Annotated in this window: 49 protein-coding genes (1 of these 49 running past the window's edge); 28 read left to right on the top strand and 21 right to left on the bottom strand. The window is 72.9% G+C overall.

Annotated elements, in window-relative coordinates:
- A protein-coding gene (locus M8I34_RS26685) for an ATP-binding protein (RefSeq protein ID WP_250053354.1) crosses the window boundary here: on the bottom strand, positions 1–139 show its 5' end (the start). The gene continues 314 nt to the left of window position 1, outside the view; 139 of the gene's 453 nt are visible here — the first part of the coding sequence; it begins with the start codon at positions 137–139; its stop codon lies beyond the left edge, outside the window.
- Between the two features lie 302 nt (positions 140–441).
- On the bottom strand, positions 442–1,386 hold the full coding sequence (locus M8I34_RS26680; protein ID WP_250053352.1) for a heavy metal transporter: 945 nt from the start codon (positions 1,384–1,386) through the stop codon (positions 442–444).
- 40 nt (positions 1,387–1,426) lie between these two features.
- Between M8I34_RS26680 and dapE the strand changes: the two genes are divergently transcribed.
- The gene (gene dapE, locus M8I34_RS26675; protein WP_250053350.1) at positions 1,427–2,518 is read left to right on the top strand and encodes a succinyl-diaminopimelate desuccinylase; all 1,092 of its coding nucleotides are present in this window, start codon (positions 1,427–1,429) and stop codon (positions 2,516–2,518) included.
- 124 nt (positions 2,519–2,642) lie between these two features.
- Entirely contained in the window at positions 2,643–3,392 is a 750-nt protein-coding gene (locus M8I34_RS26670; protein ID WP_250053348.1) for a TIGR00730 family Rossman fold protein, read from the top strand.
- 31 nt (positions 3,393–3,423) lie between these two features.
- Here M8I34_RS26670 and folP read toward each other — a convergent pair whose 3' ends face one another.
- Positions 3,424–4,284: a dihydropteroate synthase gene (gene folP / locus M8I34_RS26665; RefSeq protein ID WP_250053339.1), complete on the bottom strand. Its 861-nt coding sequence runs from the start codon at positions 4,282–4,284 to the stop codon at positions 3,424–3,426.
- A 92-nt stretch (positions 4,285–4,376) separates the two neighbouring features.
- Here folP and M8I34_RS26660 point away from each other — a divergent pair, with 92 nt between their 5' ends.
- Together M8I34_RS26660 and M8I34_RS26655 are read left to right on the top strand one after the other, a co-directional pair.
- The gene (locus M8I34_RS26660; protein WP_250053336.1) at positions 4,377–4,826 is read left to right on the top strand and encodes a DivIVA domain-containing protein; all 450 of its coding nucleotides are present in this window, start codon (positions 4,377–4,379) and stop codon (positions 4,824–4,826) included.
- On the top strand, positions 4,823–5,428 hold the full coding sequence (locus M8I34_RS26655) for a DNA-3-methyladenine glycosylase I (RefSeq protein WP_284050836.1): 606 nt from the start codon (positions 4,823–4,825) through the stop codon (positions 5,426–5,428). Before M8I34_RS26660 ends, M8I34_RS26655 begins: the two co-directional genes overlap by 4 nt.
- A gap of 66 nt (positions 5,429–5,494) precedes the next feature.
- On the opposite strand, the gene M8I34_RS26650 is transcribed toward M8I34_RS26655, so the two are convergent.
- Positions 5,495–6,295 (bottom strand): enoyl-CoA hydratase/isomerase family protein, encoded by an 801-nt coding sequence (locus M8I34_RS26650; RefSeq protein ID WP_250053334.1) that lies wholly within the window; start codon positions 6,293–6,295, stop codon positions 5,495–5,497.
- Between the two features lie 334 nt (positions 6,296–6,629).
- On the opposite strand from M8I34_RS26650, the gene M8I34_RS26645 reads away from it, so the two are divergent.
- Positions 6,630–6,797, top strand: a complete 168-nt coding sequence (locus tag M8I34_RS26645; protein WP_006603288.1) for a DUF3117 domain-containing protein — start codon at positions 6,630–6,632, stop codon at positions 6,795–6,797.
- Positions 6,798–6,948: 151 nt separating this feature from the next.
- Here M8I34_RS26645 and M8I34_RS26640 read toward each other — a convergent pair whose 3' ends face one another.
- Complete coding sequence (locus M8I34_RS26640) at positions 6,949–7,632, bottom strand: O-methyltransferase (protein WP_244418841.1); 684 nt, start codon at positions 7,630–7,632, stop codon at positions 6,949–6,951.
- Between the two features lie 286 nt (positions 7,633–7,918).
- On the opposite strand from M8I34_RS26640, the gene sigE reads away from it, so the two are divergent.
- From sigE to M8I34_RS26615, 5 genes are all read left to right on the top strand, one after another.
- A complete protein-coding gene (gene sigE / locus M8I34_RS26635) occupies positions 7,919–8,611 on the top strand; it encodes an RNA polymerase sigma factor SigE (protein ID WP_030981556.1) in 693 nt (230 codons plus the stop codon).
- Positions 8,608–9,573, top strand: coding sequence for a zf-HC2 domain-containing protein (locus M8I34_RS26630; RefSeq protein ID WP_250053332.1), 966 nt, complete (start codon positions 8,608–8,610; stop codon positions 9,571–9,573). The genes sigE and M8I34_RS26630 overlap by 4 nt, the downstream gene beginning before the upstream one ends.
- A 126-nt stretch (positions 9,574–9,699) precedes the next feature.
- Positions 9,700–12,141 carry a trypsin-like peptidase domain-containing protein gene (locus M8I34_RS26625; protein WP_374210993.1) on the top strand — a complete coding sequence of 814 codons (2,442 nt, stop codon included), beginning with the start codon at positions 9,700–9,702 and terminating at the stop codon, positions 12,139–12,141.
- Between the two features lie 116 nt (positions 12,142–12,257).
- On the top strand, positions 12,258–12,743 hold the full coding sequence (locus M8I34_RS26620; protein ID WP_250053330.1) for a sec-independent translocase: 486 nt from the start codon (positions 12,258–12,260) through the stop codon (positions 12,741–12,743).
- Between the two features lie 119 nt (positions 12,744–12,862).
- The gene (locus tag M8I34_RS26615) at positions 12,863–13,507 is read left to right on the top strand and encodes a hypothetical protein (RefSeq protein WP_244418836.1); all 645 of its coding nucleotides are present in this window, start codon (positions 12,863–12,865) and stop codon (positions 13,505–13,507) included.
- A 111-nt stretch (positions 13,508–13,618) separates the two neighbouring features.
- Here the strand turns inward: M8I34_RS26615 and M8I34_RS26610 are convergent, their stop codons facing one another.
- From M8I34_RS26610 to M8I34_RS26600, 3 genes are read right to left on the bottom strand one after another with little or no spacing between them, the layout of a single operon-like run.
- Positions 13,619–14,779: an Mrp/NBP35 family ATP-binding protein gene (locus M8I34_RS26610; protein ID WP_250053328.1), complete on the bottom strand. Its 1,161-nt coding sequence runs from the start codon at positions 14,777–14,779 to the stop codon at positions 13,619–13,621.
- A 42-nt stretch (positions 14,780–14,821) separates the two neighbouring features.
- The gene (locus tag M8I34_RS26605; RefSeq protein WP_244418834.1) at positions 14,822–15,403 is read right to left on the bottom strand and encodes a DUF1003 domain-containing protein; all 582 of its coding nucleotides are present in this window, start codon (positions 15,401–15,403) and stop codon (positions 14,822–14,824) included.
- Complete coding sequence (locus tag M8I34_RS26600) at positions 15,393–16,700, bottom strand: magnesium transporter MgtE N-terminal domain-containing protein (RefSeq protein ID WP_244418833.1); 1,308 nt, start codon at positions 16,698–16,700, stop codon at positions 15,393–15,395. The genes M8I34_RS26605 and M8I34_RS26600 overlap by 11 nt, the downstream gene beginning before the upstream one ends.
- 197 nt (positions 16,701–16,897) lie before the next feature.
- Here M8I34_RS26600 and M8I34_RS26595 point away from each other — a divergent pair, with 197 nt between their 5' ends.
- Complete coding sequence (locus M8I34_RS26595; RefSeq protein WP_374210992.1) at positions 16,898–17,680, top strand: hypothetical protein; 783 nt, start codon at positions 16,898–16,900, stop codon at positions 17,678–17,680.
- A gap of 140 nt (positions 17,681–17,820) precedes the next feature.
- Here the strand turns inward: M8I34_RS26595 and M8I34_RS26590 are convergent, their stop codons facing one another.
- Both M8I34_RS26590 and M8I34_RS26585 read right to left on the bottom strand, forming a co-directional pair.
- The gene (locus M8I34_RS26590) at positions 17,821–18,360 is read right to left on the bottom strand and encodes a hypothetical protein (RefSeq protein WP_250053326.1); all 540 of its coding nucleotides are present in this window, start codon (positions 18,358–18,360) and stop codon (positions 17,821–17,823) included.
- A gap of 87 nt (positions 18,361–18,447) precedes the next feature.
- Positions 18,448–19,569, bottom strand: a complete 1,122-nt coding sequence (locus M8I34_RS26585; RefSeq protein WP_250053324.1) for a magnesium and cobalt transport protein CorA — start codon at positions 19,567–19,569, stop codon at positions 18,448–18,450.
- A 523-nt stretch (positions 19,570–20,092) separates the two neighbouring features.
- On the opposite strand from M8I34_RS26585, the gene M8I34_RS26580 reads away from it, so the two are divergent.
- Positions 20,093–20,677: a suppressor of fused domain protein gene (locus tag M8I34_RS26580; RefSeq protein ID WP_244418832.1), complete on the top strand. Its 585-nt coding sequence runs from the start codon at positions 20,093–20,095 to the stop codon at positions 20,675–20,677.
- A 103-nt stretch (positions 20,678–20,780) separates the two neighbouring features.
- On the opposite strand, the gene M8I34_RS26575 is transcribed toward M8I34_RS26580, so the two are convergent.
- On the bottom strand, positions 20,781–22,040 hold the full coding sequence (locus tag M8I34_RS26575; protein ID WP_250053322.1) for an MFS transporter: 1,260 nt from the start codon (positions 22,038–22,040) through the stop codon (positions 20,781–20,783).
- Between the two features lie 250 nt (positions 22,041–22,290).
- On the opposite strand from M8I34_RS26575, the gene M8I34_RS26570 reads away from it, so the two are divergent.
- From M8I34_RS26570 to M8I34_RS26560, 3 genes are all read left to right on the top strand, one after another.
- Positions 22,291–22,929 carry a DUF6758 family protein gene (locus M8I34_RS26570; RefSeq protein ID WP_250053320.1) on the top strand — a complete coding sequence of 213 codons (639 nt, stop codon included), beginning with the start codon at positions 22,291–22,293 and terminating at the stop codon, positions 22,927–22,929.
- Positions 22,930–23,108: 179 nt separating this feature from the next.
- Positions 23,109–23,963, top strand: a complete 855-nt coding sequence (locus M8I34_RS26565; protein WP_250053318.1) for a PHP domain-containing protein — start codon at positions 23,109–23,111, stop codon at positions 23,961–23,963.
- Positions 23,964–24,160: 197 nt separating this feature from the next.
- The gene (locus M8I34_RS26560; protein WP_244418828.1) at positions 24,161–24,766 is read left to right on the top strand and encodes a MarC family protein; all 606 of its coding nucleotides are present in this window, start codon (positions 24,161–24,163) and stop codon (positions 24,764–24,766) included.
- A 142-nt stretch (positions 24,767–24,908) separates the two neighbouring features.
- Here M8I34_RS26560 and M8I34_RS26555 read toward each other — a convergent pair whose 3' ends face one another.
- Entirely contained in the window at positions 24,909–25,061 is a 153-nt protein-coding gene (locus M8I34_RS26555) for a hypothetical protein (RefSeq protein ID WP_199812669.1), read from the bottom strand.
- Positions 25,062–25,263: 202 nt separating this feature from the next.
- Between M8I34_RS26555 and M8I34_RS26550 the strand changes: the two genes are divergently transcribed.
- Positions 25,264–26,190, top strand: coding sequence for an NYN domain-containing protein (locus tag M8I34_RS26550; RefSeq protein ID WP_053209137.1), 927 nt, complete (start codon positions 25,264–25,266; stop codon positions 26,188–26,190).
- Positions 26,191–26,222: 32 nt separating this feature from the next.
- On the opposite strand, the gene M8I34_RS26545 is transcribed toward M8I34_RS26550, so the two are convergent.
- The 3 genes from M8I34_RS26545 to M8I34_RS26535 form a co-directional block, all read right to left on the bottom strand.
- A complete protein-coding gene (locus tag M8I34_RS26545; protein WP_051817485.1) occupies positions 26,223–26,705 on the bottom strand; it encodes an SRPBCC domain-containing protein in 483 nt (160 codons plus the stop codon).
- A gap of 149 nt (positions 26,706–26,854) precedes the next feature.
- Complete coding sequence (locus tag M8I34_RS26540) at positions 26,855–27,721, bottom strand: alpha/beta fold hydrolase (protein ID WP_250053316.1); 867 nt, start codon at positions 27,719–27,721, stop codon at positions 26,855–26,857.
- A 119-nt stretch (positions 27,722–27,840) separates the two neighbouring features.
- A complete protein-coding gene (locus tag M8I34_RS26535) occupies positions 27,841–30,342 on the bottom strand; it encodes a DEAD/DEAH box helicase (RefSeq protein ID WP_250053314.1) in 2,502 nt (833 codons plus the stop codon).
- A 171-nt stretch (positions 30,343–30,513) separates the two neighbouring features.
- Here M8I34_RS26535 and M8I34_RS26530 point away from each other — a divergent pair, with 171 nt between their 5' ends.
- A complete protein-coding gene (locus M8I34_RS26530; protein ID WP_030088969.1) occupies positions 30,514–31,251 on the top strand; it encodes a ferritin-like fold-containing protein in 738 nt (245 codons plus the stop codon).
- 25 nt (positions 31,252–31,276) lie between these two features.
- Here the strand turns inward: M8I34_RS26530 and M8I34_RS26525 are convergent, their stop codons facing one another.
- The 4 genes from M8I34_RS26525 to M8I34_RS26510 all read right to left on the bottom strand — a co-directional run bounded on the left by M8I34_RS26525 (position 31,277) and on the right by M8I34_RS26510 (position 33,237).
- Positions 31,277–31,567: a hypothetical protein gene (locus M8I34_RS26525; protein WP_244418825.1), complete on the bottom strand. Its 291-nt coding sequence runs from the start codon at positions 31,565–31,567 to the stop codon at positions 31,277–31,279.
- Between the two features lie 293 nt (positions 31,568–31,860).
- Positions 31,861–32,088: a DUF3107 domain-containing protein gene (locus M8I34_RS26520; RefSeq protein ID WP_030088973.1), complete on the bottom strand. Its 228-nt coding sequence runs from the start codon at positions 32,086–32,088 to the stop codon at positions 31,861–31,863.
- Positions 32,089–32,228: 140 nt separating this feature from the next.
- A complete protein-coding gene (locus M8I34_RS26515) occupies positions 32,229–32,870 on the bottom strand; it encodes a TetR/AcrR family transcriptional regulator (protein ID WP_244418824.1) in 642 nt (213 codons plus the stop codon).
- Between the two features lie 148 nt (positions 32,871–33,018).
- The gene (locus M8I34_RS26510) at positions 33,019–33,237 is read right to left on the bottom strand and encodes a hypothetical protein (RefSeq protein ID WP_250053312.1); all 219 of its coding nucleotides are present in this window, start codon (positions 33,235–33,237) and stop codon (positions 33,019–33,021) included.
- A 170-nt stretch (positions 33,238–33,407) separates the two neighbouring features.
- On the opposite strand from M8I34_RS26510, the gene M8I34_RS26505 reads away from it, so the two are divergent.
- The 6 genes from M8I34_RS26505 to moeZ all read left to right on the top strand — a co-directional run bounded on the left by M8I34_RS26505 (position 33,408) and on the right by moeZ (position 42,455).
- On the top strand, positions 33,408–34,442 hold the full coding sequence (locus M8I34_RS26505) for an alpha/beta hydrolase (RefSeq protein ID WP_250053310.1): 1,035 nt from the start codon (positions 33,408–33,410) through the stop codon (positions 34,440–34,442).
- An 8-nt stretch (positions 34,443–34,450) separates the two neighbouring features.
- Entirely contained in the window at positions 34,451–35,914 is a 1,464-nt protein-coding gene (locus M8I34_RS26500) for a DUF3152 domain-containing protein (protein ID WP_374210991.1), read from the top strand.
- 381 nt (positions 35,915–36,295) lie between these two features.
- Entirely contained in the window at positions 36,296–38,230 is a 1,935-nt protein-coding gene (locus M8I34_RS26495) for a DUF3492 domain-containing protein (protein ID WP_250053308.1), read from the top strand.
- Between the two features lie 232 nt (positions 38,231–38,462).
- A complete protein-coding gene (locus M8I34_RS26490; RefSeq protein WP_250053307.1) occupies positions 38,463–39,695 on the top strand; it encodes a hypothetical protein in 1,233 nt (410 codons plus the stop codon).
- Between the two features lie 256 nt (positions 39,696–39,951).
- The gene (locus tag M8I34_RS26485; RefSeq protein ID WP_250053305.1) at positions 39,952–40,908 is read left to right on the top strand and encodes an NAD(P)-dependent oxidoreductase; all 957 of its coding nucleotides are present in this window, start codon (positions 39,952–39,954) and stop codon (positions 40,906–40,908) included.
- A 368-nt stretch (positions 40,909–41,276) separates the two neighbouring features.
- Positions 41,277–42,455 (top strand): adenylyltransferase/sulfurtransferase MoeZ, encoded by a 1,179-nt coding sequence (gene moeZ, locus M8I34_RS26480; protein WP_244418818.1) that lies wholly within the window; start codon positions 41,277–41,279, stop codon positions 42,453–42,455.
- Positions 42,456–42,554: 99 nt separating this feature from the next.
- On the opposite strand, the gene M8I34_RS26475 is transcribed toward moeZ, so the two are convergent.
- Positions 42,555–45,584 (bottom strand): lysylphosphatidylglycerol synthase domain-containing protein, encoded by a 3,030-nt coding sequence (locus tag M8I34_RS26475; protein ID WP_250053303.1) that lies wholly within the window; start codon positions 45,582–45,584, stop codon positions 42,555–42,557.
- Positions 45,585–45,772: 188 nt separating this feature from the next.
- On the opposite strand from M8I34_RS26475, the gene M8I34_RS26470 reads away from it, so the two are divergent.
- The 5 genes from M8I34_RS26470 to nudC all read left to right on the top strand — a co-directional run bounded on the left by M8I34_RS26470 (position 45,773) and on the right by nudC (position 56,843).
- Complete coding sequence (locus M8I34_RS26470; RefSeq protein WP_284050835.1) at positions 45,773–46,192, top strand: MGMT family protein; 420 nt, start codon at positions 45,773–45,775, stop codon at positions 46,190–46,192.
- Between the two features lie 232 nt (positions 46,193–46,424).
- Positions 46,425–50,111 carry an ATP-dependent DNA helicase gene (locus tag M8I34_RS26465; protein WP_250053299.1) on the top strand — a complete coding sequence of 1,229 codons (3,687 nt, stop codon included), beginning with the start codon at positions 46,425–46,427 and terminating at the stop codon, positions 50,109–50,111.
- A gap of 529 nt (positions 50,112–50,640) precedes the next feature.
- On the top strand, positions 50,641–54,423 hold the full coding sequence (locus tag M8I34_RS26460; protein ID WP_250053298.1) for a UvrD-helicase domain-containing protein: 3,783 nt from the start codon (positions 50,641–50,643) through the stop codon (positions 54,421–54,423).
- Positions 54,424–54,433: 10 nt separating this feature from the next.
- Positions 54,434–55,834, top strand: coding sequence for a dipeptidase (locus tag M8I34_RS26455; protein WP_250053296.1), 1,401 nt, complete (start codon positions 54,434–54,436; stop codon positions 55,832–55,834).
- A gap of 73 nt (positions 55,835–55,907) precedes the next feature.
- On the top strand, positions 55,908–56,843 hold the full coding sequence (gene nudC / locus M8I34_RS26450) for an NAD(+) diphosphatase (protein ID WP_250053293.1): 936 nt from the start codon (positions 55,908–55,910) through the stop codon (positions 56,841–56,843).
- Positions 56,844–57,226: 383 nt separating this feature from the next.
- Here nudC and M8I34_RS26445 read toward each other — a convergent pair whose 3' ends face one another.
- Positions 57,227–57,469 carry a mycoredoxin gene (locus tag M8I34_RS26445; RefSeq protein ID WP_030981625.1) on the bottom strand — a complete coding sequence of 81 codons (243 nt, stop codon included), beginning with the start codon at positions 57,467–57,469 and terminating at the stop codon, positions 57,227–57,229.
- Positions 57,470–57,671: the final 202 nt, after the last annotated feature.

Raw genomic sequence — 57,671 nt, 5'->3', positions numbered from 1 at the left:
GGGGCGCCGTCAGCCCGCCGAGTGCCTTGGCGGCCGGTTCCGCAGCGGTCGCGGAACCTGCCGCAGCGACCACGGGAGCGGCACCCACTGCAACGAGCAGGGCGGCTCGGGCGATCCGACGCGTAACGGGGAGGGACATGGTGCTCCTTTGACGGAGAAGGACTCGTACTTCTGACAGATGTGCCATGTCCGCCTGGCGGACGCACTGACTACCGCGTCAGAACCCCGAAGGTTGCGGTGAACTCCGGTAAAGAGTTGGTAACGCGTCACATAATCCGCCCTGGAGAAAGAAGGGCAATATGCGCACGGCCCGGTGGGCTGCGGAAACGTCACAGCCCTTTGCGTGCAAGGGAATTGACCGAGCGCACCCATGCGGTCCGGCCAACTCCCTTACGCATCAAAGGAATTGCCGCCCATGCCCCTTTAGGGGGACCAGGCAAACTATTGCTCGGTGATGATACGAACGTTGCGCGCGGCCGCCGCGGAAGCGGCCGGCTTCTGCTGCCAGCCCTTCCCCGAATCGGCCGCGGTCCACGTCCGGCCGGCGTAAGAGATCTGTTCGATGTGCAGCTCGGCGGAGTGCGCGACGGCCCACGTCGCCAGCTCCCAGCCGCGCCGCGAGGCATCGCCCGCGGCCACCACCGGACCGGCCGCCTTCACCGGTATCGTCACGCCGCGCCCGTCGCCCGCGCTGCGGCCGCCGGAGCCGCCCGCCCGTGGCAGCACCTGGGGGCCGAACTCCCGCACCAGCTTCTCCCGCACCTTCGCGGCGTCGGCGCCCCCGCTGCCCACCGGGCGGCTCTCGGTGCAGGTCATCGCGCCCTGGTCGCGCCCCGTGAGCGCCCCGGTCAACTGCGCGGCGTTCGCCTCGTGTTTGGCGTAGGCCTGCGGATAGCCGCTGTGCTGGACCTTCTGCGCGGCGACGGTCAGCGGCAGCCGGGAGTAGCCGGGCACGTTCGCCAGATGCCGGTAGAACTCCCCGGCCGAGTAGACGGGATCCATGATCTTCTTCACGGTGCCCCAGTCCTGCGACGGCCGCTGCTGGAAGAGCCCGACCGAATCCCGGTCGCCGAAGTCGATGTTGCGCAGCCCCGACTCCTGCATCGCGGTCGCCAGCGCGATGGTCACCGCCCGCTCCGGCAGCCCGCGCGAGGACGCCACGGCCGAGATCGTCGCGGCGTTCGCGGCCTGCTCAGGGGACAGCTCGTAGGCCTCGGCGCCGCCCTCGGCGCCGCCCTCGGCGCGCACCGTGCAGCTCGGCGCCCCGGGGCCACCGGTCACGTACTGCACCACGAGGTAGACGGCCAGTCCGATCAGTACGGAGACGGCCGCGGTGATACGCCACCGGCGGCTGCGGCGGAGGGGGGCTGAGGGCTGCGCGGACACGGGCCCACCGTACTGGAGTGCTGCCGATAGGGTCGGATTCATGGAGCGCCGCACAGACCACCCCGCCCTCGACCTGTCGCTCGACGCCGCCGCGCTCACCGCGCAGCTCGTCGACTTCCCCTCCGAGAGCGGCAACGAGAAGGACCTCGCCGACGCCGTCGAGCACGCCCTGCGCGCGCTCCCGCATCTGACCGTCGACCGCCACGGCAACAACGTCGTGGCCCGTACGCACCTGGGCCGCGAGGAGCGGGTGGTGCTCGCCGGCCATCTCGACACCGTGCCGATCGCCGGCAACGTCCCCTCCCGGCTGGACGAGAACGGCGTCCTGTGGGGCTGCGGCACCTGCGACATGAAGTCCGGCGTCGCCGTCCAGCTGCGGATGGCCGCCACGGTCCCGGCACCCAACCGCGACCTGACCTTCGTCTTCTACGACCAGGAAGAGGTCGCCGCGCACCTCAACGGGCTCGGCCATGTCGCCGACGCCCACCCCGACTGGCTCGCCGGCGACTTCGCCGTCCTCCTGGAGCCCTCCGACGGCCAGGTGGAGGGCGGCTGCCAGGGCACCCTGCGGGTCCTGCTGCGCACCACCGGTGAGCGCGCCCACTCCGCCCGCAGCTGGATGGGTGCCAACGCGATCCACGCCGCCGCCCCGATCCTGGCGAAGCTCGCGGCGTACGAACCGCGCCGCCCGGTCATCGACGGCCTCGAATACCGCGAGGGCCTCAACGCCGTACGCGTCGGGGGCGGCGTCGCCAACAACGTCATCCCGGACGCCTGCACGGTCACCGTGAACTTCCGCTACGCACCGGACCGCACCCCGGACGAGGCGCTGGCCCATGTACGCGAGGTCTTCGCGGACTGCCCGGTGGACGAGTTCGTCGTCGACGACCACTCCCCGGGCGCGCTGCCCGGACTCTCCCACCCGGCGGCCAAGGCCTTCATGGAGTCCGTCGGCGGCAGCGCGATGCCCAAGTTCGGCTGGACCGATGTCTCCCGCTTCAGTGCGCTGGGCGTCCCGGCCGTCAACTACGGCCCCGGCTACTCGCTGCTTGCACACAAGAAGGACGAACGGGTCGAGACCGACCGCATCCTGCACTGCGAGGAGCGGCTGCGCGCCTGGCTGACCGCCTGACGGCCCGGCCGCTGCTCCCGGGACCGGCCGCCGCCGGACCGCATACCCGGCGAATTCCCCTGCTCTTCACGTCGGCGGATCTACGCTGAAACGGCAAACGATCTGCCAGCGGAGGGAGCACGACATGGCCAGTCCCGAGGGAGCACCGGTCCCCGAGGAGCAGCGGCTGGGTCCCGTACTGCGCCGCCAGGACCAGGTGCGTACCGGCACCACGGACCAGCGCCTGCTGGACTCCGAAGGCCCTTCCGAGTGGGTGCACACCGATCCCTGGCGCGTGATGCGCATCCAGTCGGAGTTCGTCGAGGGCTTCGGCGCGCTGGCCGAGCTCGGCCCGGCCGTCAGCGTCTTCGGCTCGGCCCGTACGCCGCGCGACTCCAAGGAGTACGACGCCGCCGTACGGATCGGGCGGGCCCTGGTGGAGGCCGGATTCGCGGTGATCACGGGCGGCGGCCCCGGCGCCATGGAGGCGGCCAACAAGGGCGCCAACGAGGCCGGGGGCACCTCCGTCGGGCTGGGCATCGAGCTGCCCTTCGAACAGGGCATGAACGAGTACGTGAACCTCGGCGTCGACTTCCGCTACTTCTTCGTCCGCAAGACGTGTTTTGTGAAGTACGCCCGGGGGTTCGTGGTGCTCCCCGGCGGGCTCGGCACCCTCGACGAGCTCTTCGAGGCGCTCACCCTCGTCCAGACCCGTAAGGTCACCCGCTTCCCGATCGTGCTGTTCGGCACGGCCTACTGGAGCGGACTGGTCGACTGGCTGCGCGACACCCTCATCGCCGAGGGCAAGGCGTCGATGCACGACCTGGAGCTCTTCCACCTCAGCGACGACGTGGACGAGGCGATCGCGCTGGTGACCAAAGAAGTCGGGATCTGAGGCAGGGGCCGGGATCTGAGGCCCGGACTCCTCAGGCCAGTCCCCGGCGGGCGACCGCCGGGGGCCGGTGGCCGGCGATCGAGGCCACCATGTCCAGCACCTGACGGGTCTCGGCGACCTCGTGGACCCGGTAGACCTGCGCGCCCAGCCAGGCCGAGACGGCGGTGGTCGCGAGGGTGCCGAGCACCCGCTCCTTGACCGGCTTGTCGAGCGTCTCGCCGACGAAGTCCTTGTTGGACAGCGAGACCAGCACCGGCCAGGCGGTGTCCGTCATCTCGCCCAGCCGGCGGGTCGCCTCCAGGCTGTGCCGGGTGTTCTTCCCGAAGTCGTGCCCCGGGTCGATCATGATCGCGTCCCGCCGGACGCCGAGCTCCACGGCCCGCTCGGCCAGCCCGAGCGTCACCCGCAGGATGTCCGCCATCACGTCGTCGTACGTCACCCGGTGCGGGCGGGTACGCGGTTCGGCGCCGCCCGCGTGTGTGCACACCAGGCCCACGTCGTAGCGCGCCGCGACCTCCGCGAGCCGCGGATCGACCCCGCCCCAGGCGTCGTTGAGCAGATCCGCGCCGGCCTCGCACACCGCCTCGCCGACCTCGTGCCGCCAGGTGTCGACGCTGATCACCACATCGGGGAAGCGCTTGCGCACCTCGGCCACGAACCCGACCGTGCGGCGGGCCTCCTCCGCGGCGTCGACCTCCTCGCCGGGACCGGCCTTGACGCCGCCGATGTCGATGATCGCGGCACCGTCGGCCACCGCCTGTTCCACCCTGGCCAGCGCGGGTTCGTCACGGAACGTGGCGCCCTGGTCGTAGAACGAGTCCGGCGTCCTGTTGACGATCGCCATGATCACCGGCTCGTGCGCCCCGAACTCGCGATTCCCCAGCCGCAGCATTCCCTGACTCCCTCTTCATGGTCCGGGAGCGACCCTAACTGTCACACCCGCATGGCACGATCAGTGCAGGCACATAGTCCGGGGAGTTGGTCGTGTTCTGGTTCTTGCTGATCGCGATGGTCGTGGTGGTGGCCGCCGTCACCCTCGTCGTCGTCGGCGGCGGTGACGGCGGTGGGCTGCGGGACGCCGAGCCGGACCGGCTGTACGACCCGCTGCCGGAGGACCGCCCGGTGGCCCGCGCCGATGTGGAAGCCGTCCGCTTTCCGGTGACCGTCCGTGGCTACCGCATGGACGAGGTCGACGACGTCCTGGACCGCCTGGGCGCCGAACTCGCCGAGCGCGACGCCCGGATCGCCGAACTGGAGGCCGCGCTGGCCGGAGCGCACGCCTCCGCCATGGGCGGCCCGGGGCTGATACAGGACGGCCCGCCCGTGCTCGGGCCGGTCAAGGAGACGCGTCCGGCCCCCGGGCCCGGCGCCCCGGAGCACCCCGGGACATCCGAAGCGCCCGGGACGGACCAGGAAGGCGTGGAGCGGGCATGAGCGGCGTGGTGACGGAACCGGACGGCATCCCGCGCTGCCCCTGGGGCATGGCGTCGGCGCAGATGGCCGACTACCGCGCGTACCACGACACCGAATGGGGCCTGCCGGTCCACGGCGACGACGCCCTCTTCGAGCGGATGAGCCTGGAGGCGTTCCAGTCCGGGCTCTCCTGGATCACGATCCTGCGCCGCCGCCCCGGCTTCCGCGCCGCGTTCGCCGGTTTCCGGATCGCCGAGGTGGCGCGGTTCACGGACGCGGACGCCGAGCGGCTGCTCGCCGACCCGGGCATCATCCGCAACCGCGCCAAGATCGCCGCGACGATCAACAACGCCAGGATCGCCGCCGAGCTGGCCGCGGGCGAACTCGACGGCCTCATCTGGTCCTACGCCCCCGACCGGGCCGGCCGGCCGGTGCCGCGCACGATCAGCGATCTCCAGCCGGTGACCCCGGAGTCGACGGCGCTCGCCAAGGACCTCAAGAAGCGCGGCTTCCGCTTCGTCGGCCCGACCACCGCGTACGCGATGATGCAGGCCTGCGGCCTGGTCAACGACCATCTGGCGGACTGCCATGTCCGTCAGGCCGTGGAAGCGGCGGCCGGCTGACCCGGACCGGGCAGCGGGTGCGGGTCAGCGGGGCCGCGGAAGCGTGGCCGGGTCAGCGGGTGCGGGTCAGCGGCCCAGGAAGACCGGCTTCTCCTTCTTCACGAACGCCTCGACCGCGATGTGGTGGTCCTCCGAGGCCCCGGCCCGCCCCTGGAGCTCGTCCTCCTTGCCGAGGGTCTCGGCGAGCGTGTGCCCCGCCCCGTAGGCCAGCGACTCCTTGAGGGCGGCATACGCGGCGGTCGGGCCCGCGGCCAGCCGGCGGGCGACGGCCGCGGCCGTGGCGGCCAGCTCGTCGGCCGGGACCACCTTGTTGGCGATTCCCAGGTCGTACGCCTCCTGGGCGCTGATGTTGCGCGGGAAGAGCAGCAGATCGGCGGCCCTGCCATGGCCGATCAGCCGGGGCAGCGTCCAGGACACCCCGGAGTCCGCGGTCAGCGCGACGCCCGCGAAGGAGGTGTTGAAGGCCGCGGAGTCGGCGACGACGCGGTAGTCGGCGGCGAACGCAAAACCCGCGCCGGCCCCCGCGGCGACCCCGTTGACGCCCGCGACCACGGGCTTGGGCATCTCGGTCAGCGCCGTCACGATCGGGTTGTAGTGCTCACGCACGGTGTTCATGGTGCCGCCGGTGCCATGGGCCCGGTCCTCGGCCAGCAGGCCGATGTGCTCCTTGAGGTCCTGCCCGACGCAGAAGGCGCGCCCGGTGGCGGTCAGCAGAACGGCGCGTACGGCCGGATCGGCGGCCGCCTCCTTGAGGGTGTCCCGCAGCAGGACCTTCGCCTCGATATTCAGCGCGTTCATCGCGTCGGGGCGGTTGAGAGTGATCGTCGCGAGTCCGTCGGTCACGTCATAGAGCACGGTGTCGGCCATAGTGTGGAGTCCCCTCCGTCGCGGCTCGGACTGCTCGGCAGCGGCAGTCAGCGCTCAGGATGCCGGAGATCATCGGGCCTCGGCATGTGACGTACATCAAAGATTGCGGGCGCGTCGGAGGTCGCCGGGCGGAGAAGTATTGCAGCCACCTCCCCGAATTGAGGGGGTTTGAGAGAGCGGGTTGCCGAAGGGATGCTGCCCGATGTTGGTCATCGGGTCGTTCGATGCGGGATAATGGCCTGGAAGCAATCTGTTCGATGCCGGTGACACGTGCCTATTCGGGCCGTCGGCTGAGATGAGCTTGATTGAGCTGGTTTCAGGAAGGGGAACGAGCATGGCGGCCATGAAGCCGCGGACGGGTGACGGCCCGCTCGAGGTGACCAAGGAGGGGCGGGGCATCGTCATGCGCGTTCCGCTCGAAGGCGGCGGGCGGCTCGTCGTCGAGCTGACCCCGGACGAAGCCAAGGCCCTGGGTGAGGCCCTGGACAAGGTCACCGTCTGACAAGGGCGGCGCAACCGGCGGTTTCCCGGGGCTGACCCCGGTATCCCCAGCCGAGATACCCCGGCCCCCGCACGTGGCGCGCAGTGAAGGCGCGCCACGTGCCGGGGCCGTTTCATGTCCTCCCCGGTACCGGTGCCGGTACCGGTGCAGGTCAGCCGCGCTTGACCGCGCAGAGCAGGCCGTCGCCGACCGGCAGCAGGGCCGGCACCAGCGTGGTGCTCTCCCGGACGGCCCGCAGCAGTTCCCGCAGCCGCAGTACCTCGGCGGGCTGCATCGCGGAGTCGACCGTACGGCCGTCGGCGAAGACGCCCTCGAAGCAGACCAGGCCGCCGGGGCGCAGCAGACGCAACGATTCAGCGAGATATTCCAGGCATTCCATCAGGTCGCCGTCGCAGAACACGAGGTCGTAGCCGCCGTCCGCGAGGCGGGGCAGCACGTCCAGGGCGCGGCCCGGAATGAAGCGGGCGCGGTTCCCGGCGAAGCCGGCGGAACGGAATGCCTGCTTGGCGAACGTCTGCCGCTCGGGTTCGAGATCCACGGTGGTCAGCACCCCGTCGGGACGCATGCCGTGCAGGAGATAGATGCCCGACACGCCGGTGCCGGTGCCGATCTCGGCGATCGCTTTGGCGTCCGTGGTGGCAGCGAGCAGACGCAGGGCCGCGCCGGTGCCGGTGGTCACCGTCCGGATGCCGGCTTCGCGCGCGCAGTCACGGGCCCAGCGCAGGGCGGCCTCGGCGCTGTCGTCGATGGTCCCGGCGCCGTACGCCTCGGCGAATGCCAAGTTCGTCTGCCGGTTGCCGGTAATGGCCCTCTCCTGTCCCCGTAGTTGACGCAACCGTGACTGTATCCGCTGCGTGCGGGAACCCGCAGATGGGACTGGACGTTGAGGAGAGGCAGGGGGAAGACGGGGGGATGGACCGGTGAAGACCGCGCGAGACACGCAGCAAGAACAGAAGCAGGACCAAATGCAGGTCAAAACTGCTTATCCGGAGCTAACGGGCGAGGTGGATATGGTAGGGGCTCTACTGGACACCACCAGAGCCACCAGGGGAGGTGCGGCTGCGGCGGGTGACCGAGGGGTGCTGAGGCGCTTGAAGAGGTCGTTCGCCGAGCCGAAATCCGTGACAAACACTGCTGACCGTTCCCGCCCCCATGGCCCCAAGGCCGTGGGAGGGGCCCCCGTCGCCGACTCCGCAACGACCGCGACCTTTGCCGCAGACGCGGATGCGCAGGCGTGGACGCCGCCCAGCTGGGAGGAGATCGTCAGCACCCACAGTGCGCGGGTCTACCGCCTCGCCTATCGCCTCACCGGCAATCAGCACGACGCCGAGGACCTCACCCAGGAGGTGTTCGTCCGCGTCTTCCGCTCGCTGTCGACGTACACCCCCGGCACCTTCGAGGGCTGGCTGCACCGGATCACCACCAACCTCTTCCTGGACATGGTCCGCCGCCGTCAGCGCATCCGTTTCGATGCGCTGGGTGACGATGCCGCCGAGCGGCTCCCCAGCCGCGAGCCCTCCCCGCAGCAGCATTTCAACGACACCCACTTCGACGCCGATGTGCAGCAGGCGCTGGACACCCTCGCGCCCGAGTTCCGCGCCGCCGTCGTCCTGTGCGACATCGAGGGTCTGTCGTACGAGGAGATCGCCGCGACGCTCGGTGTCAAGCTCGGTACGGTCCGCAGCCGGATCCACCGCGGCCGCTCCCATCTGCGCAAGGCGCTCAAGCACCGCGCTCCGGCCACGCGTGCCGAAGAGCGTGAGCAGCGGCGCTCGCTGGCCGTGGTGCCCACGGGGGAGGTCGGAATCGCGTGAGTGCCATGGGCGGTCCGTCCCCCGCCGAGCAGCATCTCGGCGACCGCCTCGCGGCTCTGGTCGACGGCGAGTTGGGGCATGACGCACGCGAGCGGGTGCTCGCGCATCTTGCGACATGCGGACGGTGCAAAGCAGAGGCCGACGCCCAGCGTCGGCTCAAAAGCGTATTCGCCGAGACGGCACCCCCCGGCCCGTCCGAGGGGCTGCTGGCACGGCTGCAACAGCTGCCCGGCGGCGACCCCGGCGGTCTCGGCAACGGCAGCCGGCTCGGGAACGGCAGCTTCGGACGCGGCGACTTCGCCCGCGGCGGCGGCGCGTTCCGCTACCTCCCCTCCGACAGCCACTCCGGCCACGCCATGGCAGCGGTGCCCCCACAGTCCCGCGCGCGCGGCTTCCGTGTGCAGGAGACCGACCGGCCCGCGCAGCGGCGCCGGTTCGCTTTCGCGGCGGCCGGTGCGGTCTCGCTCGCGGCCTTCGCGCTGGGCGGCGCCCTCCCGCTGGAGGCGGCCGTGGATCTGCCCGGCGGACGCGTCGACGGCGGCGGCACGGCCGTCACCCCGCTCAGCGTCAGCCCGGCGGCCGACAGCAATTCCCTCCTGCGCCGTGAGGAGTTTCCCGCCAAGAATTCCCGGTCCGGCGCCTGGCAGCAGCCGTCCGGCGGTCCCACCATGGCCCCGGCCCCCAGCGCCATGACCCTGTACGGCCCCACCACGGCGCCCCCCTCCCCGCAGTCGTCCGCGGCAGCGACCGCCCCGGCGGGACGCTTCGGCCTGTCGCCGCTGATAGCCGCGACCGGTCCGGCCTCGGCGTACCACCTCGCGCCGCTGGCTGCCGCGACCGGCAACGCCCCCGTGCGGAAGAACCCGCCCGGGCTCCCGCCCCTGGAGCCCAAGCGTCCGCTGATCGGTTCCGCGGCCGCGGCAGGCCCCTCCGTCCCTGGCTCAACCTCCGCCCACCACTGACCGTCCCCCCTGCGCAGCCCCCCTCGGAACTGGTTGAATCGCGGTGGGGCGGCGCACCCCTGACCGGGCGCGTGCCGCGAGGTGGTGGTGGCCCGCGCACGGCCGCGGGCGAATTCTGGGGAGAGCATGGACGACGGTAAGGCCGCCGGGCCGAAGCTGAAGTGGTGGAGCCGCCCGGGAGGCACCCCGCGCACGGAACCGTCCGCCGAGGCCGGTCCGCAGGCGGTGCCGTCCGCCGACGGCCCGGCGGGCGGGACGGGGGCCGGCGCGTCCGGTGCGTCCGATGTGCAGGAGGCGGAGGACTGGATCGTGCGCCCGCCCGAGCCGCGGAACGCCTCGGAAGCAGGTGTGGCAAACCCGTCGCCCGGGAGCGCGGAGGCGCCCGAAGCGGCCCCTGCGGACGATGAGTTGGCGTGGGCTGGGGGTGCGAGGGCCGTGGACGGGACGCCGCAGGAGGATTCCGGGGCCGTGGGCGCCGGGCCGAGCGGTGCGCGCCCGGCTCCCTCGACCGTGACGCTCCGCCGGGTGGCCGGGGACGTGCGGGACGGAACACGGCCCGCGGCGGCGGACGAAACGGCCCCGGCCGCGATGGCGGCCCCCGCTCCCGAAGCCGCTCCGGTACCGCCCACGGCGCCGGTAGCGGCCGAGACCCCGAGCGCGCCGCCGCAGCGGCAGCGGCCGTTGCATCCCGAGGACCCGTACGGCACCCCTCCGTACGGCGGCCCCGGGCCGTGGGCGCCCGCGCCGCCCGTACAGCGGCCGGTGGCGACCCCCGCACACGGCACGGTGCTCCCGCCGGCCGCCGCGCCGCAGCCCCCGTACGGTGCCCCTGCGGCCCCGCAGGGCGCGGGCCAGGGCGCGGGCCACCCGAGCCCGGCGCAGCCCGCCGCACCGCCCGCTCCGCCGACGGGCGGGCCGGGGACGACCGTCGAGGACCGCCCGCCGCTCATGCCCCCCGGCGAGCAGCCGCAGCCGGCCGGGACGGCCGACGCCGCGCACCCCCGCCCGGCCGCCGAGCCCGCCGCATCCCACCGGCCCGGACTCCAGAAGTCCGGCCCCCCACAGACCGGCCCCGCCCCGACCGCCGCTCCCCGGCCCGACGCACCGCAGCCCACCGGCTCGCAGCACCCCGGCCCGCAGCCCACCGCACCGCACCCCACCGGCCCGCAGACCGCCCCCCTGGACACAGCGGCCGGACCGGCCGCCGGACCCGACGGGGCGTGGAACGCCGCGGACGGGGCCTTCCTCCCGCACCCCGGCGACGGCGGTCCCCGCCCGGCAGCCGCGGCCGGGCCCTACGCCGCTCCGCCGCAGCCCTTCTCCGGCCTGCCCGGCGACCACGGCCCGGCCCCCGCCCAGGGACAGCCGTCCGCCTCGCACGGCGCCTGGCAGCAGTACGACCCCTGGAGCGCGCCGCTCCAGGGCGGACCCGTCGCCGGGCCACCGCACGAACGGCGCCGCCGTCGGGGGCTGCTGGTGGCCGGCGCGGTGGCGCTCGCGCTGCTCGCGGGCGGCATCGGCGGCGGCATCGGCGCCTACGTCGAGCGCTACGGCGGGATCAACGACATCAGGCTTCCGCAGTCCGCCGGTGACGAGGCCGGCCGCAGGCCCGACAGCGTCGCCGGGATCGCCCGGAGCGCGCTGCCCGGGGTGGTCACCATCCACGTACGCGGCAGCGCCGAGCAGGGCACCGGCACCGGCTTCGTCCTCGACCGCCAGGGCCACATCCTCACCAACAACCATGTCGTCCAGCCGGCCGGCAGCGGCGGCGAGATCTCGGTGACGTTCAGCGGCGGCGAGACGGCCAAGGCCAAGGTCGTCGGCGAGGACGGCGGCTACGACCTCGCCGTCATCCAGGTGGAGGGCGTCACGGGACTGCGGCCGCTCACGCTCGGCAACTCCGACTCCGTGCAGGTCGGCGACCCGGTGGTGGCGATCGGTGCCCCGTTCGACCTCGCCAACACCGTCACCTCCGGGATCATCAGCGCCAAGCAGCGCCCGATCACCGCGGGCGGCGAGAAGGGCGACGGCAGCGATGTCTCGTACGTGGACGCGCTCCAGACCGATGCGCCCATCAACCCGGGCAACTCCGGCGGCCCGCTGGTGGACGCCAAGGCGCGGGTGATCGGCATCAACAGCGCCATCCGGGCGGCCGACAGCGGCAGCGGACTGGGCGGCGGCGGCCAGGGCGGCAGCATAGGGCTGGGCTTCGCCATACCGATCAACCAGGCCAAGCGGGTGGCCGAGGAGCTGATCAACACCGGCCGGGCGACGCATCCGGTGATCGGCGTGACCCTGGAGATGGAGTACGCCGGTGACGGGGCGCGGGTCAGCGAGCACAGCAAGAGCGGCAAGCCGCCGGTCATCCCGGACGGACCCGGTGCCAAGGCGGGGCTCAAGGCCGGTGACGTGATCACCACCGTGGACGGTTCCCCGGTGCACAGCGGCGAGGAGCTGATCGTCAAGATCCGCAGCCACCGGCCCGGCGACACGCTGGCGCTCACCCTCCAAAGGGGCGGCAAGGAACGGTCCGTACGGCTCAGCCTGGGTTCCTCCAGCACGGGCTGATCGTTTGCATGGTGTTGGGGCGGGCGACTCCCGCCCGACGTACCGGGCCAGGTACCGTGATAGGCGGCCTGGCCCGTAGGCCGACGAAGGCCGCGGATTACCCAAGGAGCTGCAAGGTGTTCTTCGACATAGGACCCCTCGAGCTGGTGGCGCTCGTGATCCTTGCGGTGCTCGTCTTCGGCCCGGACAAGCTCCCCAAGGTCATCCAGGACGTCATGGGCTTCATCCGCAAGGTGCGGGCGTTCTCCGACAGCGCCAAGGAGGACATCCGCAGCGAGCTGGGGCCGGACTTCAAGGACTTCGAGTTCGAGGACCTCAAGCCCAAGAACTTCGTCCGCAAGCATGTCCTGGAGAAGGACGAGTACGGCCTCAAGGACCTTCAGGAGATCCGCAACGGCTTCGACCTGAAGAAGGAGATGGCCGAGGTCACCGACGCCGTCAACGGCCACGACGGTGCCCCTTCCGCCACGCCCTCGAACGGGGCAGGTCCCAGCCTGTCCAAGGAGCCCCCGGCCGCCTCCGCCGGGCGCCCTGACCTGGTGAAGAAGGCCGGAAGCCCTCAGCCGGACGAGCGTCCGCCGTTCGACTCCGACGCCACCTGACACACACCGGTATGACCGGCTGTGTTGACGCCTATGGCTATGCTCCCGGTGTCCGGGGTTCGGTCGCCTGAGGGGGGCGGGCCGCCCACGACGCAGGGCAACAAGGAGGCTCCGCGCAGATGGAGACGACGAGTCGGACAGCGGCACAAGGGGTGTCCGCCGAGGCCGGCCGGAAGGTCGACGGCTATCTGCTGGCCGCGTTCCCGTGGTACGGCCTCGACGAGGCGTTCACCGGTCCGCGCTGGCTGATGCAGGTAGGCGCGGCCGCGGACGGCACCGTCGAGCACGGCGCCACCGGGCACGGCGAGGAGCCCACGATCAAGGTGGAACCTCCGCAGGACGAGCGGTTCGCAGTAGTGGTCACGGTCGCCAGCCGCCCCGTACGGCGCAGCGCCGACGGCACCGGCGTACTGGAGGCGACCTCGGTCTCGACGGCCGCCTGGCTCGCCGGGTCGGGCCTGCTCGCGCAGACCTGGCCGACCCAGATGGACCGGACGCTGCGTCAGGACTGGCTGGACCAGCAGACGATGCTCGCCTGGGAGCTGGCCGACGATCTCGGCGGCGGGAGCTGGAGCGAGCTGATGCTGCCGGTGGACGGCGCCCCGACGTCGTTCGCCTACCGCGAGTCCGAGTACGGCTGGGTGCTGGCCGGCTCGGCGAGCGAGGGCCCCGAGGGCGTGCACATCGGTGCCTACGGGCGCGGGATGAGCGCGTACGGGCTGGGCTTCTCGGTGATCCAGGACCTGGCGGCGTACGACGGCTGAACGGCCCGGCAACAAAGGGGCGGACCCGTACGGGTCCGCCCCTTTCCGCGTCATCCGGGAGCCGGGGCCACGGCGGCCCCCACCCCCAGGGAACCGGCCGCGGCCGCGGTCTCAGAACTTGTTGCGCGGGGTGATGCCGAGCGACATGCCCTGGAGGCCCCGCTGCCGGCCGCCCAGCTTGCCCGCGATCGCGCGGATCGCCGAGCCGGCGGGGGAGTCGGGGTCGGTCAGCACGACCGGCTTGCCCTCGTCGCCGCCCTCGCGCAGCCGGACGTCGATCGGGATGTTGCCGAGCACCGGCACCTGGGTGCCGGTCGTCTTCGTCAGGCCCTCGGCGACCCGCTCGCCGCCGCCGGTGCCGAAGACATCGACCATCTCGTCGCAGTGCGGGCAGGGCAGCCCGGACATGTTCTCGACCACGCCGACGATCTTCTGGTGGGTCTGCACGGCGATCGAACCGGCCCGCTCGGCGACCTCGGCGGCGGCCTGCTGCGGGGTGGTGACCACCAGGATCTCGGCGTTCGGCACCAGCTGGGCCACCGAGATCGCGATGTCGCCGGTGCCCGGGGGCAGGTCCAGCAGCAGGACGTCGAGGTCGCCCCAGTAGACGTCGGCGAGGAACTGCTGGAGCGCGCGGTGCAGCATCGGGCCGCGCCAGACGACGGGGGCATTGCCGGGGGTGAACATGCCGATCGAGATGACCTTCACGCCGTTCGCCGACGGCGGCATGATCATGTTCTCGACCTGGGTGGGCTTGCCGTAGGCGCCCAGCATGCGGGGCACGGAGTGGCCGTAGATGTCGGCGTCCACGACACCGACCTTCAGGCCGTCGGCGGCCATCGCCGCGGCGAGGTTGACGGTCACCGACGACTTGCCGACACCGCCCTTGCCGGAGGCCACGGCGTAGACCCGGGTCAGCGAACCGGGCTGGGCGAACGGCACCTCGCGCTCGGCGGTGCCGCCGCGCAGCGAGGTCGCCAGCTCCTTGCGCTGCTCGTCGCTCATCACGTCGAGCTCGACCGAGACGCCGGTGACGCCGGGGACCTTCGTGACGGCGTCGCGCACGTTGTTGGTGATCGTCTCGCGCATCGGGCAGCCGGAGACGGTGAGGTAGACCACGACCGCCACCGCGCCGTCCGCAGCGATGTCGACCGATTTGACCATCCCCAGGTCGGTGATGGGACGGTGGATCTCGGGGTCGTTCACCGTCGCGAGCGCTTCGCGGATCGCGTCCTCGCTCGGCGCGGCGCCTGGGGGAGTGTCGGTAGCCATGTCCCGATGGTACGGCGCGTGAGGGTGCCTCCGGAAAGCCCGTCAGCGGTCGCGTTCGTCACTCTCCGCACCGGCCGGCTGCCGCAGCTCCAGATCCCGCAGCATGTCCTGGAGCTCGGAGCGGATCCAGTCGCGGGTGGCGACCTCGCCCAGACCGAGCCGCAGGGCCGCGATCTCCCGGGTCAGATACTCGGTATCGGCGATGGAGCGCTCGTTCTGCTTGCGGTCCTGCTCGTGGGTGACCCGGTCGCGGTCGTCCTGGCGGTTCTGCGCCAGCAGGATCAGCGGTGCGGCGTACGACGCCTGGAGCGACAGCGCCAGCGTCAGGAAGATGAACGGGTACTGATCGAACCTCACACTGCTGGGCGCCGTCGTGTTCCAGATGACCCACACAATGATGGTGACGGTCATCCAGACGATGAAGCGGCCGGTCCCCAGGAAGCGGGCGATCTTCTCCGACAGCCGTCCGAACGCCTCCGGGTCGTACTCCGGCAGGAACGTACGGCGCGGTGCGCGCGGCTGGTCGAGCCGGACCCGCGGCCGGTCGGCGGCGCCCCGGCGCACCGCCGAGGCCCCGTTCGCCCGCGACCGTTCCCGGCCGCTCTCCCGCTCCTCAGCGCCCATCGGCCCGCTCCCCGGCATGCCTGTCGCCGGTCAGACCGGCCGCCGCCGAGCCGTGCAGACCGTCCTCGCGCCAGTCGTCCGGCAGCAGATGGTCCAGCACATCGTCGACGGTGACCGCGCCCAGCAGCGCCCCGCCCTCGTCCACCACCGGCGCGGCGACCATGTTGTACGCGGCCAGATAGCTGGTCACCTCCGGCAGCGGGGTGTCCGGTGGCAGGGCCGGCAGATCGGTGTCGGCGATCGAGCTGACGAGGGTGAACGGCGGGTCGCGCAGCAGCCGTTGGAAGTGCACCAGGCCCAGATACTTGCCGGTGGGGGTCTCGTCCGGCGGCCGGCAGACGTAGATCTGGGCGGCCAGCGCGGGCGAGAGGTCCGGGTCGCGCACCCGTGCCAGGGCGTCCGCGACCGTCGCGTCCGGGCGCAGCACGATCGGCTCGGTGGTCATCAGACCGCCCGCGGTCCGCTCCTCGTACGCCATCAGCCGCCGCACATCCGCGGCCTCCTCCGGCCGCATCAGCGCCAGCAGCCGCTCCTTCTCCTCCTCCGGCAGTTCGGAGAGCAGATCGGCGGCGTCGTCCGGGTCCATCGCCTCCAGGACGTCGGCGGCCCGCTCGTCCTTCAGCTTGCCGATGATCTCGACCTGGTCGTCCTCCGGCAGCTCCTCCAGGACATCGGCCAGCCGGTCGTCGTCGAGCGCCGCGGCCACCTCGGCGCGCCGCTTGGCGGAGAGGTGGTGCAGTACGCCGGCGAGGTCGGCGGGCCGCAGCTGTTCGAAGGTGGCGAGCAGGCTCTCCGCCCCCTGCCCGTGCTCCTCCAGCGAGAAGCCGGTCACCGCGGACCACTCGACGGTCAGCACCTCGCCCTTGCGGCGCAGCGCCCCGCCCTTGCCCTTCCGTACGAAGACCTTGTCGATCTCCCAGTCACGGCGGGCCGGCAGCTGGGTGATGCCGATGTCGAGGACGGTGACCTCCTCGCCGGTCTCCACCAGCCGCACCCGCCGGTCGAGCAGCTCGCCGAGCACCAGCGTCTCGGACGTCCGCTGTTCGAAGCGCCGCATATTGACCACGCCGGTGATGATGATCTGGCCGGACTCCACTCCGGTCACCCGCGTCATGGGCACGAAGATCCGGCGCCTGCTGATCACCTCGACGACCACGCCGAGCAGCCGTGGCGGGCGGTCGCCGACCCGGAGCAGCGCGACGAGGTCCCGCAGCCGGCCGACCTGATCGCCGTTGGGGTCGAAGACGGCGATGCCGGCGAGATGGGAGACAAAGACCCGGGGAGTCACCACTGCCATGCAGAGTGCCGCCCTTTCTCCCGTTCGGCACCGAATTAAGGCATGAATTCGGGTTCAGGCTAACGCGCCCCGGCCCCCGCCGCCCTGGTGGGAGAGGCCGTAGGGTGACCGCCACGCACCCCGCCGAAGACCGTGCACGGCCCAGGTACGCTGCCGTACTGCTGTCGAGGTCACCCGCATCAGGAGGCAGAGCCCACGTGAGTGCAATCCCCCAGGGGGCCGGCCCCCGATCCCTGGCCGGAACCCGTCGTACGGGACGGGCCGCGCTCGTGGGGGCGTCCTGTGCGGTACTGGCCGCGGCGCTGACGGGCTGCGGTGGGGAAGAAGACCCGGACGCCGGCACCAACGGCGTGGGAAAGCTGCCCGCCTCGAAGATCGAGTCCAAGGCACGGGCCGCGGCCCAGCGCGCCGATACGGTGCACCTCTCCGGCAACGTCGTCAGCCAGGGCCGCACCTACAAGCTCGACATGAGTCTGGCGAAGGACGGCGCGAAGGGCGAGCTGACCACGAAGGCGGCCGCCTTCCAGCTGCTGCGGGTCGGCGATGCGCTCTATCTGAAGGCGAACGCGGCTTTCTGGGCCGGCGAGAAGAGCGGTGCGCAGGGCGCACCCAGCCAGGCGGCGGACAAGCTCGGCGGCAAGTACGTCAAGGTGCCCGCCACCGATCCCGTCTACAAACGCTTCAGCGGCTTCACCGACAAGGACACCCTGCTCGCCGGCCTGCTCGGGCTGCACGGCAAGCTGACGACCGGTGACCGCAGCGACATCAACGGCGTACGCACCATCCGGGTGGCGGCCGGCGCGGGCTCCGGCGGCACCCTGGACGTCTCGCTGGAGGGCACGCCCTACCCGCTGCGGCTGCGTCGCGCCGGCGGTGCGGGGGTGGTCCGGCTGGCCGACTGGGGCAAGAGCGTGGACCTCAAGGCCCCGGCCAAGGACCAGGTCGTCGACTACGGCAGCAAGATCGCCGGCAAGGGCTGAGCACCGGGAACGGACCGCGGCCCGGCAGCTCGCCGGGTACGGCCGCCCCCCGGAGGCCGCATCGGCCTCATGTACCGGCCTGACGCATCGGCCTCATGCACCGGCCTGACGCGCCGGGCTCGGCCCGCGCCTCCCGGGCTTCAGCCCTTACGCCCCCGACGCAGCAGCCTCGGCAGCGCGGCCGGAGCGGGGCGCCGGGTGATCGCGGAGGTCGCCAGCGGCGGCGCGGCGTGCGAGTCCTCCGGCATCTGCCCGGGGCGCTGCCCGGCCTCTCCGGTCGGCTCCAGCCGCAGCACCCGGCTCTCGCGCGCCCAGCGCTCCGTGAGGGTGTCGGCGTCCGGCGCGTTGAGGCGCTTGCCCTTCAGTTCGCCGACCGCGGACTGCCAGGCCTCGCTTCCGGGCGCCGGCTCGACCACCCTGGCCTGCCAGGCGATCAGCCGGCCGCCCTTGTCCTTGCTGCGTACGGTGACCATCGCCGTACCGCCGTCGGTGAGCCCGAGGTCGGCCAGCGGCTGTTCGCCGGACCCGTCCCCGATGAGGCAGGCGGCGCCGTCGTGCCACAGATGCCACAGCGCCCGGGCCGGGCCGGCGCTTCCCCGCACCCAGATGAGGCCGGACTTCTTCGTGGCCTCTTCGATGAGCGCCCGATCCTGCAAGGCCTGCGACACGGTCTCCGTCATACGGTCCAGCCTAATATCCCCCGCCACGGCCCCCCGGGCCCGCCCAGGCCCTGAGATGCGGCGGACCCGGACGTCACGCGCGCGAGGTCACAGCCACCCGTTGCGCTTGAACCCGCGGTGGATGCCGAAGCAGAGGGCGACCGTCGCCAGCATCATGGCGGGGTAGCCGAACTTCCAGTGCAGCTCGGGCATGTAGTCGAAGTTCATGCCGTAGATCCCGGCGATCATCGTGGGGACGGCGAAGATCGCCGCCCATGCCGTGATCTTGCGCATGTCCTCGTTCTGCGCGACGGCCGCCTGCGCGAGGTTGGCCTGAAGGATGGAGTTGAGCAGATCGTCGAAGGACAGCACCTGCTCGTTGACCCGCGCGAGGTGGTCGGCGACGTCCCGGAAGTACTTCTGGATGTCGGAGTCGACCAGCCGCATCGGGCGCTCGCTCAGCAGCTGCATCGGCCGCAGCAGCGGCGACACCGCACGCTTGAACTCCAGTACCTCACGCTTGAGTTGGTAGATCCGCCCGGCGTCGCCGCCCTTGGGGGAGCCCTTGCCGCCGTTGCCCTTGCCGTTGGTGCCCGAGCTGAAGACGTCGATCTCCACCTCGTCGATGTCGTCCTGGACCGCACCGGCCACCGCCATATAGCCGTCGACGACCTGGTCGGCGATGGCGTGCAGTACCGCGGACGGCCCCTTGGCCAGCAGCTCCGGGTCGTCCTGGAGCCGGTGCCGCAGCGCGCGCAGCGAGCCCTGGCCGCCGTGCCGCACGGTCACGATGAAGTCCCGGCCGGTGAAGCACATCACCTCGCCGGTCTCCACCACCTCGCTGGTCGCGGTCAGCTCGGTGTGCTCCACGTAGTGGACCGTCTTGAAGACGGTGAACAGGGTCTCGTCGTAGCGCTCCAGCTTGGGGCGCTGGTGCGCGTGCACGGCGTCCTCGACGGCGAGCGGGTGCAGCCCGAACTCCTGGGCGATACCGGCGAATTCGGCCTCCGTGGGCTCGTGCAGCCCGATCCAGGCGAAGCCGCCCTCGGTCCGGACGCCGGCCATCGCCTCGGCCGGGCTGACGTGCTCGCTCACCCGGCGCCCCTCGCGGTACACACCGCAGTCGACGATGGCGCTGTTCGCGCAGGGGACGGACTCGTAGCGGTACGGGGCGTCGTCGCGACGCCGGGACGGACGGACGGCGGCACGCAGGTCACGGATCATCGACATGGCAGGCTCCTTCACGGGCCGGCCGTCAGCTGCGAGCGCGGGGCGCAACGCTGCCCGGAACGTGGACGTACAAGGCGTCATCGGCTGTACGTCCGCAAAGCGGGCGGCGCTCCGTGCGGGGACACTGACGGCAGTTCGCAGAAAACACGGAACAAAGAGTCGAAGGCGCTCTTCCGTCATCTACATCCGGCGCAAAGGTGCTTCCCTGGTTTCGCCGCTGAGCGGCGGGGTACGGAAGCTCTCGGATCAGGAGATTCGCTGCGCGAAGGGGATGACAGGAGAACTATCGGTACTGCACGGTCGACTCGGATCCACCGCAGCCCCACCTCCTCCGGCCGGTCCCCGTTGGGGGACGACGTCATTCCCTGACCAGACGGCAAGGCTATCAGCCGCCTGAAGCGTTACGGTGCCGCTTTGCCTGTTCCATACGAAGGACAGGCGCCGCGACGGAGCCCCCCGGACGGAGCCCGGAGGAGGCCACTGAGGTGCCGGCCGGGTGCGGGACCGGCCGTATGCTCGCGGCATGTCTGACGTTCTTGAGCTGGTCGAGGCCCGGTTGCGGACAACCCTGGGTGAGCCGGACGCGCGCGCCGCCGTCACCTTCCTCGGCACCGACCGTATCGAGGTCCTCCGCTTTGTGGACAACGGGGTGGTCCGTTACGCCACGCTCGGGATGTCCGCGCAGCCCATGGCCGATCCCACCGCCGTGCTGGCCGACCCCCTGCGGGGCCCGCGCGCCGAACTCCTGCTGTCCGTAAGGGCCGGCCGCGTGGAGAGCGACAAGGTGCTCAGGCCGCTCGCGGTGCTCGCCGCGTCGCCGCAGGTCGAGGGGGTGGTCGTGGCTCCCGGTGCCTCGCTGGACGTGGGGGAGCCGCTGTGGCCGGAGGCGGCTTTCACCTCGGTCCTGGTCGCATCGCCCGGGGGACTCGTCGAGGACCTCGAACTCGACGAGCCGAGGGAGCCGGTCCGGTTCCTGCCGCTGCTGCCGATGACGCCCAACGAGGCCGCCTGGAAGCGGGTGCACGGCGCCGAGGCCCTGGAGAAGCGCTGGCTGGAGCGCGGCACGGACCTGCGCGACCCGCTGCGTGCGGGCGTACCGCTCGACTGAGCCGCTACGGCGGCGCGCCCCGCCCGCCCTCCGGAAGAGGGGGCGGACGGGGCGTCAGTTTCCTTGTGCGGGACGGCAGGCGGACGGGTGCGCGGGTTCCGCCTCAGTCGGCGAAGACGGCCACCCCGTCCTCCATGACGTGCTGCGGCTCCCGTTCCTCGGCGTGGAGGGTCAGCGCCCGGCGCCGGAGGGCGACGACGGCGGCGCCGGCCACTGCCGCCGCGGCCGCGATCACGAACGGGATGTGGATGTCGGTCCACTCCTCGATCTTGGGCGCGAGGAACGGTGCGGCCGCCGCCGCGAACCACCGCACGAAGTTGTAGCCGGCGCTCGCCACCGGACGCGGCGCGTCCGAGACGCCCAGGGCCAGTTCCGTGAAGACGGTGTTGTTCAGACCGATGAAGGCGCCGGACGCGACCGTGCAGACGACGGCGGTGGTGTGGTCGCCGTAGCCCAGCACCAGCAGGTCGGCGGCGAGCAGCAGCAGCGAGGCGCCCAGCACCTTCAGCGAGCCGAAGCGGTGCTGGAGCCGGGGCGCCACGATCACCGAGAACACGGCGAGCAGCACGCCCCAGGCGAAGAAGACCCCACCGGACTTGTACGGCGACATGTTCAGCACGAACGGGGTGAAGGCCAGCACCGTGAAGAACGCGTAGTTGTAGAAGAACGCGGAGACGGCGGCGGAGGCCAGGCCGCCGTGGCCGAGGGCCTTGATGGGGTCGAGCAGTGAGGTCTTGCGGGCCGGCTTGGGCTGCTCCTTGAGGAAGGCCGTGATGGCGAGGAAGCCGATGGCCATCAGGGCGGCGGTGCCGAAGAAGGGGTAGCGCCACTTCATGTCGCCGAGGATCGCGCCGAGCAGCGGGCCGCAGGCCATCCCGAGCCCCAGTGCGGACTCGTAGAGCAGGATCGCCGCCGCGCTCCCGCCGGCCGCGGCGCCCACGATGACCGCCAGCGAGGTGGAGACGAACAGGGCGTTGCCCAGGCCCCAGCCGGCCCGGAAGCCGACGAGTTCGCCGACCGATCCCGACATGCCGGAGAGCGCGGCGAAGACCACCACCAGTGCCAGTCCGGCCAGCAGCGTCTTCCGGCCGCCGATACGGCTGGAGACGAAGCCGGTGACCAGCATCGCGACGGCGGTGATCAGGAAGTAGGAGGTGAAGAGGAGGGAGACCTGGCTGTTGGTGGCGTGCAGGCCCTGGGCGATCGAGGGGAGGATCGGGTCGACGAGGCCGATGCCCATGAAGGCCACGACCGAGGCGCCCGCCGTGGCCCATACGGCCTTCGGCTGGCGCAGGAGGGATGCGCCGCCCTCCTCGAACGGATCGTCCGCGCGGCCGTGGCCGCCGCTCTTCGTGCCGCTCATGCTGCGGTTCCCCTTCCCGTTGCCGGTTGCGTAGCCCTGACCCCGCTGCCTTGCGGGGCCCGCCGAGATCGTTGACGTTTACACACAATAAGTTAGGTACGCTAAAGAGTGCAAGTGACAACTATCTGCCCTGGTGGGGAGGCGCGGGCCGGGAAACCGGTCAAATGCGCGGCGCCGTACGTGATTCGGGGCACACCGGTCGGGTGATCGTCCTTGACGGGGCGCCGGGGCTGGAGGACCGTGGATGCCTATGAGGGGCGAACCCAGTTGCCCGAAGTGCGGAGGCCGGGTACGGGCGCCCGGTCTCTTCTCCGACACCTGGCAGTGCACGCTGCACGGCACCGTGCACCCACTCCAGCCCGTTGTCCCGCCGAGCGTCGAGGCGCTCGGTGTGGTGGTGCACCGCGCCCAGGTGCCCGTATGGATGCCCTGGCCGCTGCCGGTCGGCTGGCTGTTCACGGGCGTGGCCTGCGCCGGCGACGACCGCAGCGGCGGCCGGGCGACCGCAGTGGCCTGTACGGGCCCCGGACCGCTCGGCGGCCCCGGCGAACTGCTGCTGATCGCCGAGGAGCTGGGCGTCGGACTCGGCGCGCGCTATGCCGGTATCGACGGCCCCGACCCCGGTCCCCATATGTGCGTGGACAAACCGCCGCACGCCAAGGTGCTCGCGGCCGGCCGCCCGACCCCGTTGTGGCATGTCGACGATGTGCCCCCGGACCGTGCGGTCTTCGCGGGCGAGGCGCGCGGGCTGTGGCTCTGGGCGATCGCCTGGCCCGAGCAGTCGGGGCTGCTGATGTACGACGAACTGGTGCTGACGGATCTGCGGGAGGCGGGCGCCGAGGTGGATCTGCTGCCGTGCGGGGCGATCTCGCCGCGGATTCTGGGCTGAGGGCCGGCGCCACGGACCGCGGCCGCCGGGCGGCGGGGTGGCGCCGCTCACCCTCCGAGGGGCGCCGGACGCTACCGGCCGCCCGGTATCCTTCTGAGGTCCCCCTACGGTGCACTTCCGCCCGGCATCCCGCCCGGGTCCCGTCCCGTATCCGTCTCCCACAGTCTGGAGTCCGCGTCGTGCGCATCGATCTGCACACCCACTCCACGGCGTCGGACGGTACGGACACCCCCGCCGAGCTGGTGCGAGGTGCCGCGGCCGCGGGGCTGGACGTCGTCGCGCTCACCGACCACGACACCGTCGGCGGGCATGCCGAGGCGCGTGCCGCGCTGCCCGCGGGGCTGACGCTGGTCACCGGCGCCGAACTCTCCTGCCGGATCGACGGGGTGAGCCTGCACATGCTCGCCTACCTCTTCGACCCCGAGGAGCCGGAACTCGCCCGGGAGCGGGAGCTGGTGCGGGACGACCGGGTGCCGCGGGCCCAGGGCATGGTGGCCAAGCTGCGCGAGCTCGGTGTGCCGATCACCTGGGAGCAGGTCGCCCGGATCGCCGGGGACGGCGCCGTGGGACGGCCGCACATCGCCACCGCCCTCGTCGACCTGGGCCTGATCGGCACCGTCTCGGACGCCTTCACCTCCGAGTGGCTCGCCAACGACGGCCGGGCGTACGTACAGAAGCACGAGCTCGACCCGTTCGAGGCGATCCGGCTGGTCAAGGCCGCGGGCGGGGTCACCGTCTTCGCGCATCCGCTGGCCGTCAAGCGCGGCTCCTGTGTACCGGAGAGCGCGATCGCCGAACTGGCCGCGGCCGGCCTCGACGGCATCGAGGTCGACCACATGGACCACGACGCGCCGACCCGGGCGCGGCTGCGCGGCCTGGCCGCCGACCTCGGCCTGCTGGCCACCGGTTCCAGCGACTACCACGGCAGCCGCAAGACCTGCCGCCTCGGCGAATACACCACCGACCCGGAGATCTACGGCGAGATCGTGCGCCGCGCGACCGGCGCCTTCCCCGTTCCCGGCACGGGCGGCTGACCCCACCACGGCCGCCGGCCGCACCGCGCGCCCCTCCCCGGGGTCCTCGACACCTGCCCGGTGCCGTCCGCACCGTGCGCGGAGCGTCCCGCGCCCGCCGCCCGCCAACTTCCCCCGCTTTCCGCTCCTTTACGGGACGACGCCCGTGCGCCGCCCGTGAGCGCTCGTCCCGTACCACCTCTCGCAAGGCCTTCACCGTGTTCGACATCGCTGTCTTCAGTACGCTCTTCGTCACCCTCTTCGTGATCATGGACCCACCGGGTATCACCCCGATCTTCCTGGCCCTGACCTCCGGCCGGCCGGCCAAGGTGCAGCGCCGGATGGCCTGGCAGGCGGCCACCGTCGCCTTCTGCGTCATCGCCGTCTTCGGCCTCTTCGGCCGGCAGATCCTGGGGCGGCTGCACATCTCGACGCCCGCGCTGATGATCGCGGGCGGACTGCTGCTCCTGCTGGTCGCGCTGGACCTGCTGACCGGGAAGTCGGAGGAGCCGACCCAGACCAAGGACGTCAATGTGGCGCTGGTGCCGCTGGGCATGCCGCTGCTGGCCGGGCCCGGCGCGATCGTGTCGGTGATCCTCGCGGTGCAGCATGCGCACGGGGTGGCCGCGCACGTCTCCGTCTGGACGGCGATCGCGGCGATCCACGTGGTGCTCTATCTGGTGATGCGGTTCTCGCTGGTGATCATCCGCGTGATCAAGGACGGCGGGGTGGTCCTGGTGACGCGGCTGGCGGGCATGATGCTCTCCGCCCTCGCCGTGCAGCAGATCATCAACGGCGTGCTCCAGGTGATCCAGGGAGCCTGACCCCCGCACAGGCCCCGAGAAGCGGCCGCGGACACCGCAGCGCCCCCGTACGACGTGTTCGTACGGGGGCGCTCGTGCGGTGCGGCCGTGCCGTGCGCGGCGGCGGTGCTGTCGCGCGCGTCGTCGGACTGCGGGGTAGGTGTCAGCGGGCGGCGGTTTCGGCCGGGCGGATGTAGATGCGCTGGCCTATGGCGGCGGCCTGCTGCACGATCCGGTTGACGGAGGCGGCGTCCACGACGGTGCTGTCCACGGCGGTGCCGTCGACATCGTCCAGGCGCATGATCTCGAAGCGCATACGGCTTCTCCCTTCGTCTGATCCTCCTGCGGAGAACTCTGGGTAGACGAGCGGCCAGGCGTCGCTGCCGGGCGCTCTGTACAGGTACAACGACCTGCCCAGTGCAATCATTCCCTACGCTAAAGAAAAATTTCGACGGTCTAAATACGACGAGCGTGCGCAGTTGTGCCCGCGGAGTGACCGCCCGGACAATGGGACCCGTATGAACGACGTCCGGCCCACGGGCCCCACCGACCTCACCGCGCTCGCCGCCGGGATCGAGCGCACCAACGAGCTGCTCACCCGGGTGCTCGCCGAGGTCGCCACCACCCCGTCCACCCATGCGGCCTTCGTGGACGCGGGCTATGTCTACGCCGCGGCGGGACGGCTGGTCGCCGGCACGGAGGACCGCAAGGCCTTCGACCTCGACGCCGAAGGGATCATCGAGGCCTTCATCGACAAGGCCCGGATGATCTTCCCGGACAGCCGGCTGCTGCGCGTCTACTGGTACGACGGCGCCCGCCGCCGGATCCACACCCAGGAGCAGCAGCGGATCGCCGAGCTGCCCGATGTGAAGGTCAGGCTCGGCAACCTCAACGCCAACAACCAGCAAAAGGGCGTCGACTCCCTGATCCGCTCGGATCTGGAGTCGCTGGCCCGGCACCGCGCGATCAGCGATGCCGTGCTCATCGGCGGGGACGAGGACCTGGTCTCCGCGGTGGAGGCGGCGCAGGGCTACGGCGCCCGGGTGCACCTGTGGGGCATCGAGGCCTCGGGCGGCCGCAATCAGGCCGAGCCGCTGCTGTGGGAGGTCGACAGTGCGCGCACCTTCGACCTGGAGTTCTGCAAGCCGTACGTCACCCGGCGGGTCGGCGTCGAATACAGCGAGCAGACGGCGGGCGAGGGGCCCGCGCCCAGCCGTGAAGAGGTCCGCTTCGTCGGCGCACAGGTCGCCGCGCAGTGGCTGTCGGAACGCGGCCGCGAATGGGTGGCCGGGCTGCTGCCGGGCCACCCGTATCTGCCCGGCGCCGTCGACCAGGAACTGCTGACCGCCGCGGAGGCGCTGCTGCGGCACTCCCTGCGCAGCCATGCCGATCTGCGGCGCGTCCTGCGCGACGGCTTCTGGGACCACGTCCAGGGGCAGTACTAGGGTCCCTCAGGGGGCATCGCGCAGAGCCCGGCTCAGGCCCTCGCCAGCAGCTCGCCGAGGCGGTCGAAGAAGCCCGCCCAGCCCGCCTCCGCCTGGCGGTACTGCTCGGAGGTGAGGTTGCCGCCGAGCTGGCGGAAGGCCATCTCCGTACGGTCCCCGAGATCGGTCAGGGTGACCCGCACGATCTCGCCCTCGGTGCCGCTCGGCGCGGACGCGTCCTTGAGGGTGAACTCCAGCCGCTCCGGCACGGCGACCTCGCGGTAGACACCGGAGAACGGCAGCTCGCCGCCGTCCGGGGTGCGCATGACCAGACTCCACACCCCGCCCGGCCGGGCGTCCATCGCCATCCGGCCGACCGGCACCTCCAGCTCCCCGCCGAACCAGTACGCGAAGTGCTCGGGCGTCGTCCAGGCCTCGAAGACCAGCTCGCGGCGGGCGTCGAAGGTCCGGGTGAGCGCGATGCCGTGCGGGCCGTCCTCGGCGCCGGCCGGGGGAGTCGCCGGATTCTCGGTCATGGTCGAGCCCTTCGTGCGTAGCCGGTGTCGGCCGGGCGCCGGTGGGGGCCCGCCTTCTTCGATGCTCGCCGAACCGCCCGGCGCTGTCCTGGCGACAGGGCCCGCTCGGCCCACACGGCAGACGGCCGGTCCCTATGACCGGAGGGCGCTCAGCCCACACCGCTCCAGAACCCGGCGAGCGCCTCGGCCGTCTTCTGAGGCCGTTCGGCGTTGGGGGAGTGCTCGGCGCCCTCGATGACGGTGCGCCGGGCGGACAGCCGCTCGGCCATCGCATCCATCGACGGCACCGGCCAGGCATAGTCGACGGCTCCGGAGACGACATGCGTGGCAAGCCCGGTACGGGCCAGCTCGGCCACCCGGTCGGGCTCCTCCAGCATCTGACGGCCGGTCGCGATCAGCTGCTCGGGGACGGTGTTCAGCCAACGACGGTGCAAGAACGCGCCGATCTCCGGCGGCGTCGTCGCCTCCGCCGCCTCCGGCGGATCCAGTTCGCGCATCGCCTGCCAGACACTCTCCATGTCGAGCCTGCCGAGCGCCTCGATCAGCATCCGCACCCGGGCCTGCTGGGACGGATCGATCGCGGCGGGCCCGGAGCTGAGCACGGTGAGGGAACGGAACGGGGACGCGTCGAGCAGCACCGCGGCCCGGGTGACCAGCCCGCCCAGGGAGTGCCCCAGCAGATGCACCGGCCCGCCGTCCGGCTCCCGCAGGGCCTGCGCCTGAGCCAGCACGTCGAGCGCCAACTCCCTTTGCGCATAGGCCCGTTCATCGCGGGGGCCGGGGGACTCGTGCTGCCCGCGCCCGTCCACCGCGACCGCCCGGAACCCGGCCGCGGCGAGCGGTGCGAGCAGAGCGACGAAGTCCTCCTTGCTGCCGGTGAATCCGGGCACCAGCAGGGCGGTCCCGATCGGCGCGGCATCGGGCCGGGCGTCCTGTACGGCGAAGGTGCCGCGCTCGGTGTCGAGTCGGTACGCACGCGCGCACGGGGGCAGTGTGAGGGAGGGCGGCCTGCTCATGAGGTGAGGCTATCCGGGCCGGTCGGTAAAACCGGGGCGGGACGCCGACGACCCGGCGCCCGCGGGGTGCGGGGCCGGGTCGTCGGGCCGTGGATCCCGGTGTCAGCCGGGGGAGAGGCTCAGCTCTCGGGCGTCGCCTCGGCGGCGGGAGCCTTGGCGCGGGTGCGGCGGCGCACCGGCTTGGCCTCGGCGGTGTCCGTCGCCTCCGCGGCCTTGGCGGCGGCGCTCTTGCGGGTCCGCTTGGGCTTGGCCGGGGCGTCCTCGGCGGCGGGTGCGTCCGCCGTGGACTTCGCGGCGGCCGCGGTCTTCCGCGTCCGCTTGGGCTTGGCCGGTGCCTCCACAGTGCCCTCGGAGGTGTCGACGGCGCTCTCGGCGGCGGGCTTGGCGGCGGCCTTGCGGGTCCGCTTCGGCTTGGCCGGTGCCTCCACGGCGGCCTCGGCCGTGTCCACCACGGCCTCGGCGGCCTTGGCGGCTGCGCTCTTGCGGGTCCGCTTCGGCTTGGCGGGAGCCTCCACCGCGGCGTCCGTCACGGTCTCCGTCACGGAGGCCGGTGCCGTTGCCGCGGCGGCCTTGGCGGCGCTGCGGGTCCGGCGGCGCGGGGTGGCCGGCGCCTCGGCGGGCTCGGTCACGGCCGCAGCCTCGGCGGCGACCGCCGCGCCCTGCGCCGCGAGCGCGCTCGCGGCGACCTCGACGGTCTGGAAGGTCCCGGTGTCCTCGGGACGGGTGATCCGGGGACGGCGGCGGCGCGGCTTCGCGGGCTCGGCCGGAGCCTCGGTCGCCACGACGGCAGCAGCGGGCGCCTCGGCGGCCGGGGCCGCCACGACCGCTGCGCCCGTGGTCTGGCTGCCGCGGGTACGGCGGCGCCGGCGCGGCTGACGCGGTCCGGTGGCCTCCGCATCCTCGGTGCCCTCGGCGGCGGCCGGCGATCCGGTCTTCGGGGCCTCGGCGGCGGGGCCGTCCGTCGGCGTGCCACCACGGGTCCGGCGGCGCTGGCGCGGCGTACGGGTGCGCGGGGGGCGCTCCTCCTCGACGACGGCGGCGGCGGCCTTACGGGGGCCACGGCCGCGGCCACCGGTCTCGCCGAGGTCCTCGACCTCTTCGGCGGCCAGCCCGGCCCGGGTGCGCTCGGTGCGCGGCAGCACACCCTTGGTGCCCGCGGGGATGTTCAGCTGCTCGTAGAGATGCGGCGAGGTGGAGTAGGTCTCCTCCGGCTCGTCGAACGCCAGGTCCAGCGCCTTGTTGATCAGCTTCCAGCGCGGGATGTCGTCCCAGTCGACGAGGGTGACCGCGGTGCCCTTGGCGCCCGCGCGGCCCGTACGGCCGATGCGGTGCAGGTAGGTCTTCTCCTCCTCGGGGGACTGGTAGTTGATGACGTGCGTCACGCCCTCGACGTCGATGCCGCGGGCGGCGACGTCGGTGCAGACCAGGACGTCGACCTTGCCGTTGCGGAAGGCGCGCAGCGCCTGCTCACGGGCACCCTGGCCGAGGTCGCCGTGCACGGCGCCGGAGGCGAAGCCGCGGCGCGCGAGCTGGTCGGCGATGTCGGCGGCGGTCCGCTTCGTACGGCAGAACACCATCGCCAGGCCCCGGCCCTCGGCCTGGAGGATGCGGGAGACCATCTCCGGCTTGTCCATGGAGTGGGCGCGGAAGACGTGCTGTTCGGTGTTGCGGACGGTCTGGCCCTCGTCGTCCGGCGCGGTGGCGCGGATGTGCGTGGGCTGCGACATGTAGCGGCGGGCCAGCGAGATGACCTGGCCGGGCATGGTCGCGGAGAACAGCATCGTCTGGCGCTTGGCCGGCAGCAGCTGGATGATCTTCTCGACGTCGGGCAGGAAGCCCAGGTCGAGCATCTCGTCGGCCTCGTCCAGCACCAGGCTCTTGACCTGGGAGAGGTTGAGCTTCTTCTGGCCCGCGAGGTCGAGCAGCCGGCCGGGCGTACCGACGACGACGTCGATGCCCTTCTTCAGCGCCTCGACCTGCGGCTCGTAGGCACGGCCGCCGTAGATCGCCAGCACCCGGACATTGCGCACCTTGCCGGCGGTGAGCAGATCGTTGGTGACCTGCTGGCACAGCTCGCGGGTCGGGACGACCACCAGGGCCTGCGGGGCGTCGGTCAGCTGCTCGGGCCGCGCGCGGCCGGCCTCGACATCGGCGGGGACCGTGGTGCGCTCGAGGAGCGGCAGGCCGAAGCCCAGGGTCTTACCCGTGCCGGTCTTGGCCTGGCCGATGACGTCGCTGCCGGAGAGGGCGACGGGGAGCGTCAGCTCCTGGATGGGAAAGGGGGAGATGATGCCGACGGCTTCCAGCGCCTCGGCCGTCTCGGGAAAAATCCCGAGGTCTCGAAATGTAGACAGAATCTTGCCTCTTCTGTGAGACGCGGCATGAGGCGGCGAAGGGGGTCGTACCGCACCGTCGTACGGGTTCGTACGGGCCGGCCTGTGTGCGGCCGGTGGGGCGGGACCACTGCCAACGCTCAGGCACTCCTGCCGCGAGCGGTGTCCCTCTTGCTTGTGCGTATGTTTGCTACGCGCCGCAAAAGAGGGCGGTCGGTTTGGAGCCGATCGGGCCACCGACCGGGCATCCGCTTCGTGGAACGACCCACCGATACTCGGCAGGTCCAAATACCACTGTACCCCGGATATGGCGCGTCCATCCGAAGGCTTGTATGAGTGAGGAATACATCACGGCCCGCCGCCACGCCGGGGGCCGGGTCCGGCCGCCGTTCGTACGGGTGAACGGGAGTGGCTGACCAGGGCCTTCCCCGAGCGGCCGAGCGGGCTATTGTGCCCGTCATGGGAACGCCTGACAACGCCGCGGCTGACGCGCAAAAACACACCGGGATCGCCGCCCAGAACTGGGCGCAGGCATCCGCCGACCCGCAGTACCGGGCCGCCGTGATCGATCTGCTCGGCGCGCTCGCATACGGCGAGCTGTCCGCCTTCGAGCGCCTGGCGGAGGACGCCAAGCTGGCGCCGACGATGGACGACAAGGCCGAGCTGGCCAAGATGGCCTCGGCCGAGTTCCACCACTTCGAGCGGCTGCGGGAGCGGCTCGCGCAGATCGAGGCGGAGCCGAACGAGGCGATGGAGCCGTTCGCCGCCGCCCTGGACGAGTTCCACCGCCAGACGGCACCGTCGGACTGGCTGGAGGGCCTGGTCAAGGCCTATGTCGGCGACTCGATCGCCAGTGACTTCTACCGCGAGGTCGCGGCCCGGCTGGACTCCGACAGCCGTGGTCTGGTGCTGGCCGTGCTCGACGACACCGGGCATGCCTCGTTCGCCGTGGAGAAGGTGCGCGCGGCCATCGAGGCCGAGCCCCGCGTCGGCGGGCGGCTGGCGCTGTGGGCCCGCCGTCTGATGGGCGAGGCGCTCTCGCAGGCGCAGCGGGTCGTCGCGGACCGTGACGCGCTCTCCACGATGCTGGTGGGCGGCGTGGCCGACGGCTTCGACCTGGCCGAGGTGGGCCGGATGTTCTCGCGGATCACCGAGGCGCACACCAAGCGGATGGCGGCGCTGGGGCTCGCGGCCTGACGTCCCTGTGGGCGTACCGGGCGGTTCAGGCCGTCCGGTGCCCCTTCAATGGCGCGGCCGGCCGGCGAAGACGCCGGCGCGGCGGGCGCGCCAGGACCGACAGCAGAGCCGCCCCTACGGCGATCGCGGCCACCGTCACCTGGACGGGATGGCCGGGGCCGAGGATCGAGCGGGTGAGCAGTGCGCCGAGCAGCGCCGCGACCGGGCCGGTCGCCAGCGTGAGAGTGCGGGCCGGGAAACGGTCGGGCAGCCATCGGGTCGCGGACAGGGCGATGGCGAAGCCGATGAGCACGGCGCCGAGCGCTTCCAAGATCATGCTGTTCCCTCCCGCGTGCGATGCCGATCAGCTGAACAAATCGGTCGTAGGCGGTCGTACCCAAGGGGCACCGGCAGCAACCCTCCCCGCGCGGGTGGCCTGCCTGATCAGCCCAGCCGGACCGACTCGAACGGCCTGATCTGCGGAAATGCGGCGGCCCGGGGCCCGGTTCCGAGGGCGGAAAAATGCGCGGCCGGCGCGCGGAACGGGCGGAAAAGGGCGGCGGCCCGGAGTGAAATCCTCCGGGCCGCCGCCCTTTGTCACCTGCGGGCGCCGCATCCGGCGCCCCCCGCTCAGAGCGCGCCGAACCCGACCTTGCGGGCGGTCGGCTCACCGAGCTCCACATAGGCCAGCCGGTCCGCCGGGACCAGGACCTTGCGACCGTGGTCGTCCACCAGGCTCAGCAGCTGTGACTTGCCGGCCAGCGCGTCGGACACCGCGCTCTCCACCTCTTCGGCAGACTGCCCGCTCTCCAGAACGATCTCGCGGGGCGCGTGCTGCACGCCGATCTTGACCTCCACGGCTTTTGTCCCTCCGACGGTCTGGGGTCCCCCGGCGTCAGCTGGGGGAGGGTGCGCGGCCATCCGCGCTGTACGCAGCACACATTAGCCCGGTACGGGGACGCGCAGGACGCCATGGGCAACGCCCGCAGCGAACACGGTCAGTGCGTGTCGCTGCCGTGCAGCGGGAAGCCCGCGATGCCCTTCCAGGTGAGGGAGGTCAGCAGCTGTACCGCGGTGTCCCGCGGGACCTTGCTCTCCGAGGACAGCCAGTAGCGCGCCACCACCTGGGAGACACCGCCCAGGCCCACGGCGAGCAGCATCGACTCGTCCCGCGACAGCCCGGTGTCCTCGGCGATCACCGCGCTTATGGCCTCGGCGCACTCCAGCGACACCTTGTCCACCCGCTCGCGGACCGCCGGCTCGTTGGTGAGGTCCGACTCGAACACCAGTCGGAAGGCGCCGCCCGGGTCCTCCACGTACGCGAAGTAGGCGTCCATCGTCGCGGCGACCCGCTGCTTGTTGTCGGTCGTCGACGCGAGCGCCGCACGCACCGAGTGCAACAGGGCCTCGCAGTGCTGGTCGAGCAGGGCGAGGTAGAGGTCCAGCTTGCCCGGGAAGTGCTGGTAGAGCACGGGCTTGCTGACGCCCGCCCGCTCGGCGATGTCGTCCATCGCGGCCGCGTGGTAGCCCTGTGCGACAAAAACTTCCTGGGCAGCGCCCAGAAGCTGGTTGCGCCGGGCTCGGCGTGGCAGGCGTGTGCCCCGCGGGCGCGCCGCCTCGGTCTGCTCGATGGCGCTCACGCTGCCTCCCAGAAGTGGTTCCGTACGCGGCCCGTACAAGGTGGTGCACCGCGGTCGCCATCGTACTTTTGGGTAACCCGGCTGTGCGCGGTCCGGGCCGAGAATTTCTGCCCGGCCCCTTCACCAGAAGCTGACATAACGTCCCAGGTCATCGGTATTCGTCTTCGTTGAGCTCCACGACGCGGGCCTGTTCGGCGCGATCCGCCTCGTTCGCCTCGTCCGGGTCGGTACCGGTCAGCGGCTCGTCGCTCCGGGGTGCGAGGTCGGCGGACTGCTCGGCGGCGTCCGCCTCGGGCGCTTCGATGTCGAACTCGGCGGCGTCGCTCTGCTCCTCGAAGGTCTCCGGGTCTGTCGGGTCGACGCGCATGATGGCTCCCTTTCCCGCGTGCTCGTTCGTCGGCTGGTGCCTGGCATGAAAGCAGGGGCCGGGGCGGCTGCCCTCGCCTACGAGCGTAGGAGAGTGGCCGCGGCAGCGCGATGCGGTGTGTGACGGCGGACACACGAACGGGGGTGTGATCGTCTCGTAACATCGTGCCCATGTCTTCGACCGAGTCGCCGGACACCGCGACCGCCGCTCTCCCGGTACCGCCGGCCGGTCCCGGCCGGGCCGGCGGGGCGGAGACGGTACGCACCGTGAGCCTGCCGGGCCTGACGCTGACCGCACGGGCGCCGGCCGGGCAGCCCGCGCGAGGGGACGACGCGCCGGACGGCGCCGCGGGCGACGGCGCCGGGCGCGACCGCGAGCCCGCGCTCTATGTCCACGGTCTCGGCGGCTCCTCGCAGAACTGGTCGGACCTGATGCCGCTGCTCGCCGACCGGGTGGACGGCGAGGCGATCGACCTGCCCGGCTTCGGCCAGTCCCCGCCGCCCGCCGACGGCAACTACTCCGTCTCCGCGCAGGCCCGCGCGGTCATCCGGTACCTCGACGCGGCCGGCCGCGGCCCCGTCCACCTCATCGGCAACTCCATGGGCGGTGCCGCGTCGACCCGGGTGGCGGCCGTGCGCCCCGATCTCGTCCGCACCCTGACACTGATCTCCCCGGCACTGCCCGAACTGCGGCCGCAGCGGACGGCGGTGCCCACGGCGCTGCTCGCCGTCCCCGGTATCGCCGGGCTCTTCGGCCGGCTCACCCACGACTGGACGCCCGAGCGCCGCACCCGTGAGGTGCTGGCGCTCTGTTACGGCGACCCCGGCCGGGTCAGCCCCGAAGGGTTCAACGCCGCGGCCGACGAATATGCGCGACGGCTCGAACTCCCTTATTTCTGGGAAGTGATGGAGCGCTCGGCGCGCGGCCTGGTGAACGCCTACACGCTCGGCGGACAGCACAATTTGTGGCGTCAGGCAGAGAGAGTGCTCGCCCCCACCCTTCTCGTCTACGGTGGGCGCGACCGCCTGGTCTCCTTCCGGATGGCGCGGCGGGCGGCCGCGGCATTCCGCGGTTCGCGACTGCTGACGCTGCCGGAGGCGGGGCATGTGGCGATGATGGAATACCCGGAGACAGTGGCGCGGGCCATCCGCGAGCTGCTCGACAGTGAAGTGACCGATGTGACCGCTGATGCGGGCAGGAGCTGACACGCCCCGTGGGACGCCATAGCCGCCGAGGCCGGCCCGAGACCGCTGCGGAAACTCCGGAGACGGCCGGTCCGCCCGGCAACAGCCCCTCGGGGGGCGGTGCACCCGGGCAGCCGCCGGGCCGCGGACGCCGCAGGCGCGAGCCGTTCGACGGCGACGCGGTGCGCGGCGGGCATCCCGAACAGCATGAGCCGGGCGGCGGCTGGGGCGCGTTCCCCGGGGCGCCGTCCTCCTCGGCGCAGCCCGGCCAGGGCGCGCCGAAGATCCCTCGGCCGCGCGCGGAGATGTTCGGCGCACCGCTCGCCGCACCGGGCAGCGGTCCCGGGCCGCGACGCGACTACGTGGACGCCTTCGACGCCGGGGCCTTCCCCGGCGGCACGGGCCGGCCGGGCGGCGCGGACGACCCGGACGACGATGTGTTCCGGGCCGGAGCGCCCCGGACGGCGGGCCCCGCGGCCGGTCCGTACGGGCCCGGCAAGGACGGGCTGCCCCCCGGCGGCCGGTTCACCGGGCGGTCGGTGGTCTTCGACCGGAACGAGGACGACGGGGCGGACCCACGGGCCGCATTCGGTGCGGACGGGGCCGGTCCGGGCGATCCGGCGGACCAGGACGGCGACGAGGGCGACGGGGAAGACGCGGCGGACGAGTCGCGGCACGGCAGCAGGAAGGGCGGCAAGGGCCGGACGTTCACCGGCGCCGCGGCCGCGGCCGTGACCACCGTCCTCGCCGTGGTCATCGCGGGCCAGGTCGCCGAACAGCGCACGGACGGCGGCGAACCGCAGACGCGCAGCGGCAACGACCGTACCGACGGGGTCGGCGACGACACCTCCAGATCACACGCCAGGCCCACCCAGGACGCCAAGCCCGCCGGTTACGACGAGCAGATGACGCAGGTCTTCCCGCTCGACGCCCATCTGACGGCCAGCGGCCGGTTCAAGCCGGTCAGCAGCGAGGCCAAGGCGCCCGGACGCGGCAAGGTACTGAGGTACCGCGTCGACATCGAGGAGGGGCTGCCGCTGGACGGCAACCTGTTCGCGGAGGCGGTGCACAAGACCCTCAACGACGAGCGGAGTTGGGCACACGACGGGCGGATGGCCTTCCAGCGGGTGGCGTCCGGCGACGCCGATTTCGTGATCACGCTGGCCAGCCCGGGGACCACCGACACGTGGTGCGCCAAGTCCGGCCTCGACACCAGCGAGGACAACGTCTCCTGTGACTCGGCGGCGACCGACCGGGTCATGATCAACGCATACCGCTGGGCGCAGGGCGCTCGGACCTACGGCCACGACAAGATGCACGCCTACCGGCAGATGCTGATCAATCATGAGGTCGGCCACCGCCTCGGCCACAACCACGAGAGCTGCTCCCGGAAGGGTGCGCTCGCCCCGGTGATGATGCAGCAGACGAAGTTCCTGACGACCGACGGGGTGACCTGCCGGCCCAACTCCTGGCCGTTCCCCACCCAGCGCTGAGCGGACGCCGCTCGCGCTGACCGGAGCGCGCGCCCGGCACGGACCGGGTGCCCGGCCCGCCCTTGCTCCTCGCCCCGGCGGCCGGCCCGCGGTGGCCCGTAGGCCCCACGGCAGTCCTGCGTCCAGGTGCCGCCGGCCGCTGTCCCGACGCTCGATGCGCAGGTCGCGGTGCGGCGCCGGGCGCTACGCGCCGTGTCCCGGCAATCACATAGCGCGTCGAAACGCCCTCAGGGGTGGAAAGTTACGTGCTTTCACCCCTTCCGGTGGCGCGATGGACAACCGTCCATCGCGCCACCGGCCCTTTGCATACCTTCTTCCCGCAGGTGGCGGCCGTGCCGCCGGCCCGCCGGGGACGCCGACAGGGAGGACGGGGGTGCACTCATGCGTATTGGACTGCTCACCGAAGGTGGCTATCCGTATGTGTCCGGTGAGTCGCATGCGTGGTGCGACCGGCTCGTGCGCGGGCTCACCGGCCATGACTTCGAGGTCTACGCCCTGAGCACCGGCCAGGAAGCGTGCGGCCGGACCGAACTGCCGCAGCACGTACGGCTGGTGCGCAGCGCGCCCCTGTGGGAGGAGTTCTCCGCCGGGCGCGGCCGGCGGGCCGAGGAGCGCAAGGGACGCGGCCCCGGACGGCGCGAACGGCGCCGTTTCGCCGAGTGCTTCGGCGATCTCGTGACCGCCTTCGCCACCGTGCCTCCAGGAGACGAGCCGGCCAGGGGCGCGCCCCACGGGGGCGAGCCGGCCGGGGACCTACCGGCCGTACCCGACGGTGCCGGCGGCTCCGCCGCGACCGGCAAGGCGGACCGTTTCGCCAGCGGTCTGTACGGGCTCGCCGAACTCGCCAGGGAACGTGGCCGGCTGCCCGCCCTGCTGCGCTCCGAGGACGCCGTACGCCTCCTGGAAGCCGCCTGTCACGGCCCCCACGCACTGCCCGCCGCCCAGGGCGCACAGGTCAACGATCTGCTGGCGGTCACCTCCGGGCTCGCCCTCGCGCTGCGGCCGCTGTCCCTGGACTGGTACGGCGACCGGCACGGCCCCGGGCTCGGCGGCGTGGATCTGTGCCATGCCACCTCGGGCGGCGCGGCCGCTCTCCCGGGACTGCTGGCCAAACGCTTCTTCGGCACCCCGCTCCTGGTCACCGAGTACGGCGTACGGCTGCGCGAGCACTATCTCGCGCGCGCCGCCTCGCCGTTGAGTGCGCCGGTGCGCGCGCTGCTCGCGGCCTTTCAGGGCGCGCTGGCCGCCGAGACCTATGCGCAGGCCGCGCTGATCACTCCCGGCAACACCCGCGCCCGCCGCTGGCAGGAGCGCTGCGGCGCCGACCGCGCCCGGCTGCGCACGGTCTACCCGGGTATGGACGCCGCCTCCTTCGCCGCCGTCGCGGACGCCGCGGCGGACGACTCCAAGACGCTGGTGTGGGTCGGCAGCGTCGAGCCCTCGAAGGACCTCTTCGCGCTGCTGCACGCCTTTGCCGAGATCCGCAAGGCCGAGCCGGAGGCCACCTTGCGGATCATCGGCGGCGCCGGCCGCGACCCCCAGGCGCCCGGATATCTCGCGCACTGCCGGGCACTGGCCGCTCAGCTCTTCCCCGACGAGGCGGCCGACGCCCGCACCGTCGGCGAGAGCCCGGTCAGCTTCGAGGAGATCGGCAGCCCCGAGGTGCCGGCCCTGGAGGACGCCTATGCCTCCGGTGCGGTGGTGGTGCTCTCCAGCGTCATCGAGGGCTTTCCGCGCTCCCTGGTGGAGGCGATGTTCTGCGGCCGCGCCACGGTCTCGACCGATGCCGGCGCGGTCTGTGAAGTCATCGGGGGCACCGGCCTGGTCGTCCCGCCGCGCAACCCCCGGGCCCTCGCCGAGGCCTGCACCGCGCTGCTCGGCGACCCGGACCGCAGGGCCCGGCTGGGCGCGGCGGCCCGGGCGCGGGCGCTGGAGCTGTTCACCGTCGAGCAGAACGTCGCGGCATTTCGTGGCATCTACCTGGAGCTGATCTCCCACACCCCGTCCCGCCCGGTCGCCTCCCGCGGGCGGGACGCACAGGGCGTACCGCAGCCCTTCGCCCGCCCCGCCGAGTCCCATGTCCCCGGCCGCTGGGCCGTGACCGGCGCCGCCACCCGGACCGCCGTACCCGCCGCTCGCACGCCGAGCTGGGCGGTGCCCGAGGGGGATCCGGCCACCGCCCTGCCGGTGCAGGCCGGCGGGTGCGCGGAGCCCGGAGGGGCGCCCGGAATCCGAGGGGCGGGACAGCTGAGGCGACAGGGAGGGTCCGGCGATCAGACCGGCGTGACCGGAGCAAGGGAGAGAGAGCAGTGGTGACGGCTGTGCTGGACGTGATGTGTGCGATGGGTGTGGTGGGCGTGGCACTGGTGACGGGCATGGCGGATGTGGCGCACCACGGCCGCCGGGACGGTCGTCGGCGCGGCGGCCGTGGGGGCAGCCCGGCGTACGCCCTCCCCGGTGGCCGAGGGCGCCCGGCCCGGTGGCGCCTGCCGCACCCCCGCCCCGGCCGGGGCGGCTGTGCGGCGGCCCGGGGGAGAGGGGACGTGCTGTGACCACACCCGACGGCGGAGCCACCCGCGCCGCGCCGGCCATGGAGGAAGAGGGCGCAGCCCGGACCGCGCCGCCGCGCAAGGAGGCCGCCCGCCCCGCCCGCCGCGGCCCCGCCGACCCCGTACGGTCCCTGATGCACCACCACCAGGAGCTGTGCGCCCGCGCCGTCGACGCGCTGGAGATCGCCGCCGGCCTGGAGGCGCACGGCGTCACCGACCGTACGGCCGCCCGCTTCCGGCACCGTGACGTCTTCTCGCTCGCCGAGGAGCTCTACGCCCGGGTGCCGCGCGCCGACCCGGCCACCACCCCGGCGGCCGCGCCCGAGCCGGCGGCCGCGCCCGCCGCCGCCCGGGGCTCCCGGAGCGTGCGCGGGGCGCTGCACCTGCTGCCCGGCGCCGTCTGCGTCGCGGCGGTGGCCGCCCTCGCCTCGGTCGGCGCGGCCCCTGTCGACGTACGTACCGCCGTCGGCGTCGCGGGCGGGGTGCTGGTCGTCCTCGCCGTCCGGCTGGGCGTCCGGTCCGGACCGCTGCGACGACGCCACCAGGGCGCCGGACCGCGGACCGCCGGCCTGTGGATCTGCTGGACGGCCGGGTACGCGGTGTACGGCGACTGGCTGCTGCGGCAACTGCTGGCCGGCGGCCCCGACCTCCGGTACGCCGCACCCCGGGCCGCCGTCGCGACCGCCGTGGCACTGGCCTTCGCCCTCGCCCCCGCGGCCGGCTGCGCCCACTGGTTCGCGGTGCGCGGGCGGCGCGGCCTGGCCGCCAGCCGGGGCCTGGGAGAACTCGCCGCCCGGGTCCGGCCGTTACTGCTCGCCACCACCCTGCTCTTCCTGGGCGCACTGGTGGCACTGCTCCTCGGCGCGGACGCCGTCTTCGGTGACGACGGCACGATGGCGGTGGTCGCGGCCGCCGCACTGGGCGTGCTGCTCTTCCTCGCCCGGCTGCTGGCCGTGCACGGTTTCCCCGAGGCGGCCGCGACGGGCCTGGCCTCGGCCGCCGCTCTGGAGGCCCTCGCCCTGTCCCTGGTGCTGATCGCCCGGCTCCCCGGTCTGCCGCCGCTCGGCCTCCCGGTCGAGGCGCTGGCCACCGCCGGCGGGCCGGCCGCCGTACCCGCCGTGGCCTGCACCGCCGCCGCACTCGGCCTCCTCGTCCACGGCCTGCGGGCGCTCACCGGCGCCTGCGCCCACGGGCCGGCTCCCTCCGGCCCGGCGGAGGCGCACCGGCCGTGACCCTCCGGACGACCCCCGGCCCCCGACTCCCGGTCCCCCCACACGGGCACCCCCACCACGCACCACCCCCGGAGCGGCACCCCGAAACAGCCGCTTCGGCCTCTTCCCCGCGGACCTCACCCCCCACGTGGCCCCCGCCCCCTGGGCGGACGCCGACGCCGCGGCCGAAGCCGATCTGCTTCCCTCGATCCGCCTTAGGAGCACGACACATGAACGTCCAGCCGACCACACGCCACGCGGACCGGGGGGTCGCACGATGAGGGTGCTGCTCATCGGCGCCAACGGCTACCTGGGCCGTTATGTCGCCGACCGCCTGCTCGCCGACCCCGCCGTCCAGCTCACCGCCCTCGGGCGGGGGGACGACGCCGACGTCCGCTTCGACCTGGCCACCGGCAGTCCCGGGGCGCTCACCCGCTTCCTCGACGCGGTCCACCCCGGGGTCGTCGTCAACTGCGCGGGCGCCACCCGCGGCGGTGCCCGCGAGCTGACCCGGCACAACACCGTCGCGGTCGCCACCATCTGCGAATCGCTGCGGCGCAGCAGCTGCGGTGCCCGGCTCGTCCACCTGGGCTGCGCCTCCGAGTACGGGCCCTCCCAGCCCGGCTCGTCCACCGCCGAGGACGCGATCCCGCGCCCCGGCGGCCCGTACGGCGTCAGCAAACTCGCCGCCACCGAACTGGTGCTGGGCTCCGGGCTCGACGCCGTCGTGCTGCGGATCTTCTCGCCGGTCGGCCCCGGCACCCCGGCGGGATCACCGCTCGGCCGGCTCGCCGAGGCGATGCGCCGCGCCATGCAGTCCGGCGACAACGAGCTCAAGCTCGGCGGGCTCGGCGTGCAACGGGACTTCGTCGATGTCCGCGATGTCGCACGCGCGGTGCACGCCGCTTCGCTGTCCGCCGCCCAGGGCGTCGTCAACATCGGGACCGGCCGCGCCGTACGGCTGCGGGAGGCCGCGTCCGTGCTGGCCCGGGTCGCCGGCTTCGGCGGCGCGCTCCACGAACTCGACTCCCCGCCGGCCCGGCTGGTCATCCCCGGCCCGTCCCCCGAGCACCCGGTCGGCTCGCCGCCCGCCACCTCCCCGTATCCGGACGGCTGCGGCACCTGGCAGCAGGCGGATGTCCGTACGGCCCGTGACCGGCTCGGCTGGCGCCCCCGGATCGGACTGGAGGAGTCCCTGGCCGACATCTGGATGGAGGCCGCATGCCGTATCTGACCGGCCCCACCGGCACCGCCCGCGCCCGGCGGCGTGAGACGGGTGTCCGCATGCTGGGACGCGGGGTGGGTGCTCCTTCGGCCGGTCGCAGGCGGCCGCGGGGGTATCTCCCTGCTTCTTGAGGGCCGGCGGGAGGATCGGAGCGGGCGCCGGGTGCGTCACCGGCCGCCGTCCCGCCCCGGTGCCGGGCGCTGTCGGCGGCGCCCGGGAGCCGCTGCCCGGCTGCTGGGACGAAATCGTCTCGCGCATCGGAACAGGTGTCTCGGAATGAAGAAGGGCGTGGCAGTGTTACGGGCAGAGCAAGCTCCCCCGGTCTCGGCTCCGCTCGGGCGGGGGGAACCCCATCAAGACCGACCAACGGAGTCCCCGTGTCGCTGCCACCCCTGGTCGAGCCCGCTTCCGAGCTCACCGTCGATGAGGTCCGCAGGTACTCCCGCCACCTGATCATCCCCGATGTCGGGATGGACGGGCAGAAGCGGCTGAAGAACGCCAAGGTGCTGTGTGTCGGCGCCGGTGGCCTGGGCTCGCCCGCGCTGATGTATCTGGCCGCGGCCGGCGTCGGCACGCTCGGCATCGTGGAGTTCGACGAGGTCGACGAGTCGAACTTGCAGCGCCAGATCATCCACAGCCAGGCGGACATCGGCCGCTCCAAGGCCGCGTCCGCCAAGGACACGGTGCTGGGCATCAACCCGTACGTCACCGTGAACCTCCACGAAGAGCGCCTGGACTCCACGAACGTCATGGAGCTCTTCGCGCAGTACGACCTGATCGTCGACGGCACGGACAACTTCGCCACCCGTTACCTGGTCAACGACGCCTGTGTGCTGCTGAACAAGCCGTACGTCTGGGGTTCGATCTACCGCTTCGACGGCCAGGCGTCGGTGTTCTGGAGCGAGCACGGTCCCTGCTACCGCTGCCTGTACCCCGAGCCCCCGCCGCCGGGCATGGTGCCCTCCTGCGCCGAGGGCGGCGTCCTCGGTGTGCTGTGCGCCTCCATCGGTTCCATCCAGGTCAACGAGGCCATCAAGCTGCTCGCCGGCATCGGCGACCCGCTGGTCGGCCGGCTGATGATCTACGACGCCCTGGAGATGACGTACCGCCAGGTCAAGGTCCGCAAGGACCCGGACTGCGCCATCTGCGGTGAGAACCCGACCGTCACCGAGCTCATCGACTACGAGGCCTTCTGCGGCGTCGTGTCCGAGGAGGCCCAGGAGGCGGCGGCCGGCTCGACGATCACTCCCAAGCAGCTCAAGGAGTGGATCGACGGCGACGAGAAGATCGAGATCATCGACGTCCGCGAGCCGAACGAGTTCGAGATCGTCTCGATCCCCGGCGCCAAGCTGATCCCGAAGAACGAGTTCCTGATGGGCACCGCCCTCCAGGATCTCCCGCAGGACCGGAAGATCGTCCTGCACTGCAAGACGGGCGTCCGCTCCGCCGAGGTCCTGGCCGTCCTCAAGTCCGCGGGCTTCGCCGACGCGGTGCATGTCGGCGGCGGCGTCATCGGCTGGGTCAACACCGTCGAGCCGGAGAAGCCGGTCTACTGACCCTCCCCACCACACGCCAAGGCGCCGGTCCGTGCACTGCGGACCGGCGCCTTCGTGCGCGGTGTGCGGTGACCCGGCCGGCGCGGCGGCCGGTCCCGCTCAGATCTCGCCCTTGCGCGTCAGGTAGTTGAACGCCAGCCAGCCCGGCAGCACCGGCAGCCAGAAGACCAGCAGCCGGAACAGCAGCACTGCCGGGAAGGCCACGTCACCGGCGAGTCCGGCGAAGGTGAGGGCACCGATCAGCGCGCTCTCCACGGCACCCACACCACCCGGCGTCGGCGCGGCCGAGCCCAGCGCGTTACCGGCGAGGAAGGCGACCGCGATACTCGCGTAGCTGATCGTGTCGCCGCCGCCGAACGCCCGGATCGAGGCGTCCAGGCACATCACGTTCGCCGCCGTCAGCAGCAGCATCCCGCCGATGCCGGTGACCAGCTTCCCGGGCCGCTGGAGGATGTCCAGCATCCGCGGGACCACCCCCGCGAACAGCGAGCGCACCCGCCGGGAGACGAACTTGCGCAGTGCCGGCACCGCCGTGACGATCAGCACCAGGACGGCCACGGTCAGCAGCCCGGCGATGACCGTACGGGACGGCGAGAGCGTCGGGGTCTGCTCCTGGGTGCCGGTCAGATATCCGAAGACCAGCAGCAGCAGGATGTGACTGCCCAGACCGAACAGCTGGGACGCGCCGACACTGGCCACCGCCAGGCCGGGCCGGACCCCGGCGCGCTGGAGGAAACGGGTGTTGAGCGCCACCCCGCCGATCGCCGCGGGCGCCACCAGCTTCACGAAGTTGCCGGCGATCTGCGCAATGACCGTCCGGACGAACGACACCCGCTCCGTGACGAACCCCAGCAGGCTCATCGTCGCCGCGATGTACGTCAGCGCCGAGAAGAACATCGCGACCAGCACCCATTGCCAGCCGGCCTTGCTGACCACATCGCCCAGGTTGAAGTGGGTGAGCGTGGACAGCAGGTAATACACCGCGAAGGCGCCGGCGATCCAGCTGATCAGGATGCGCGGGCTGAGCCGCTCCAGCTTGGCGGGCTGGATCACCGCCGTCGGACGGATCAGCAGCACCTGTCTGCGGATCTGCGCGAGCAGGTCCTCCTCACGGGCCTCGTCCGAGGCCTCGTCCAGGGCGCGTTTCTCGGCGTTCTTCGCCGCCTGCCGCTCGGCCCGCAGCGTCTTGCGGTCCTTGGGGCTCCCCGCCTCGCGTGCCTCCCGGGCCTCCTTGGCGGCCTGGGACGCCTCCAGCACCGCCTCGCGCTCCCGCTTGGAGCGCTCACGGGCCAGCTGGCGCAGCGTCGCGCGGGTGGTGCGGCTCAGCGCGATCGGCTGGAGCAGCGGCAGGCTGTCGGCGACCGCGTCCGGGCCGAGCACCTCGACGGCCGCGGCCACCGCGCGCTCGGCGCCGACCCGCAGACCGCAGGTGGTCAGCAGCTGGGCGATGTCCATCCGCAGCACGAGGTCACCGGCCGCGATCTCGCCGCCGCGCAGCTCGGTCAGGACGATATTGCCGGAACGATCCATCAGCAGCGCGTCCCCGACCAGCCGCCGGTGCGCGATCCGCCGGGACTGGAGCGCCTCGACCTGCCGCCAGGCGCTGTGCATCAGCGCGTCGGTGATCTCCTCGTCGGCCAGCGAGTCGAAGGTGCGGCCGCCGATGTGCTCGTAGACCAGCATCACCGCGTCCGGGCCGAGCTCGGAGGTGGCGATCAGCTTCGGGGCATGGGCGCCGGCCGCGATCGCCGCATACGCCAGCAGCGCCTCCTGCTCCAGCGCCTGGCGCAGCGACTGGAGGCTGCGGCGCTGGTTGATGCCGCGCAGCGAGAGCCGGCGCCACACGCGGTAGAAGAAGCCGTGGGCCTGCTGCTCGCGGTCGACGACGGTGACATCGATCGGCGGGCCGTCCTCCAGGGTGACGAGGTAGCGGCGGCCGCGGTCGGGGTGCTCGGACGGGTCCGTGGCGGTCGCGTCCTCCGCACGCAGCGCGGAGACCGGGTGGAAGCCGACCCGGCGCAGCCCCGCGAGGAGGTTCTGGCCGGTGGGGCGGACGTTGGGGGAGCCGACCGCGTAGAGGGTGCCGTAGGCGACGGTCCAGCCGATCAGCACGGTCGTGACGATCGCGAACGGCGTCGTATACCGCCCGACCAGCACCGCGAATGCGTCCAGCAGCAGCACGCACCACATCGCGACCCGCCAGCGTGGCCGCCGGGACATCCCCACCGCCGTCATATAGGCGATCACGGGCGCCAGATAGCTGTGCACCGGAGCGGAGAGGGCACCGTTGTCGAGGGGCTGGGTCAGCGCGGCCCGGATGGACGCGGGCGCGGCGTCGGCCACCCACAGGTCGGCGGCCAGCGACACCCCGTGGGCGAGGACCGCGGCCAGCACACCGTCCGCGATCCGCAGCCCGTCCCGCTTGACCAGCCGCTCGACGGCGAACGCCACCGGCACGATCAGCACCGCGACGCTGGAGGTGAGCCCCGCCAGATTGATCAGCAGCGGGGGCGCGGCCTTCGCGCCGGTGCCGATGTCCCGCGCCAGGCCCTGGGTGGTGCCGTGGGCGAAGGTGGCGAGCCCGAGGACGAGGGCGATCCCGGCGATGCCCAGCAGCAGCCGCAGCAGGTCGGCGGGCCGGTGCACCCGGGCGGGCAGCAGCGGCTCGTCGCCGGAGACCCGGTCGACGTGGAACTCGCCGTACTCGTCGGAGCCCAGGTCGGAACGGTGCGAGCCCGTGTGGGGCCTGCCCGGGGCCGCGCCGGACGCCGGCTCCTCGCCCTGGTCGCGCGCGGCCGGTCCGTCCTGCGCCTGCTCGGGCTGCTTGCTGTCCCTCTCCTCCTCGTGCCGCTCGGGTGGCTCGGGCTCCTTGGGCTCTTCCGGCCTCTCGGACGCCCCGGGTCGTTCGGCCTTCTCGATCGTGCTCGCCTTTTCGGTAGCGGAAGCCGTATCCGGCCTCCGTTGGTGCTTCCCCTGTCGCGCCGCCTGCTGACGCATCGGACGCTCGGTCGGCGCGGCCGGTTCGGGCGCGGTGCCGGCGGCGCCGACGGCCAGCGCCTCAGGGGCGCCCGCCTCCCGTGGAGGCGCCGCACCCTGCTGCTCGGCCGTCTCTTCTTGATCTCGTATCACCAGTCACCGTCCGGAAGATGGTGGCACGGCCGACCGGTGGAGGGGGGCATCAGGGTGCATTCCGGGGGGCGCGGGAAGTGGATCATCCTCCCCGCGCCGGGCCTGTCGGCGCCTTGCCGCCGACCTCCTGGGGGCGCTGGACCGTGTGTCCGATCCCATTGTCGGTGCCGTGCGGCAGGATGGACCGAATGAGTGGGACCGGAGATATGGCCGAGGGCGAACTCCCCGCATACGCCGAACGGGTCCTGGCCGTTGCGGAGCTGATCCCGGCGGGCCGGGTGATGACGTACGGCGATGTCGCGGAGTGGCTCGCGGGCGAGGCGCAGGACGAAGGGCTTCCGGCGCAGGACGGCGGCGGGCGAGGGGTGGGCGGACCGCGCCAGGTCGGGCGGGTGATGGCGCTCTACGGCGGCGCGGTGCCCTGGTGGCGGGTGGTGCGCGCGGACGGCCAGCTGCTGCCCGGCCAGGAACTGCGCGCGCTGGCCCACTACCGGGACGAGGGCACACCCCTGCGCACCGCCGCGCGGACGGCCGAGGACCACATACCGCGGCTCGACATGCGGCGGGCCCGCTGGGACGGGCGCCCGGACGACGGCGCGGCTCCGTAGGGGGTGTCCTCCTGGCGCCGACGGCATCGCGCGACGCTGCGCCGACGGCCTTGCGCGACGAGCCGTGGGACGCGCTGCGGCTCGGGTGCCACCTGGCGTAGCGTCGGGCACTGCCGTCACGACGACGGCCACGCCGCGCGCCGCGCAGCCGGACGACCGGTCCGGCCGGTCCGCAGCGCCGCACACCACCTACGCACCACGACGAGCACCCTCCTCAGGACCGGCGATCCACGTGAGTTCCTCCTTCTCGGCCAGCCCGCAGACGCAGCCCCGGCGGGCGGCGCCGCGGGGTGCCGCCGGCACGTACCGGCTGGTGCGTACCCCGCCGGGGCGGGTGGCTCCTCCTGCCTTGGACGCAGCCCAGCGCGCCGTGGTTGACCACCGGCACGGGCCGCTGCTGGTGCTGGCCGGGCCGGGCACCGGAAAAACCACCACGCTGGTGGAGTCGGTGGCCCGCCGGGTGCGGGCCGGCACCGACCCCGAGCGGATCCTCGTCCTCACCTTCAGCCGCAAGGCCGCCGTCGAACTCCGCGACCGGCTCGCGGCCCGGCTGACGGAACCGGAGGGCCGGCCCGACGGGCCTGCCGGCACGGGGAGCGGCGGACCACGGGCGGGCATCCCGCAGGCGACGACCTTCCACTCCTTCTGCTACGCCCTGGTCCGCGCCCACCAGGACGCCGACCTCTTCGCCGACCCGATGCGGCTGCTGTCCGGACCCGAGCAGGACCTCGTCGTCCGTGAGCTCCTCGAAGGACAGGCGGAGCTGGCTGGCGCCGGGCGCGCCCGGGTCGGCTGGCCGGACGAACTGCGGGCCTGCCTGACCACCCGCGGCTTCGCCGACGAGGTCCGCGCGGTGCTCGCCCGCAGCCGCGAACTGGGCCTGGGCCCGGACGCCCTCGGCGACTTCGCCCGGCGCACCGGACGCCCCGACTGGAGCGCCGCGGCCGATTTCCTCGCCGAATACCTCGATGTCCTGGACGGCCAGGGCGTCCTGGACTACGCCGAGCTGGTGCACCGCGCGGTGCTGCTCGCCGAGCGCACCGACGTCGCGACGCAGCTGGCCGCCGCCTACGACGCGGTCTACGTCGACGAGTACCAGGACACCGACGTCGCCCAGGTACGGCTGCTGCGCGCGCTCGCCGGCAACCACGGAGCGACGGCGGCGCCGGGCTCCCCGGGACGCACGCTCGTCGCCTTCGGCGACCCCGACCAGTCGATCTACGCCTTCCGGGGCGCCGACGTCAACGGCATCCTCGACTTCCCCGAGACCTTCCGGCGCGGCGACGGCGCCCCCGCTCCGGTGGCCGTACTCGGCACCTCCCGGCGCTCCGGCGCCGGCCTGCTCGCCGCCACCCGGCTGCTGGCCCGCCGGATGCCGCTCACCCGCCTCCCGGCCCAGAAGGTACGCGCCCACCGCGAGCCCGTGCCCGTACGGGACGGCGGCCGCGTCGAGGTGTACACGTACCCGACACCCGGCGCCGAGCTCGACAACATCGCCGACATCCTGCGCCGCGCCCACCTGGAAGACGGCGTGCCCTGGCGCGAGATGGCCGTCCTCGTCCGCGCCGGGGGGCGCTCGCTCCCCGGCGTACGCCGTGCGCTCACCTCTGCCGGGGTCCCGCTCGACATCGACGGCGACGATCTCCCGCTGCGCCATGAACCCGCGGTCGCGCCCCTGCTGACGGCGCTGCGGGCGGTGGCACGGGCCGCGCTGGGGCGGGGGGCTGCGGCTGTTGACTCCGGTGAGCGCGTGGTTGAAGAAGGCGAATCCGGTGGGGAGGGGGCCGGGGAGGCGTCTGGGGAGGTAGTTGGGGAGGCGTCTGGGGATGCGGACCTTGGTGACGTCGATGCGGGGGATGCCGCTACGGGTGACGCCGGTGTGGGTGAGGCCGGTGCCGGTGTGGCCGCGTCCGGTGGCCGCGGCTCCGGGGAGGCCGAAACCGTCGGCGCCGAATCCGGGGAGGGCACCTCCGCCGCACCCGATGACGCTGGCCCCGGCGACACCGCCCGCCGCTGGCTCGATGCCGAGACCGCCCTGGACCTGCTGACCTCCCCCCTGGGCGGCATGGACTCCGCCGACCTGCGCCGGCTGGGGCGCGCCCTGCGCGAGGAGGAACGCGCCGCCGGGCAGCCCCTGCCGCGGCCCTCCGACGAACTGATCGCCCAGGCGCTCGCCGAACCACAGCGCCTGGTGGCCCACGACCCCGCCTACGCACGCGGCGCCCAGCGGCTCGGCCTGCTGCTGCGCAAGGCCCGCGAACTGCTGGCCGGCGGCGGCACCGCGGAACAGGCGCTGTGGGAGCTGTGGGACGGCACCCCCTGGCCGCAGCGCCTGGAGCGGGCCGCCCACCGCGGCGGCGCCGCCGGGCGCAACGCCGACCGGGACCTGGACGCCGTCGTCGCGCTGTTCGAGACCGCGGCCCGCGCCGAGGAACGTACCGGCGGCCGCGGCGCCCTCAACTTCCTGGAGGAACTCGACGCCCAGGACATCGCCGCCGACACCCTCACCCGCCGCACCGTGCGCCCCGACGCCGTACGGCTGATGACCGCGCACCGCGCCAAGGGCCTGGAATGGCGGCTCGTCGTCGTCGCCGGGGTGCAGGAGGGCCTCTGGCCCGACCTGCGCCGGCGCGGCTCGCTCCTGGAAGCCGACCGGATCGGCCGCGACGGCCTGGCCGAGCCGCTCACCCCGGGCGCGCTGCTCGCCGAGGAACGCCGGCTGTTCTACGTGGCCGCCACCCGCGCCCGCGAACGCCTGGTCGTCACCGCCGTGAAGGCCGCGGCCGACGACGGGGACCAGCCGTCCCGTTTCCTGACCGAGCTGGGCGTCGCCCCCCAGGACGTCACCGGCCGCCCGCGCCGCCCCCTTGCGGTGGCCGCGCTCGTCGCCGAACTGCGCGCCACCACCGTCGACCCGGCCGCCACCCCGGCGCTGCGCGAGGCCGCCGCCCAGCGGCTCGCGAAGCTGGCGGCCCTGCACGACGACGACCACCACCCCCTGGTACCGGCCGCCCACCCGGACAACTGGTGGGGCCTGCACGAACCCACCCACAGCACCGTCCCGCTCCGCGACCGCGACCGCCCCGTCGTCCTCTCCGGCAGCGCCCTCGACCAGCTCGCCAACACCTGCTCGCTCCAGTGGTTCCTGGGCCGCGAGGTCAAGGCGGACGCCCCCGCCACCGCCGCCCAGGGCTTCGGCAACGTGGTGCATGTGCTCGCCGACGAGGTCGCCTCCGGCCGCACCCCCGCCGATCTGTCCGTCCTGATGGAGCGGCTGGACTCCGTATGGGACGCCCTCGCCTTCGACGCCCCCTGGAAGTCACGCCAGGAGAAGGAGACCGCGCGCGCCGCCCTGGAGCGCTTCCTGCGCTGGCACGTCATGGAACGCGAGACCCGCGGCCGGGAGACCGTCGCCACCGAGCACGGCTTCGACCTCACCCTCCGGGCCGGCGCCTACGAGGTACGCATCCGGGGCAGCATGGACCACGTCTCCCGGGACGCGCAGGGACGGGCGTACGTCGTCGACTTCAAGACCGGCAAACAGAAACCGACCGGCCCCGAGGTCGCCCGCCACCCCCAGCTCGCCGTCTACCAGCTCGCGGTGCGCGAAGGCGCGGTGGACGAGGCCTTCGACGGCCGCACACCGCAGCCGGGCGGCGCGGAACTGGTGCATCTGCGGCTGGGCGCGGCCCAGAAGGAAGGCGGCGACGCGCTGCCCGCCGTACAGGCGCAGCAGCCGCTGGAGGCGGGGGACCCTCCGGCGGAGCCAGGGGGAGAGTGGGTCGGCGAACTGCTCGCCACCGCCGCGGGCCGCGTACTGGAGGAGCGGTTCACACCCACCACCGGGACGCACTGCACCCACTGCACCTTCCGGGCGTCGTGCAGCGCACAGCCGGAGGGGCGGCACGTGGTGGAGTGACATTCCGCTGCGCTTGGGCGGCCCTCCCACGTTTTCGGCTTTCCCGCCGTGGTGGTTGCTCGCCGTTCCCCGCCCGCTGCCGCGGTGCGCTCGCCGTTGCGCCTGCGGCGGGCGGGGCCGCTGCGCGGGGCTGTCGGGGGTGCGGTGACGGGCCTGCGCGGGTGGGTGGGGAAACCGTTGGTGGGGGTGCAGGTGGGTGGTCCGGTGTGCCTTGTCGCTCACAGGGAAGTGAACTGGCTTCGTACGACGCACGCCCCTACCCACCGTCACTTACTTCACCCACGGGAGGGGACGGGCCGAGGGGTCTGGTGTGTGGACGTAAAGCGCAGCAGTCCACACACCAGGCCCCGCAGGCCCGTCACCGCACCCACAGCCCCGCGCAGCGGACCCGGCCCGCCGCAGGCGCAACGGCGAGCGCACCGCGCAGCGGGCGACAAACGGCGAGCAACCACCACGGCGGGCCGGCCGAAAACGTGGGCCGACAGCCCAGCGCAGCGGATTGTCAGTGCCGACCGTTACGGTTTTCGCTGTGTCAGCTCGCCTCACCGACCCCGAGCAGCTCAAGGAGCTCCTCGGCATCCCGTTCACGCCGGAGCAGACGGAGTGCATCACCGCTCCGCCCGCCCCGCAGGTCATCGTGGCCGGAGCCGGTTCGGGCAAGACCACGGTGATGGCCGCGCGCGTGGTGTGGCTGGTCGGCACCGGCCAGGTCGCCCCCGAACAGGTCCTCGGGCTGACGTTCACGAACAAGGCCGCCGGCGAGCTCGCCGAACGCGTCAGGTCCGCGCTCCTCGCCGCCGGAGTCACCGACCCCGACGCGCTCCCGCTCGACGCCGCCGGCTCCGCCACCGACCAGCCCCCCGGCGAGCCGCGGATCTCCACCTACCACGCCTTCGCCGGCCAGCTCCTCAAGGACCACGGCCTGCGCATCGGCCTGGAGCCCAGCGCCCGGCTCCTCGCCGACGCCACCCGCTTCCAGCTCGCCGCCCGCACCCTCCGGGCCGCCCCCGGCCCCTACCCGGCGCTCACCACCTCCCTGCCCTCCCTCGTGGAGGACCTCCTCGCCCTCGACGCCGAGCTCGCCGAGCATCTCGTGGACCCCGCCGCGCTCCGCACCCACGACACCGAGCTGCTCGCCGCCCTCGACGGGGTGAAACTCACCAACGCCGACCTGCGCAAGGTCCCCGAAACCGCCCGCGGCCGCCTGGAACTGCTCGACCTCGTCACCGCCTACCGCGCCGAGAAACGCCGCCGCGACCTCCTCGACTTCGGCGACCAGATCGCCCACTGCGCGACCCTCGCCACCACCCGCCCCGAAGTCGGCCGGATCCTGCGCGACGAATTCCGTGTCGTCCTCCTCGACGAATACCAGGACACCTCCGTCGCCCAACGACTGCTGCTGTCCGGCCTCTTCGGCTCCGGCACCGGGCCCGCCACCGGACATGCCGTCACCGCCGTCGGCGACCCCTGCCAGGCCATCTACGGCTGGCGCGGCGCCTCCGTGGCCAACCTCGACGACTTCCCCGCCCACTTCCCCTTCCAGGACGGCACCCCCGCCCGCCGGTACGCCCTCAGCGAGAACCGCCGCAGCGGCGGCCGCCTCCTCGACCTCGCCAACGGCCTCGCCGCACCGCTGCGCCGGATGCACGAGGGCGTCGAAGCGCTGCGCCCCGCCCCCGGAGCCGAACGCGACGGCATCGTCCGCTGCGCCCTGCTGCCCACCCACGCCGAAGAGCTCGCCTGGCTCGCCGACTCCCTCGCCCACCTCGTCCGCACCGGTACCCCGCCCGGCGAGATCGCCGTACTGTGCCGCACCGCCGCCGATTTCGCCCGCATCCAGGGCGAACTGGTCGACCGGGACATCCCCGTGGAGGTCGTCGGCCTCTCCGGGCTGCTGCATCTGCCCGAGATCGCCGACCTCGTCGCCGTCTGCGAAGTCCTCCAGGACCCCACGGCCAACGCCGCCCTGGTCCGCCTGCTGATCGGCCCGCGCTGGCGGATCGGCCCCCGCGACCTCGCGCTCCTCGGCCGCCGCGCCCGCACCCTCGTCCACCGCGCCGCGCCGTCCGACGACCCCGGACAGCGCCTCGCCGAGGCCGTCGAAGGCGTCGACCCGGCCGAGACCATCTCCCTCGCCGACGCACTCGACACCTTCCTGGAGGCCGACGGACCCGACGACGGGCTCCCGTTCTCCGCCGAGGCACGGGTGCGCTTCGCCTACCTCGCCACCGAACTCCGCGACCTGCGCCGCTCCCTCGGCGACCCCCTCATGGACGTGCTCCACCGGGTGCTGGCCGCCACCGGCCTGGAAGTCGAACTGTCCGCCTCACCGCACGCCCTCGCCGCACGCCGCCGCGAGACACTCGGCACCTTCCTCGACATCGCCGCCGGATTCGCCGCCAAACAGGGCGGCGAATCCCTCGACGGCGACGCCACCCTGCTGGCCTTCCTCGGCTTCCTGCGCACCGCCGTCCAGTACGAAAAGGGCCTGGACAGCTCCCTGCCCGGCGGCGACAACACCGTCAAGGTGCTGACCGCCCACAAGTCCAAAGGCCTGGAATGGGACGTCGTCGCCGTACCCGGCCTGGTCACCAAGCAGTTCCCCAGCGAACAGGCCCGCGAGTCCTGGACCAGCCGGCCCAAGGTCCTCCCGCACGCCCTGCGCGGCGACGCCGCCACCCTCCCCGACGTCGGGGAATGGGCCGCCCGCGGCCTGAAGTCCTTCAAGGAGGCGATGAAGCAGCACCAGGAGACCGAGGAACTCCGCCTCGGCTACGTCACCTTCACCCGCCCCCGCTCCCTGCTGCTCGGCTCCGGCCACTGGTGGGGCCCCCAGCAGAAACGACCGCGCGGCCCGTCCGCCTTCCTGGAGGCACTGCGCGCGCACTGCGAAGCAGGACACGGCGAGATCGAGCACTGGGCCGAGGCCCCCGAGGACGGCGAGGAGAACCCGGCCCTCTCCGAGTCCGCCACGGAACAGGCCTGGCCGCTGCCCCTCGACCCCACGGCCACGGCCCGCCGCCGCACCGCCGCGGCCACGGTCCGCGCCCATCTGGAGCGCAGGACGGGGCAGGAGCCGGCCGCCCCCGCCGCCGCCCCACCGTCCCTGTCCGTCCACGACCCCGACTGGCCGCCACCACCGGCGGACGAGCCGTGGGCCACCGACCCGTACGCCCCGTATGACCCGTATGACGTGGCCGAAGCCGACCCGTTCGACGACGCCCCGCCGTTCGAGGACGCCGCCCCGTTCGACGACGTGGCCCCGTACGGCGCGCCCGTTACCGCCCGGTTCGACGACGACGCCGCGCCGCACGGGGCGCCGGCCCCCGGCCCCTCCGACGACGGCACTCCGTCCCACCACACCCCGTCCCACGACGCCCCGCCGCACCAAGCCCTGCCGCACGACGCCCCGCCGCACGGCACCCCCGAAGACGGGCCCGCCCCCCTCCGCGCCCATATCGGCGCCCAGCGCTCCACCGAACCCCATCTCACCGCCCTCACCGACCCCGGCACCGTCCACCCCGGCGACACGGCCCATCCCGGAGATGCCGCCCCCCACCCCGGCGATGCCGCCCCCCACACCCTCCTCCCCGAGGAGCGCCGCACCGTCGGGTCCTGGGACCGCGATCTGGACGCGCTCGCCGCCGAGCTGCGCCGCTCCCGCGCCACCGTCCGGGACGTCCCGCTGCCCTCCGCGCTCAGCGCCACCCAACTGCTCCGCCTCGCCGCCGACCCCCACGGCTTCGCCCGCGAACTCGCCCGCCCCATGCCGCGCCCGCCCCAGCCCGGCGCCCGCCGCGGCACCCGCTTCCACGCCTGGGTCGAATCCCGCTTCGAAGAGCTCACCCTGCCGCTGCTCGGCCCCGACGAGCTGCCCGGCGCCGAACAGGACGACGCAGCCGGAATCGTCGACGAGCACGACCTCGAAACCCTCAAGGAGGCCTTCGCCCGTACCCCCTACGCCCACCGCACACCCTTCCGGGTCGAAGCCCCCTTCCAGCTGACCCTCGCGGGACGGGTGATCCGCGGCCGGATCGACGCCGTCTACAAAGAGCCCGGCCCGGACGGCGACCGCTTCGAGATCGTCGACTGGAAAACCGGCCGTGCCCACAGCGCCGACCCCCTCCAGCTGGCCGTCTACCGCCTCGCCTGGGCCGAGCGGTACGGCCTGCCGCCATCCGCCGTCGGCGCCGCCTTCCTCTACGTCCGCAGTGGCGAGGTGGTCAGACCCGCACGGCTGCCCGGCCGGGCCGGACTGGAACGCATCCTCCTCGGCGAGACCGCCGACCGGCCTCCGCCGGAAGGCCGATAGGCTCGGTCGTATGAGCAACACCCCGGACAGCGCCGTCCGCGCGTACATCACCCTCCATCGCGAAGCCTTCCTCGAAGACCTCGCCGACTGGCTGCGCATCCCCTCCGTGTCCGCCGACCCGGAGCGCGCCGGCGATGTGCGCCGCAGCGCCGAATGGCTCGCCGCGAAGCTCACCGACACCGGTTTTGCGACCACCGAGATCTGGGAGACCGGGGGCCTGCCCGCGGTCTTCGCCGAGTGGCCCTCCGGTGACCCGTCCGCGCCGACCGTGCTCGTCTACGGCCACCACGACGTACAGCCCGCCGCCCGCGAGGACGGCTGGCACACCGACCCCTTCACGCCGCAGACCGTCGACGGCAAGCTCTACGCCCGCGGCGCCGCCGACGACAAGGGCCAGGTGTTCTTCCACACCCTGGGTGTGCGCGCGCACCTCGCCGCGACCGGCCGCACCGCCCCCGCCGTCAACCTCAAGCTGCTCATCGAGGGCGAGGAGGAGTCCGGCTCACCGAACTTCCCGGCCCTGATCGAGAAGCACGCCGACCGCCTCGCCTGTGACGCGGTGATCGTCTCCGACACCGGCATGTGGTCCAGGGACACCCCCACGGTGTGCACCGGCATGCGCGGCCTGACGGACTGCCAGATCGACCTCTACGGCCCTGACCAGGACATTCACTCCGGCTCGTTCGGTGGCGCGGTCCCCAACCCCGCCACCGAGGCCGCCCGGCTGGCCGCCGCGCTGCACGACGCCGACCGCCGGGTAGCCGTCCCCGGGTTCTACGACGGCATGATCGAGCTCACCGACCGCGAGCGGGAACTCTTCGCCGAGCTGCCCTTCGACGAGGAGGAGTGGCTGCGCACCGCGCACTCCCACGCCCCTCTCGGCGAGGCCGGCACCACGACCCTGGAGCGCATCTGGGCCCGCCCCACCGCCGAGGTCAACGGCATCGGCGGCGGCTATCAGGGCCCCGGCGGCAAGACCATCGTGCCGTCCACCGCACAGCTCAAGCTGTCCTTCCGGCTGGTCGCGGGCCAGAGCGCGGCCGCCGTGCAGCAGTCCGTACGCGACTGGGTGGCGGCGAGCCTCCCGGCGGGCATCCGCCACGAGATCACGTTCTGGGGCGCCACCCGCCCCTGCCTCACTCCGCTCGACCACCCCGCGCTCCAGTCCGTCGTCCGCGCCATGGGCCGGGCCTTCGAACAGAAGATCCGCTTCACCCGCGAGGGCGGATCCGGGCCCGCGGCCGACCTCCAGGACGTCCTCGGCGTCCCGGTCCTCTTCCTCGGCATCTCCGTCCCGTCGGACGGCTGGCACGCACCGAACGAGAAGGTCGAGCTCGACCTGCTGATGAAGGGCGTCGAGACCGCCGCCCACCTGTGGGGCGACCTGGCGGAGACCTGGCGCACGACGTGACCGCGCACCGCCGTACCGCTCCGCGCCCCGTACGCAGCAATCACCCACGCCATAGGGGGAGTTGGAAACAGCAGTGACCACCTGGACCGACCACACCGCCGGCCGGCCGCTCACCTTCAGCGCGCCGAGCGGAATTGACCGCTCCGCCCATCATCGCCTCGACGAAGCCTGGCTGGCGGCGGCCTGGAGCCACCCGACGACGCGCGTCTTCGTGGTGTCCGGCGGACAGGCACTGATCGACGACACCCCTGACGGCCGCACCGAGCTGATCATGACGCCGTCCTTCGAGGCGCCCATGACCGAGGCGCACCGCTACTACCTCGGCACCGACGACGAGGGCGTCAGCTACTTCGCCCTCCAGAAGGACTCGCTGCCCGGCCGCATGGACCAGTCCGCGCGCCCGGCGGGCCTGCGCGAGGCCGGTCTGCTGCTGTCCCCGCGCGACGCCGGTCTGCTCGTACACGCCGTCGCCCTGGAGAACTGGCAGCGACTGCACCGCTTCTGCTCACGCTGCGGCGAGCGCACCGTCATCGCCGCGGCGGGCCACATCCGCCGCTGCCCGGCCTGCGGCGCCGAGCACTACCCGCGCACCGACCCGGCCGTGATCATGCTCGTCACCGACGAGGAGGACCGCGCGCTTCTGGGCCGCCAGGTCCACTGGCCCGAAGGCCGCTTCTCCACCCTCGCCGGGTTCGTCGAGCCGGGCGAATCCATCGAGCATTCGGTGGTCCGCGAGGTCTTCGAGGAGGCCGGCGTCGTCGTCGGTGAGGTGGAGTACGTCGCCAGCCAGCCCTGGCCGTTCCCCTCCAGCCTGATGCTGGGCTTCATGGCGCGCGCCACCTCCTCCGAGATCCAGGTCGACGGCGAGGAGATCGAAGAGGCCCGCTGGTTCTCCCGCGAGGACCTGCGCGCCGCCTTCGAATCCGGCGAGGTCCTCCCGCCGTACGGCATCTCCATCGCCGCCCGCCTCATCGAGCTCTGGTACGGCAAGCCGCTGCCCAGGCCGTGAGCACCGGGCGGACGGGCGGGCGGCGGTACGGCGGCCGGGACGCCTGACGCTCGCCCGCCCGCACGCGCGCAAAAAAGAGGGCCGCCGGCCGGAACCACCACTTGATGGATCCGGCCGACGGCCCTCTGTACACGCTGTAGGCACTCAGCCGGCGCGGGGCTGCCCCTCAGAAGGAACCCCTCAGCGCAACGGCACAGCCACCCCGGAACGGCGCTGCTCATCCCGGAGCGCACTGCTGCCGGGGGAGCCACCCAGGCCTCCGGGAAGCCGCGTCGCCGCCGAGGCGAAGGGCCTCCGCATCCGCGTCGCCGCCGAGGCGAAGGGCCTCCGCAGAACCACAAAGGCGAAGCGCCCTCGGAGAAGAAGCGCCCTCGGAGAAGCCGTCAGGCCCCGACCTTCTGCTTGACCTGCGCCAGGGACGGGTTGGTCAGCGTCGAACCGTCGGGGAACAGCACGGTCGGCACCGTCTGGTTGCCGCCGTTCGCCTTCTCCACGAACGCCGCCGACTCCGGGTCGTGCTCGATGTTGATCTCGGTGTACGCGATGCCCTCGCGGTCCATCTGACCCTTCAGCCGACGGCAGTAGCCGCACCAGGTCGTGCTGTACATCGTCACAGTGCCCGCCATGCGTCCCGCGCTCCTTCGTTAAGTCTTGATCAATACCACCCGACGCCGTACTCGGCGCGGCCAAGCACCACAACGAACATCGAGCCCCAGCCATTCCCGGCCCCCTGGGCGACCCATTCCCGACGCCGCGATCCGAGCCCCGGGCCCGCGCCGGGACCCGCATCCGGGCCCGGGCCGGAACCTGAACGCGGACCCGGGCCGG

It is taken from the genome of Streptomyces sp. MCA2, from assembly GCF_023544705.1.
Classification (GTDB): domain Bacteria; phylum Actinomycetota; class Actinomycetes; order Streptomycetales; family Streptomycetaceae; genus Streptomyces; species Streptomyces decoyicus.
Note: the sequence above shows the minus strand (reverse complement) of the source record. Positions and strands in the feature narration are given on the sequence as shown.

Coding starts and splice junctions, on each gene's coding strand:
- folP (WP_250053339.1), bottom strand. CDS start 4,284: ATGCTGCGGCTGGGGAATCGCGAGTTCGGGGCGCACGAGCCGGTGATC.
- M8I34_RS26580 (WP_244418832.1), top strand. CDS start 20,093: ATGTCTGACGTTCTTGAGCTGGTCGAGGCCCGGTTGCGGACAACCCTG.
- dapE (WP_250053350.1), top strand. CDS start 1,427: ATGGAGCGCCGCACAGACCACCCCGCCCTCGACCTGTCGCTCGACGCC.
- M8I34_RS26605 (WP_244418834.1), bottom strand. CDS start 15,403: ATGGGCGCTGAGGAGCGGGAGAGCGGCCGGGAACGGTCGCGGGCGAAC.
- M8I34_RS26590 (WP_250053326.1), bottom strand. CDS start 18,360: ATGACGGAGACCGTGTCGCAGGCCTTGCAGGATCGGGCGCTCATCGAA.
- M8I34_RS26455 (WP_250053296.1), top strand. CDS start 54,434: ATGAGCAACACCCCGGACAGCGCCGTCCGCGCGTACATCACCCTCCAT.
- M8I34_RS26545 (WP_051817485.1), bottom strand. CDS start 26,705: ATGACCGAGAATCCGGCGACTCCCCCGGCCGGCGCCGAGGACGGCCCG.
- M8I34_RS26510 (WP_250053312.1), bottom strand. CDS start 33,237: ATGCGCGTCGACCCGACAGACCCGGAGACCTTCGAGGAGCAGAGCGAC.
- M8I34_RS26540 (WP_250053316.1), bottom strand. CDS start 27,721: ATGAGCAGGCCGCCCTCCCTCACACTGCCCCCGTGCGCGCGTGCGTAC.
- M8I34_RS26555 (WP_199812669.1), bottom strand. CDS start 25,061: ATGCGCTTCGAGATCATGCGCCTGGACGATGTCGACGGCACCGCCGTG.
- M8I34_RS26505 (WP_250053310.1), top strand. CDS start 33,408: ATGTCTTCGACCGAGTCGCCGGACACCGCGACCGCCGCTCTCCCGGTA.
- M8I34_RS26585 (WP_250053324.1), bottom strand. CDS start 19,569: ATGTCGATGATCCGTGACCTGCGTGCCGCCGTCCGTCCGTCCCGGCGT.
- M8I34_RS26610 (WP_250053328.1), bottom strand. CDS start 14,779: ATGGCTACCGACACTCCCCCAGGCGCCGCGCCGAGCGAGGACGCGATC.
- M8I34_RS26650 (WP_250053334.1), bottom strand. CDS start 6,295: ATGGCCGACACCGTGCTCTATGACGTGACCGACGGACTCGCGACGATC.
- M8I34_RS26485 (WP_250053305.1), top strand. CDS start 39,952: ATGAGGGTGCTGCTCATCGGCGCCAACGGCTACCTGGGCCGTTATGTC.
- M8I34_RS26550 (WP_053209137.1), top strand. CDS start 25,264: ATGAACGACGTCCGGCCCACGGGCCCCACCGACCTCACCGCGCTCGCC.
- M8I34_RS26570 (WP_250053320.1), top strand. CDS start 22,291: ATGAGGGGCGAACCCAGTTGCCCGAAGTGCGGAGGCCGGGTACGGGCG.
- M8I34_RS26655 (WP_284050836.1), top strand. CDS start 4,823: ATGAGCGGCGTGGTGACGGAACCGGACGGCATCCCGCGCTGCCCCTGG.
- M8I34_RS26530 (WP_030088969.1), top strand. CDS start 30,514: ATGGGAACGCCTGACAACGCCGCGGCTGACGCGCAAAAACACACCGGG.
- M8I34_RS26525 (WP_244418825.1), bottom strand. CDS start 31,567: ATGATCTTGGAAGCGCTCGGCGCCGTGCTCATCGGCTTCGCCATCGCC.
- M8I34_RS26495 (WP_250053308.1), top strand. CDS start 36,296: ATGCGTATTGGACTGCTCACCGAAGGTGGCTATCCGTATGTGTCCGGT.
- M8I34_RS26575 (WP_250053322.1), bottom strand. CDS start 22,040: ATGAGCGGCACGAAGAGCGGCGGCCACGGCCGCGCGGACGATCCGTTC.
- M8I34_RS26470 (WP_284050835.1), top strand. CDS start 45,773: ATGAGTGGGACCGGAGATATGGCCGAGGGCGAACTCCCCGCATACGCC.
- M8I34_RS26670 (WP_250053348.1), top strand. CDS start 2,643: ATGGCCAGTCCCGAGGGAGCACCGGTCCCCGAGGAGCAGCGGCTGGGT.
- M8I34_RS26445 (WP_030981625.1), bottom strand. CDS start 57,469: ATGGCGGGCACTGTGACGATGTACAGCACGACCTGGTGCGGCTACTGC.
- M8I34_RS26645 (WP_006603288.1), top strand. CDS start 6,630: ATGGCGGCCATGAAGCCGCGGACGGGTGACGGCCCGCTCGAGGTGACC.
- M8I34_RS26600 (WP_244418833.1), bottom strand. CDS start 16,700: ATGGCAGTGGTGACTCCCCGGGTCTTTGTCTCCCATCTCGCCGGCATC.
- M8I34_RS26625 (WP_374210993.1), top strand. CDS start 9,700: ATGGACGACGGTAAGGCCGCCGGGCCGAAGCTGAAGTGGTGGAGCCGC.
- M8I34_RS26615 (WP_244418836.1), top strand. CDS start 12,863: ATGGAGACGACGAGTCGGACAGCGGCACAAGGGGTGTCCGCCGAGGCC.